The 43,225-nt window shown below is 59.8% G+C and carries 39 protein-coding genes; 32 read left to right on the forward strand and 7 right to left on the reverse strand.

Features of this window, described 5'->3' with window-relative positions; genetic code table 11:
- On the reverse strand, positions 1-1,054 hold a 1,054-nt coding region (gene metK / locus ABI546_RS14400), incomplete at its 3' end, for a methionine adenosyltransferase (protein WP_348047425.1).
- A 180-nt stretch (positions 1,055-1,234) separates the two neighbouring features.
- On the opposite strand from metK, the gene ABI546_RS14405 reads away from it, so the two are divergent.
- Both ABI546_RS14405 and ABI546_RS14410 read left to right on the forward strand, forming a co-directional pair.
- Positions 1,235-2,095, forward strand: coding sequence for a lysophospholipid acyltransferase family protein (locus tag ABI546_RS14405; protein ID WP_348047427.1), 861 nt, complete (start codon positions 1,235-1,237; stop codon positions 2,093-2,095).
- Positions 2,092-2,988 carry a lipid A biosynthesis acyltransferase gene (locus ABI546_RS14410; RefSeq protein ID WP_348047429.1) on the forward strand — a complete coding sequence of 299 codons (897 nt, stop codon included), beginning with the start codon at positions 2,092-2,094 and terminating at the stop codon, positions 2,986-2,988. The genes ABI546_RS14405 and ABI546_RS14410 overlap by 4 nt, the downstream gene beginning before the upstream one ends.
- A gap of 83 nt (positions 2,989-3,071) precedes the next feature.
- Here ABI546_RS14410 and ABI546_RS14415 read toward each other — a convergent pair whose 3' ends face one another.
- Positions 3,072-3,983 (reverse strand): alpha/beta fold hydrolase, encoded by a 912-nt coding sequence (locus ABI546_RS14415; protein ID WP_348047431.1) that lies wholly within the window; start codon positions 3,981-3,983, stop codon positions 3,072-3,074.
- A gap of 87 nt (positions 3,984-4,070) precedes the next feature.
- Positions 4,071-4,808 carry a ribosome biogenesis GTP-binding protein YihA/YsxC gene (gene yihA, locus ABI546_RS14420; RefSeq protein WP_348047433.1) on the reverse strand — a complete coding sequence of 246 codons (738 nt, stop codon included), beginning with the start codon at positions 4,806-4,808 and terminating at the stop codon, positions 4,071-4,073.
- Positions 4,809-5,016: 208 nt separating this feature from the next.
- On the opposite strand from yihA, the gene ABI546_RS14425 reads away from it, so the two are divergent.
- On the forward strand, positions 5,017-5,691 hold the full coding sequence (locus ABI546_RS14425; RefSeq protein WP_348047435.1) for a c-type cytochrome: 675 nt from the start codon (positions 5,017-5,019) through the stop codon (positions 5,689-5,691).
- Here ABI546_RS14425 and ABI546_RS14430 read toward each other — a convergent pair.
- Positions 5,670-5,894 (reverse strand): hypothetical protein, encoded by a 225-nt coding sequence (locus ABI546_RS14430; RefSeq protein WP_348047437.1) that lies wholly within the window; start codon positions 5,892-5,894, stop codon positions 5,670-5,672. The two genes, ABI546_RS14425 and ABI546_RS14430, sit on opposite strands and share 22 nt — an antisense overlap.
- Between ABI546_RS14430 and ABI546_RS14435 the strand changes: the two genes are divergently transcribed.
- The 4 genes from ABI546_RS14435 to ABI546_RS14450 all read left to right on the forward strand — a co-directional run bounded on the left by ABI546_RS14435 (position 5,893) and on the right by ABI546_RS14450 (position 11,418).
- Positions 5,893-8,112 (forward strand): cytochrome c biogenesis protein ResB, encoded by a 2,220-nt coding sequence (locus tag ABI546_RS14435; protein ID WP_348047439.1) that lies wholly within the window; start codon positions 5,893-5,895, stop codon positions 8,110-8,112. The two genes, ABI546_RS14430 and ABI546_RS14435, sit on opposite strands and share 2 nt — an antisense overlap.
- Positions 8,109-9,485 carry a c-type cytochrome biogenesis protein CcsB gene (gene ccsB, locus ABI546_RS14440; protein ID WP_348047440.1) on the forward strand — a complete coding sequence of 459 codons (1,377 nt, stop codon included), beginning with the start codon at positions 8,109-8,111 and terminating at the stop codon, positions 9,483-9,485. Before ABI546_RS14435 ends, ccsB begins: the two co-directional genes overlap by 4 nt.
- Positions 9,486-9,596: 111 nt before the next feature.
- Positions 9,597-10,595 (forward strand): protein-methionine-sulfoxide reductase catalytic subunit MsrP, encoded by a 999-nt coding sequence (gene msrP, locus ABI546_RS14445; protein WP_348047442.1) that lies wholly within the window; start codon positions 9,597-9,599, stop codon positions 10,593-10,595.
- A gap of 175 nt (positions 10,596-10,770) precedes the next feature.
- Positions 10,771-11,418, forward strand: coding sequence for a protein-methionine-sulfoxide reductase heme-binding subunit MsrQ (locus ABI546_RS14450; protein ID WP_348047444.1), 648 nt, complete (start codon positions 10,771-10,773; stop codon positions 11,416-11,418).
- 51 nt (positions 11,419-11,469) lie between these two features.
- On the opposite strand, the gene lysA is transcribed toward ABI546_RS14450, so the two are convergent.
- Positions 11,470-12,756, reverse strand: a complete 1,287-nt coding sequence (lysA, locus tag ABI546_RS14455; RefSeq protein ID WP_348047446.1) for a diaminopimelate decarboxylase — start codon at positions 12,754-12,756, stop codon at positions 11,470-11,472.
- 163 nt (positions 12,757-12,919) lie between these two features.
- Positions 12,920-13,237, reverse strand: a complete 318-nt coding sequence (locus ABI546_RS14460) for a lipoprotein (RefSeq protein ID WP_348047448.1) — start codon at positions 13,235-13,237, stop codon at positions 12,920-12,922.
- Between ABI546_RS14460 and cyaY the strand changes: the two genes are divergently transcribed.
- On the forward strand, positions 13,133-13,483 hold the full coding sequence (cyaY, locus tag ABI546_RS14465) for an iron donor protein CyaY (protein WP_348047450.1): 351 nt from the start codon (positions 13,133-13,135) through the stop codon (positions 13,481-13,483). The genes ABI546_RS14460 and cyaY overlap by 105 nt on opposite strands.
- 80 nt (positions 13,484-13,563) lie before the next feature.
- On the opposite strand, the gene ABI546_RS14470 is transcribed toward cyaY, so the two are convergent.
- Positions 13,564-15,975 carry a penicillin-binding protein 1A gene (locus ABI546_RS14470; protein ID WP_348047452.1) on the reverse strand — a complete coding sequence of 804 codons (2,412 nt, stop codon included), beginning with the start codon at positions 15,973-15,975 and terminating at the stop codon, positions 13,564-13,566.
- A gap of 268 nt (positions 15,976-16,243) precedes the next feature.
- On the opposite strand from ABI546_RS14470, the gene ABI546_RS14475 reads away from it, so the two are divergent.
- From ABI546_RS14475 to hisD, 24 genes are all read left to right on the forward strand, one after another.
- Positions 16,244-17,323: a pilus assembly protein PilM gene (locus tag ABI546_RS14475; RefSeq protein WP_348047499.1), complete on the forward strand. Its 1,080-nt coding sequence runs from the start codon at positions 16,244-16,246 to the stop codon at positions 17,321-17,323.
- On the forward strand, positions 17,320-17,988 hold the full coding sequence (locus ABI546_RS14480; protein ID WP_348047454.1) for a PilN domain-containing protein: 669 nt from the start codon (positions 17,320-17,322) through the stop codon (positions 17,986-17,988). Before ABI546_RS14475 ends, ABI546_RS14480 begins: the two co-directional genes overlap by 4 nt.
- A gap of 22 nt (positions 17,989-18,010) precedes the next feature.
- On the forward strand, positions 18,011-18,679 hold the full coding sequence (locus tag ABI546_RS14485; protein WP_348047456.1) for a type 4a pilus biogenesis protein PilO: 669 nt from the start codon (positions 18,011-18,013) through the stop codon (positions 18,677-18,679).
- Positions 18,676-19,230, forward strand: a complete 555-nt coding sequence (locus tag ABI546_RS14490; protein ID WP_348047458.1) for a pilus assembly protein PilP — start codon at positions 18,676-18,678, stop codon at positions 19,228-19,230. Before ABI546_RS14485 ends, ABI546_RS14490 begins: the two co-directional genes overlap by 4 nt.
- Positions 19,227-21,368: a type IV pilus secretin PilQ gene (locus ABI546_RS14495; RefSeq protein ID WP_348047460.1), complete on the forward strand. Its 2,142-nt coding sequence runs from the start codon at positions 19,227-19,229 to the stop codon at positions 21,366-21,368. Before ABI546_RS14490 ends, ABI546_RS14495 begins: the two co-directional genes overlap by 4 nt.
- Before the next feature lie 107 nt (positions 21,369-21,475).
- A complete protein-coding gene (locus tag ABI546_RS14500; protein WP_348047462.1) occupies positions 21,476-22,036 on the forward strand; it encodes a shikimate kinase in 561 nt (186 codons plus the stop codon).
- Between the two features lie 44 nt (positions 22,037-22,080).
- Positions 22,081-23,196 (forward strand): 3-dehydroquinate synthase, encoded by a 1,116-nt coding sequence (gene aroB / locus ABI546_RS14505; RefSeq protein ID WP_348047464.1) that lies wholly within the window; start codon positions 22,081-22,083, stop codon positions 23,194-23,196.
- Between the two features lie 101 nt (positions 23,197-23,297).
- Complete coding sequence (locus ABI546_RS14510; RefSeq protein WP_348047466.1) at positions 23,298-24,494, forward strand: deoxyguanosinetriphosphate triphosphohydrolase; 1,197 nt, start codon at positions 23,298-23,300, stop codon at positions 24,492-24,494.
- 305 nt (positions 24,495-24,799) lie between these two features.
- Positions 24,800-25,948 (forward strand): ABC transporter substrate-binding protein, encoded by a 1,149-nt coding sequence (locus tag ABI546_RS14515; protein WP_348047468.1) that lies wholly within the window; start codon positions 24,800-24,802, stop codon positions 25,946-25,948.
- 104 nt (positions 25,949-26,052) lie between these two features.
- A complete protein-coding gene (locus tag ABI546_RS14520) occupies positions 26,053-26,763 on the forward strand; it encodes a transposase (RefSeq protein WP_348047470.1) in 711 nt (236 codons plus the stop codon).
- Between the two features lie 236 nt (positions 26,764-26,999).
- Entirely contained in the window at positions 27,000-31,799 is a 4,800-nt protein-coding gene (locus ABI546_RS14525; RefSeq protein ID WP_348047472.1) for a glutamate synthase-related protein, read from the forward strand.
- A gap of 115 nt (positions 31,800-31,914) precedes the next feature.
- A complete protein-coding gene (locus ABI546_RS14530; protein ID WP_348047474.1) occupies positions 31,915-33,393 on the forward strand; it encodes a glutamate synthase subunit beta in 1,479 nt (492 codons plus the stop codon).
- Positions 33,394-33,781: 388 nt separating this feature from the next.
- Positions 33,782-34,627 carry an ABC transporter ATP-binding protein gene (locus ABI546_RS14535; protein WP_348047476.1) on the forward strand — a complete coding sequence of 282 codons (846 nt, stop codon included), beginning with the start codon at positions 33,782-33,784 and terminating at the stop codon, positions 34,625-34,627.
- Complete coding sequence (gene mlaE / locus ABI546_RS14540; RefSeq protein ID WP_348047478.1) at positions 34,624-35,418, forward strand: lipid asymmetry maintenance ABC transporter permease subunit MlaE; 795 nt, start codon at positions 34,624-34,626, stop codon at positions 35,416-35,418. Before ABI546_RS14535 ends, mlaE begins: the two co-directional genes overlap by 4 nt.
- Positions 35,419-35,547: 129 nt before the next feature.
- The gene (gene mlaD, locus ABI546_RS14545) at positions 35,548-36,054 is read left to right on the forward strand and encodes an outer membrane lipid asymmetry maintenance protein MlaD (protein ID WP_348047480.1); all 507 of its coding nucleotides are present in this window, start codon (positions 35,548-35,550) and stop codon (positions 36,052-36,054) included.
- Entirely contained in the window at positions 36,051-36,827 is a 777-nt protein-coding gene (locus ABI546_RS14550; RefSeq protein ID WP_348047482.1) for a VacJ family lipoprotein, read from the forward strand. Before mlaD ends, ABI546_RS14550 begins: the two co-directional genes overlap by 4 nt.
- A gap of 196 nt (positions 36,828-37,023) precedes the next feature.
- Complete coding sequence (locus ABI546_RS14555) at positions 37,024-37,668, forward strand: ABC transporter substrate-binding protein (protein ID WP_348047484.1); 645 nt, start codon at positions 37,024-37,026, stop codon at positions 37,666-37,668.
- Between the two features lie 13 nt (positions 37,669-37,681).
- Positions 37,682-37,951: an STAS domain-containing protein gene (locus tag ABI546_RS14560; protein ID WP_348047486.1), complete on the forward strand. Its 270-nt coding sequence runs from the start codon at positions 37,682-37,684 to the stop codon at positions 37,949-37,951.
- A gap of 94 nt (positions 37,952-38,045) precedes the next feature.
- The gene (locus ABI546_RS14565; protein WP_348047488.1) at positions 38,046-39,005 is read left to right on the forward strand and encodes an ABC transporter ATP-binding protein; all 960 of its coding nucleotides are present in this window, start codon (positions 38,046-38,048) and stop codon (positions 39,003-39,005) included.
- Positions 39,006-39,114: 109 nt separating this feature from the next.
- Positions 39,115-39,870 (forward strand): ABC transporter permease, encoded by a 756-nt coding sequence (locus ABI546_RS14570; RefSeq protein WP_348047490.1) that lies wholly within the window; start codon positions 39,115-39,117, stop codon positions 39,868-39,870.
- 2 nt (positions 39,871-39,872) lie between these two features.
- The gene (locus tag ABI546_RS14575; RefSeq protein WP_348047492.1) at positions 39,873-40,136 is read left to right on the forward strand and encodes a BolA family protein; all 264 of its coding nucleotides are present in this window, start codon (positions 39,873-39,875) and stop codon (positions 40,134-40,136) included.
- Positions 40,137-40,145: 9 nt separating this feature from the next.
- The gene (murA, locus tag ABI546_RS14580) at positions 40,146-41,420 is read left to right on the forward strand and encodes a UDP-N-acetylglucosamine 1-carboxyvinyltransferase (RefSeq protein WP_348047494.1); all 1,275 of its coding nucleotides are present in this window, start codon (positions 40,146-40,148) and stop codon (positions 41,418-41,420) included.
- A gap of 150 nt (positions 41,421-41,570) precedes the next feature.
- A complete protein-coding gene (hisG, locus tag ABI546_RS14585) occupies positions 41,571-42,224 on the forward strand; it encodes an ATP phosphoribosyltransferase (protein WP_348047496.1) in 654 nt (217 codons plus the stop codon).
- Between the two features lie 4 nt (positions 42,225-42,228).
- The coding region (hisD, locus tag ABI546_RS14590) for a histidinol dehydrogenase (RefSeq protein ID WP_348047497.1) at positions 42,229-43,225 on the forward strand (997 nt) is incomplete at its 3' end.

Raw genomic sequence — 43,225 nt, forward strand, 5'->3', positions numbered from 1 at the left:
TCTGGATGATGCCCTTGGGGCGCAGGTCGAAGTGTTCGTTGACCAGGGCCGAGAGCTTCTCGTCAGACATCACGCCTGTGCCTTCGGTGTACACCGTGACGTTCATGGGGCGGGCCACACCGATCGCGTATGCGACCTGGATCTGGCACTGGCGGGCCAGGCCGGCGGCCACGATGTTCTTGGCGACATAACGGGCTGCGTAAGCGGCCGAGCGGTCCACCTTGCTGGGGTCTTTGCCGCTAAAAGCGCCGCCGCCGTGCGGGCAGGCGCCGCCGTAGGTGTCGACGATGATCTTGCGGCCGGTGAGGCCGCAATCACCTTGCGGGCCGCCAATAACGAAGCGGCCGGTCGGGTTGATCAGGTACTTGGTGTCCTTGAGCCACTCTTTGGGCAGCACCGGCTTGATGATTTCTTCAATGATGGCTTCGGTGAAGGAAGCCTTCATCTTGTGGGCGGTTTCGCTCTGGTCGGGGCTGTGCTGGGTCGACAGCACCACGGTGTCGATGCTGTGGGGCTTGCCGTCCACATAGCGCATGGTCACCTGGCTCTTGGCGTCAGGGCGCAGGAAAGGCAGGCGGCCGTCCTTGCGCAACTGGGCCTGACGCTCGACCAGGCGGTGCGCGTAATAAATCGGCGCGGGCATCAGGTCGGGGGTTTCGTCGCAGGCATAGCCGAACATCAGGCCCTGGTCGCCAGCGCCGATGTTCAGGTGGTCGTCGGACGCATGGTCAACGCCCTGGGCGATGTCGTTGGACTGCTTGTCATAGCAGACCATGACGGCGCAGCCCTTGTAGTCAATGCCGTACTCGGTGTTGTCGTAGCCGATGCGCTTGATGGTGTCGCGCGCGACCTGGATGTAGTCGACGTGCGCGTTGGTGGTGATTTCACCGGCCAGCACGACCAGGCCGGTGTTGGTCAGGGTTTCAGCGGCAACGCGGCTGCGTGGGTCCTGCTTGAAGATCGCGTCGAGAATCGCGTCGGAAATCTGGTCGGCGACCTTGTCGGGATGGCCTTCGGAGACGGATTCGGATGTAAAGAGAAAATCGTTCGCCATTGCGTACACTCCATTGGGTTTGTCGGCGCGTTGCCGGCTGGGGTGCTTCGGCGAACGCTTTAGCAGTTTGGTTTAATGTCGCCCTGCAAGTTGTTCAGTAACTCGGCGACAGCGCCCATTATATAAGACGGCTCCTTTTTGAGCCTCATCGGCTTTTTCAATACCCCTTTCACCTGATTCATGCGCTGGTTGTTCCGCTTCTTTTCCCTTTGGCCGCTGGCTGCGCTGCATGCCTTGGGCGGTGCGCTGGGTTGGCTGGTGTGGGGCTTGAGTCCGCGCTATCGCGCGCAGTTCCGGGCCCACGTGGCGCAGGCCGGCCTTCCATTTGCGCTGGCCCGGCCCGCAATTGCGGAAGCGGGGCGGTTTATTGCCGAGTTGCCCAAGCTGTGGATGCGACCGGCTTCCGAGTCCTGCCTGGGCAATGTCCGTGTTGACGGGCAGATGCACGCCGAACAGGCTTTTGCCCAAGGGCGCGGTGTGATTTTCTTTGGGCCCCATTGCGGCAGCTTCGAGCTGGGTCCGCAGGCGCTGGCCGAGCTGTACGGCCCCATCACCGCGATCTACCGGCCTGCGCGCAAGGCCTGGCTGGCGCGGCTGGAGCGCCTGGCGCGCGACCGGGCCAACCTCACGGTCGTGCCCGCCTCGCTCAGCGGTATCCGCCTCATGCATAAAACCCTCAGGGCCAACCAGGCGGTTGCCTTGCTGACGGACCAGGTGCCGCCTGAAGGCCTGGGTGTGTGGGCGCCTTTTTTTGGCCGTCCGGCTTACACCATGACCCTCGCCGCGCGGCTGGCGCTGCAAAGCGGCGCAGTGCTCTTGCCGGTCAGCTGTGAACGCCTGGCCCATGGCAAGGGCTATTTCCTCAAGATTTGGCCGCCGGTGCAGGACATGGAGGCCTCCGACGGGGGCGCGCGCGCCGACCTGCTGCATGGCGTGACACAGATCAACCAGGCGATTGAAGCCATCGTGCTGAGCCAGCCGGGCCAGTATTTGTGGGGCTATGCCCGCTATAAAACACCACGTAAGGAAACCTCGCTTTGAAGACTCCCCGCCAGATGGCCAGCCGGGTCATGACCCGCGGCGGCATCGCTTTCATGCGGGCGCTGGCCCTGCTGCCGCTTTCGTGGACGCGAGGCCTGGGCGTTTTGTTCGGCTGGGCTTTGTATGCCCTGGTGGGCTCGCGCCGGCGCGTGGTGGCCACCAATTTAGCCCTGTGTTATCCCGACTATCCGGCCGAAGAACGGCGCTGGCTGACGGTTCTGACATTTGTCTTTTTCGCCCAGGCCTGGTTGGACCGTGCGTGGTTGTGGCACGCGCCCGCGTCCTGGGTGCAAAGGCGCGTGCGTGTGACTGGTGCGCTGCACGAACTGGCCGGCAACGAGCCTGCCGTGATATTTTTGCCGCATTTCGTGGGCCTGGACGCAGCCTGGGCCGGTGTGGCGCTGCAGATGCCGCGGCCCTCGACCACCATTTACACCGACCAGTCGAACAAGCTGGTGGACCGCTGGATACTGCGTGGCCGGAGGCGGTTTGGCAATCTGCGGCTTTTTGGCCGGGCCGATGGTGTCAAGCCGATTGTGGCGGCGCTGCGGGAAGGGCAGCCGTTGTATTTGTTGCCCGACATGGACTTTGGCCCCTCCGAATCCGTGTTTGTGCCTTTTTACGGCATACCGACGGCAACGGTCCCGTCGCTGTCGCGGTTTGCGCGCCTGGGGCGTGCCAAGGTGTTGACCTTGCTGCCGCGGATCACGCCGACAGGCTATGAGGTGGAGATATTGCCGGCCTGGGCCGATTTCCCCAGTGACGATCCGGTGGCCGACACCGCTCGCATGAATGCCCAGCTTCAGGGCTACATCGACACCATGCCCGCCCAGTACTACTGGGTGCACAAGCGCTTTAAAACCCGGCCAGAGGGCAAACCGTCCCTCTATTGAGGGCTGTCAAGGCTTGTTTTTAAGCTGAATCGGCCATTAGCCCAATCATGGCGTGCGCCGCCAGCTATTAAATCAATAGCAAATTAACGCAGGAACTGTTGCAGATGTGCAGCCACCAGGGCCGGCTGCTCATGCACGATCCAATGGGTGGCGCCTTCGATACGGCGTAAATCCATCTGCGGCACATAGTCGCCCAGGCCTTCCAGCAGCGCCGGCGGCAATGCCGTGTCGTCCAGCGCCCACAGCACAAGCGTGGGCAGATGGACTTCCAGCATTTCGCGCGGAATGGTCACCGCAGCCGCCGCCGGATCATGGTGCGGCGCCCCGGGCCGGGGCGGGCGCAGGGGTGAGGCGCGGTAGTAATTGCAGGGGCCTGTCAGGCCTTGGCGCCAGAGGTCGCGGTATTGCGCCTTGACGGCTTCGGTCAACCAGGCATGCGGCCCCTCGGCCGCGCCCATCTGCGTAAAAAACGCCCAAAGACGGCGAAAATCGTCCTCGGCCAGCAGGGCTTCGGCATCCGGGCGAATCAGGAAGTTCATGTAGGCGCTGGCGGCCTGTTGTGCCGGTGAATTTTGCAGTTCACGCAAAAAAGTGCCGGGATGTGGCGAGTTGATGATGGCCAGCTTGTTCATCAGCGCGGGTTGGCTTGCCGCCAGGTTCCACGCGACCGCTCCACCCCAGTCGTGGGCCACCAGGCATTCAAGGTGACCACCCTCCAGCGCGATCAGCGCTGCGATGTCCTGTACCAGATGTTTGGGCCGGTAGGCCGCTGCGTCCTGCGGCGCGCTGGAATGTTCGAAGCCGCGCAGGTTGGGGGCCACGCAGCGAAAGCCGCCGTTTTCGGGCCGGGCAAAGTGCTCGAGCAGGCCGTCCCAGACAAAGGCAGCTTCCGGAAAGCCGTGCAGGAACATCAGGACCGGGCGGCCTTTTTCACCTGTTATCCGGCAAGACAAGGTGATGCCGTGGGGCAATGCGTGCGAACAGGTGGTGATCATGTTGCTACACTTTTTATAGCTGCTTGCGCTCGTCCCTGTTGGGCTAGAGCCATTATTGATCTGAAACTTCAGTGCCGGAGACCGACCTTAGTCATTGACCTCGGGCAGTTCTTCATCTTCAGGCGCTGGCTTGGCGGGCTTCACCGGTTTTTCGGCCGGGTGGGCCCAATTCCACAAATGTTGGGCGACTTCCTCGACGCCCCGGCGCTTCAGCGACGAAAAAAGTTTGACGTCCCCACCGCCTGCCTGCAGTTTCACAATGGACAGCGCTTTGGCCGCTTCGGTCTTGTTGAGCTTGTCGGACTTGGTCAGCAGCACCAGAAACTTCAGGCCGTCTTCCACCCGTGGCCGAATGACGTCCAGCAGGATCTCGTCAAGCTCGGTAAGGCCCAGCCGCGGATCACACAGCAGCACCACGGCCTTGAGGTTGTCGCGCGTCTGCAAATAGTTGCCCATCACTTGCTGCCAGCGGTATTTGGCTTCTTTAGGAACGGCCGCATAGCCGTAGCCCGGCAAGTCGGCCAGCACCGCGTCGGTCACGCCCTGCTTTCCCAGGCTGAAGAGGTTGATGCTTTGCGTGCGCCCCGGCGTCTTGGAGGCAAATGCCAGCCGGTGCTGCTGCGTCAGGGTGTTGATACAGGTGGACTTGCCCGCATTGGAGCGGCCCACAAAGGCGATTTCGGGCACATCGACGCGGGGCAAATGCTTGAGTTCGGGGGCCGTGGTCAGGAACTTGGCCGTGTGCAGCCAGCCCATGGCGATCTTGGGATCGGGCGTGGAGGTCGCGGCGGTGGCGGGCTGTTTGGACGGGGCGGGTGAGGTCATGATCGGGCGGTCCCTGGAATTCGGTTGCAAGCTCGTAGCATGCGTTAGAGGGAGCAGAGGCTTCGAGGAGGGGACCTGGGAAGCAACAAGGCGGGGCGGCGGCTGCTCCGCTGCCACGGCAAGACCCGGACAAATGGGGGTGGGCCTGAAGCCATTGTAAAATCAGAAAGTTATAAGTTTTGTGCGCCAACCAATTAAAACCCCCGATATGAAGCTGTTCGTTACTTCTCTCCTGGCCGCCTTGCTGGCCGTGCCTGCCGTGTCGTCATTTGCCGCCGGCGAAGCTGCACCTGCACATGGCGCCGCTTCGGCCCCCGCAGCAGCGGCCCCGGCCAAGGTCGCCAAACCTGATCTGGTCAAAGGCGAGGCCAGCTTCACCGCCGTTTGCGCCAGCTGCCATGGCGCCGACGGAAATTCCGGAACCCCTGCCTACCCCAAGCTTGCGCAGCAGCACCCCGAATACCTGGTCAAGCAATTGCAGGAGTTCAAGGCCGGCAAGCGCAAGAATCCCATCATGCAAGGCTTCGCTGCGGCGCTGTCTGACGACGACATGAAAAATATCGCGTATTGGGCGACGTCGAAAAAAGCCAAAACCGGCTTTGCCAAGGACAAGGAACTGGTGGCACTCGGTGAGCGTATCTACCGCGGTGGCGTGCAAGACCGCCAGATCGCCGCCTGCGCAGGCTGCCACAGCCCCACCGGCGCCGGCATTCCTTCGCAATACCCCCGTTTGAGCGGCCAGCAGGCCGAATACACGGCGATGCAGCTGACCGCCTTCCGTGACGGTGGCCGTACCAACAGCCTGCCCATGAGCCAGGTTGCCGCCAAGCTGAATGACCGTGAAATTCGTGCGTTGGCCGACTACATTGCCGGTTTGCGTTGAACAAGGGGCTGGCAGGCAAGGGATTTATTTGTTGAAATTAGCCGCAGCCAGCCTGCAGTATTGAACCCAAGCCTCCAAAACCAATCACACCAAGGCGGGTCTTTCTGATGAAAGCCCGCCTTTTTTGTTTTCCCGTCTTCTCTTTCCTTGTTCGCCGTATCCGCCGGCTTTTCTGAGCCAACCGCAGGTTCCATTTCAAGCATGACAGTTTCCACCGAGGGTATGAAGGTCAATTGGGGCTCCCGCAGCTGGCGGGCGTCGGTAGAGCTGCTGTCGTCCATGCGGTTTTCCATTTCGCTGCTGACGGTGATCTGCATCGCCTCCATCATCGGCACGGTGCTCAAGCAGGCGGAGCCGCTGGGCAACTACGTGAACCAGTTCGGCCCGTTCTGGGCGCAGGTGTTCAGCCTGCTCAGCCTCAACACGGTGTACAGCGCCTGGTGGTTCCTGCTGATCCTGGCTTTCCTGGTGATTTCCACCTCGCTGTGCATTGCGCGCAATGCCCCCAAAATTTTCGCGGACCTGAACCAGCTCAAGGAAAACGTCCGCGAGCAAAGCCTCAAGGCCTTCGGCCACCGTGCCGACGCCGCGCTGGCCGAAGCGCCGGAGGCCGCCGCGCGCCGCATCGGCCAGACGCTGGTGCAAAGCGGCTGGAAGGTCAAACTGCAGCAACGCGCCGGCAACGGCTGGATGGTGGCGGCCAAAAAAGGCTCCGCCAACAAACTGGGTTACATCGCGGCGCACAGCGCCATCGTGCTGGTGTGCGTGGGCGGCCTGCTCGATGGCGACATGATCGTGCGCGCGCAGATGTGGCTCAACGGCAAATCCATTTATGCCGGCGGCGGCCTGATAGCCGATGTGCCGGTGCAGCACCGGCTCAGCGACAAGAATCCGACCTTTCGCGCCAACCTGCTGGTGGCCGAGGGCACGCAGTCCGGCATCGCCATCCTGAACCAGCCCGGCGGCGTATTGCTGCAGGAACTGCCGTTTTCCATCGAGCTCAAAAAATTCATCGTGGAGTACTACTCCACCGGCATGCCCAAGCTCTTTGCCAGTGACATCATCATCCATGACAAGGAAACGGGCGAGAAGATACCGGCGCGGGTCGAAGTCAACCACCCGGCCAGCCACCGCGGCATCGAGATATACCAGTCGAGCTTTGACGATGGCGGCTCCAGCGTGACGCTCAAGGCCATTCCGATGGCGGCAGCCAGCAAGCCGTTTGAAATTCAGGGCACGATTGGCGGCTCAAGCCAGCTCACCAACGGGCAGGGCGAGGGAGCTGAAAAAATGACGCTTGAATACACCGCGCTGCGGGTCATCAATGTGGAAAACTTCGCTTCGGGCGGGAGCATGGGTTCCGGTGCTGACGTGCGCAAGGTTGACCTGCACCAGGCCATCGACACACGCCTGGGCGCCGCCAACAAGACCGTGACGCAAAAGGAGCTGCGCAACGTAGGTCCCAGCGTGAGCTACAAACTGCGCGATGCCTCCGGGCAGGCCCGTGAATTTCACAACTACATGCTGCCCGTCAAAACGGACCCGGCCGAGGACAGCCCGGCGGTTTACCTGATGGGCGTGCGCGAAACACCGGCCGCGCCTTTTCAATACCTGCGGATCCCGGTGGATGCCGAAGGCGGCATGGAGACCTTTTTACGGCTGCGCGCTGCCCTGGCCAACCCGGCGCAGCGTGAGCTGGCGGTCAAGCGCTATGCCAGCCAGGCCATTGGCCGCGAGCGGCCGGAGCTGATGCAGCAGCTCGCCGCATCGACTTCGCGGGCTCTCGCGCTTTTCGCCGGTGAAGACGCTGGCGGGGCGGCAGGATCGTCAGGCATCGCAGGTAAACCCAAAACCGCCGCAGGCCTGCAGGCAATTTCTGATTTCATGGAGGCCAATGTGCCCGAGGCCGAGCGCAACCGCGCCGGCGAGGTGCTGATCCGTATCCTTAACGGCGCGTTGTTTGAGTTGACCCAGATGACCCGCGAGCAGGCCGGGCTCAAGCCGCTCGGGCAGGATGAAAAAACACGCGCCTTCATGTCGCAAATGGTGCTGAGCTTGTCGGATGCCAACTTTTATCCCGCGCCCATGGCGTTTGAGCTGAAAGATTTCACCCAGGTGCAGGCCAGCGTGTTCCAGGTGGCACGTGCGCCGGGCAAGACCATCGTGTACCTGGGCTGCGCCTTCCTGATCCTGGGGGTGTTCGCCATGTTGTACGTGCGCGAACGTCGCGTCTGGGTCTGGCTGGCGCCGCGTGGCAAAGAGGGCGTTCAGGCAGACGATGGCAATGTTGCGGGTTCGATGCCAGAATCGGTCGAAGGCCATAGCCATGCCACCATGGCCTTGTCTACCAACCGCAAGACCATGGACGGCGACAAGGAGTTTGAAATGTTGAAAATGAAACTGTTGCAGGCGCCTTTATGAATACCTCCACGATCAACAACACCGCGGTGAACACCACCACGCTGAAGGCCGGCGGCGACACCACGCTGAGCCTGAACGAAGGCTACTTTGCCAGGCGCAATGTGCTGGACTGGGTCTTTGCCGCGCTGGTCGCCGGCGGCTTTCTGTATGCCTTTGCCCGCTACAGCGGTTTCATGGATGTCTATGAAAAAGGCATTTTGTTTGCGGCCATTCCGGCGGCGATTGCCATGGGCTGGTTCTGGCGGCCGCTGCGCGTGCTGATGGTGGTGGTCAGTGCTTTTGCGCTGTTGGGCATCGCCTCTTACCAGGGTGACCTGGCGCGCGCCGAGCAGGTGTTTTGGCTCAAGTACTTCCTCTCCAGCCAGTCGGCGATTTTGTGGATGAGCGTGCTCTTTTTCATGAGCACCATTTTTTACTGGCTGGGCATGTTCGCCAAAGGCCAGAGCAGTACGCTTGAGTCGCTAGGCTCCAAAATTGCCTGGGTGGCGATCGGCATGGCATTGATCGGCACGCTGGTGCGCTGGTACGAAAGCTACCTGATTGGCGCTGACGTCGGGCACATCCCCGTCAGCAACCTGTACGAGGTGTTTGTGCTGTTCTGCTGGATGACGGCGGCCTTCTATCTCTACTTTGAATCACAGTACAACACGCGCGCCCTCGGCGCTTTCGTGATGCTGGTGGTCAGTGCCGCGGTCGGCTTTCTGCTCTGGTACACCGTGATACGCGAAGCCCATGAAATCCAGCCGCTGGTGCCCGCCCTCAAAAGCTGGTGGATGAAGCTGCACGTGCCGGCCAACTTCATCGGTTACGGCATGTTCTCGCTGGCCGCCATGGTGTCGCTGTCCTACCTGATCAAGCAGCAGGCCAATGAAACGCGCTGGCACCGGTTGACCCCGCTGTGGCTGCTGGGCGTTGTGCTGTGCTTTGTGCCCATCGTGTTTCGCAGCAAGTCGCCAGCGGATGTGGGCGGCAGCTACTACTGGGTCGGTTACCTGGCCGTGTCGGGGCTGATCGCCGCCGGCATCTTGCTGGGCCGCAAGCGCATTGCTGCGCGCCTGCCCAGCTTTGAGGTGCTGGACGACGTGATGTACAAGGCCATTGCTGTCGGCTTTGCCTTTTTCACTATCGCCACGGTGCTGGGCGCCTTGTGGGCGGCCGAAGCCTGGGGCGGCTACTGGAGCTGGGATCCCAAGGAAACCTGGGCGCTGATTGTCTGGCTCAACTACGCCGCCTGGCTGCATATGCGGCTCATGAAAGGCCTGCGCGGCACGGTAGCCGCCTGGTGGGCATTGGTCGGGTTGGCAGTCACTTCATTTGCCTTCCTGGGCGTCAACATGTTCCTCTCAGGACTGCACAGCTACGGAACCTTGTAGCCGGCAGCGAGTCCTTGTAAGGTCGGTTCATATTCACCGGCCTGGTTGAATCCCTGTAAGAAGTTGCGGCGTATTCAGACTAACCCCTAAACGGATTTCCAAGGACCTCACATGCTCATCAAGACCCACGCCAGCGGCTTCGATCACCCCGTTCCCAGTGAAATCACGCCACAGGGCATCTACCACGGCCGCCGTGACCTGATCAAACTCATGGCCACAGGCGCAGCGGGCACTGCGATGGCGGGCTGGGCGGGACGCCAGGCGATGGCGCAAACAATGCAAAAACCCGGCAAGCTGGCGGCGCTGGCCGGCGGAAAATCGGCGGTGGCCGGCGCGGTGACCATGGAAAAGATCACCGACTACAAAGACGCCTCGACCTACAACAATTACTACGAGTTCGGCACCGACAAGGCCGATCCGGCAAAGAATGCCCACACGCTGGTGACCAAACCGTGGTCGGTGGCGGTAGAAGGGCTCGTCAAACAACCCAAGACTTTCACACTCGAAGACCTGATCAAGCTGGCTCCGCAGGAAGAACGCATTTACCGCCTGCGCTGTGTTGAGGGCTGGTCCATGGTGATTCCGTGGGTGGGTTATTCGTTGTCGGAGCTCATCAAAAAGGTCGAGCCGCTGGGCAATGCCAAATACGTCGAGTTCATCACGCTGGCTGACCCCAAGACCATGCCTTTTGTGGGCTCGCGCGTGCTCGACTGGCCTTATGTGGAGGCCCTGCGCATGGACGAAGCCATGCACCCGCTGGCGCTGCTGGCCTTCGGCATGTATGGCGAAGTGCTGCCCAACCAAAATGGCGCACCGGTGCGCATGGTGCTGCCCTGGAAGTACGGCTTTAAAAGCGGCAAGAGCATTGTCAAGATCCGTTTCACCGACAAGGAGCCGCGCACCGCCTGGAACAAGGCCGCCGCGCAGGAATACGGTTTTTATTCCAACGTGAACCCGGGCGTTGATCACCCGCGCTGGAGCCAGGCCACTGAACGCCGCATTGGTGAGGACGGCCTCTTTGCCAAGAAACGCAAAACGCTGATGTTCAACGGCTATGAAGCGCAGGTTGGCCAGCTTTACGCGGGCATGGACCTCAAGAAGAATTTCTAAAGAATATGGCCCCCACGCTTGTCGCTTCGCGTACTGCGCTGCCCCCCGAGGGGGCCGCTGCGCCTGCGGCCCGGCTAAGCCGGTTCCGCGGCCCCTGCTTGGATGAGGGGGGGGCTGTGTTGTCTCTCGCGGAGAAGTTATTCACCTTGGGTAGGCCCGGCGGCGGATGGTTGTGATGGCAAGCCGGCAAAAATGGTTGCTGCATTCCGCAGCCAAGCCCGTGCTGTTCATCGTCTGCCTGCTGCCGTTCGCCTGGCTGTTCTATGGCGCTTTCACCAACCAGCTCGGGGCCAATCCGGCTGAAGCGCTGATACGTGCTACCGGCGACTGGACGCTGCGGTTTATCTGCATCGTCCTGGCCGTGACGCCGCTGCGAGTCATCACCGGCACGCCGGCGTTGGCGCGGTTTCGGCGCATGCTGGGGCTGTTTGCGTATTTTTATGTCGTCATTCACCTGCTGAGCTACAGCTGGTTTGACATGGGCTTTGACTTTGCCGACATCGCCAAGGACATCGCCAAACGGCCGTTCATCCTGGTGGGGTTCTCGGCGTTTGTCTTGTTGACGCCCCTGGCTGCCACGTCGTTCAACGCTGCCATCAAGGCCATGGGCGCCAAACGCTGGCAGTGGCTGCACAAGCTGGTCTACCTGATCGCGGGCCTGGGCTTGCTGCACTTCTTCTGGATGCGCGCCGGCAAGAACAATTTTGCGGAAGTGTTTGTCTACGCCGGAATCATTGCGGTGCTGCTCGGCTGGCGTGTGCAGCAATTTTTAAGGAAAAAGAGGCCGAAGCCCTTATATGACGTGCGCAAGCAGCTATCATAATAATAGCGACTGACGTTTGAGAAAGCCCTCGTCAGTCGCTCGGCGGTAGCCTTAATCCGCGACCAGTTGTTCCTGCCGCATCTGGTCTTCGGCGGTTTCGCGGCGACGGATTAAATGCACGGCGTCGCCATCAATCAGCAGTTCGGCCGCGCGTCCGCGCGTGTTGTAGTTGCTGGCCATGCTCATGCAATAGGCGCCTGCCGACATCACGGCCACCTGGTCACCCGCCGCGACCGACAGGACTCGGTCACGGCCTATCCAGTCGCCGCTCTCGCAGATCGGGCCCACGACGTCATAGGTCGCTTCGGCGGATGGCTTGCCGGCAGTCGCTAGCGGCACGATGGCATGGAAGGCCTGGTACATCGCAGGGCGAGGCAGGTCATTCATGGCCGCATCGACGATGCAAAAGTTTTTGTGTTCGCCGGGTTTGACGTAAAGCACTTCAGTCACGCAGACACCGGAGTTGCCGACCAGTGAACGGCCCGGCTCGATCATCAACTTTTTGTTGCCGTAGCCGCGTGCGTCGATTTTCGCCAGCAGCTGCTGCCAGAGTGCGTCGGCCTCAGGCGGTGTGTCGTCGTTGTAGTTGATGCCCAGCCCGCCGCCAAAATCGATGTGCGCCAGCGGGATGCCTGCGGCTTCAATGGCCGCCACCAGGTCAAGCACCCGGTCCATGGCGTCAAGGTATGGCGTGCTGTCGGTAATTTGTGAGCCGATATGGCAGTCAATGCCGACAACCTGCAAACCCTTTAGCGAAGCCGCGTGGCGGTAAATGCGCAGTGCGTCTTCATGAGCGACGCCGAACTTGTTGTCCTTCAGGCCGGTTGAAATATAGGGATGCGTCTTGGGGTCGACGTCCGGGTTGACGCGGATGCTGACCGGCGCCCGCAGGCCCATGCCCAGAGCCACCTCGGACAACACGTCCAGCTCCGCTTCACTTTCCACATTGAAACAGCCGATGCCGGCATTGAGGGCCTGGCGCATCTCGCTGCGGCGTTTGCCCACACCCGAAAAAATGACTTTTCGGGGCTCGCCGCCCGCGGCCAGCACGCGGTCGAGTTCACCGCCTGAAACAATGTCGAAGCCGCACCCTGCGCGCGCAAATACTTGCAGGATGCCCAGGGAAGAGTTGGCCTTCATGGCATAACAAATTTGCGCATCACGCCCTGCAAAGCCACGCTGATAAGCGGCCAGTGCCGACAGCATGGAGGCCTTGGAATAAACAAACAGGGGCGTGCCATGCGTTGCGGCCAGATCGCGCAGGGGGATGTTTTCTGCAAACAATGCGCCATCAAGGTAGGCAAAATGGGGATGGCCGGGGAGGGATGGGCGGGTCATGAAGAATGGGCTTTGAAGCGGTTGGAGTTATTGGCGACTATCTTAAGGAGCGCACGGCGTGCGCACCATGACCGATTCACGGCACTGGCCTGTGCGTGCCTTGAAATTGAAGGTTCAGGGGCCGATGGGCCTGAATCTTCCAGCATTGACAGGGGGCGTGAATTCAGCGGGCGGCTGAAGCTGGGGCCACAGGTGCTGCCGCCGGTGTTGTGGCTGTTGCCGGCACCTTGGGGGGAACCGGCAGGTAAAGCGCACCTTTTTGGCCGCAGCCGGCCAGCAATGCCATGCCGACCACAATCGCAGCAAGGCTATAGCGGGAGCCCGAAGGGGGGATGCGACCTAAAATTTGAGGTGAAGAAACCATGATGGGATTGTAATGACGGACCTTGAGTACCAGGATCTGGCCGAGAGTGCGCTCACGGCCGTTGAAATTGGCTGTGACCGGATCAATGATGAGACCGACGCGGATATTGATAATCAACGCACCGGCGGCATGATCACGCTGACTTTCTCCAACCGCAGCCAGATCATCATCAACCTTCAGAAGCCCTTGCAGGAAATATGGATGGCGGCCAAGGCCGGCGGGTTCCACTACAAATTCAGTGGCGGGCAATGGGCTGACACCAAAGACTCCAGTGAGTTTTTTGCCAATTTATCGCGTTATGCGAGTGAGCAGGCCGGCCAGGCCCTGGTGTTCAGGGCGTCGGCTGATGTAGACAAGGCATAGCAGCAAACTTGCCGCTGCGCCGTGATGGGCGGTGGAACAAAAATGGGCTCCGCGGAGCCCTTTTTTTGATGTGATGTGCGTCAGTTTTTGAACAGATCCAGAATGCGCTTCTTTTCGTCCGAAGGCGGCAGTACCTGGATTGCGCCTGGTACACCGGGTGTGGCGGCTGAGGCCGCTGGATCCTGTTGGACACCCACCGTGCTGACCCCGGACCCTTTGGCGTATTCGCTGTAGTACCACTCCCCACCGACATTGACCACACCTTCGGGCGGCGGATATTCGGAGACCGGCACGCCCTTGAGGGCGTACTCCATGAAGTTGATCCAGATGGGCAGGCTCAGTCCGCCACCGGTTTCACGGTCGCCAAGCTTTTTCGGTGTGTCGTAACCCATCCACACAGCCGCCGTCAGAGTCGGCTGGAAACCGACAAACCAGGTGTCGATCGAGTCGTTGGTTGTGCCGGTTTTACCGAAAAGGTCGTGGCGCTTCAGGGTGGCTTGTGCTTTGGCCGCCGTCCCCGAGCGCGCGACCTCCTGCAACAGGCTGTCCATGATGAAGGCATTGCGCGCGTCGATGCCGCGCGCCGACTCGTCCAATACAGGGGGCTTGCTGTCCAGTAAAACCTTGCCGCGCTGGTCGGTGATTTTGGTGACCAGATAAGGGTTGATGCGGTAACCACCGTTGGCGAACACCGAATAGGCGGTGGCCATTTGCATCGGTGTGACTGATCCGGCACCCAAAGCCATGGTGAGGTAGGCGGGGTGTTTTTCGGCTTCAAAGCCGAAGTGGGTGATCCAGTCCTGCGCATAGGAGGCGCCGATGGCCTGCAGTATGCGGATGGAAATCATGTTTTTGGACTTCTTCAGGCCGGTTCGCAAGCTCATCGGGCCGTCGAAGGTACCGTCGTAATTTTTGGGCTCCCACGGCTGGCCGCCGGTGACACCCGCGTCAAAGAACAAGGGGGCGTCGTTGACCACGGTGGCCGGGGTGAAGCCCTTCTCAAGCGCTGCCGAGTAGATAAAGGGTTTGAAGCTGGAACCCGGTTGGCGCCAGGCTTGGGTCACATGGTTGAACTTGTTTTTTTCAAAATCAAAGCCACCCACCAGCGCCCGGATGGAGCCGTCGCGCGGATCCAGGGCTACAAACGCACCTTCTACTTCAGGTAGCTGGGTGATTTCCCAGGTGTTTTTGGGTGTTTTCGCCACACGGATCAAGGCACCGCGGCGGATCTTGATGTTGGGTCCAGCTTTGTCCGCCAACCCGGATTGGGCCGGTTTAAGTCCCTCGCCAGTGATTTCAACCGTTTCGCTGTTCTGGCGCATGGCCAGAATCCGTTTGGGATTGGCCTCCAGCACCACCGCCGACATCACATCGCCGTTGTCGGGGTTGTCTGTCAACGCGTCATCAATGGCGTCTTCGGTTTCCTGCGGGTTGGCTGGCAGGTCAATGAACTTCTCGGGTCCGCGGTAAATTTGCCGTCGTTCATAGTCCATGATGCCCCTGCGCAAGGCCTTGTAGGCAACGGTCTGGTCGGTGGCGCGCAAGGTGGTGTAGACGTTCAAGCCGCGGGTATAGGTTTCGTCCCCATATTGGTTGTAAACCAGCTGGCGCACAGTTTCAGCGACGTATTCGGCATGTACCCTTCCTGCGTCGGGCCCGTTCCTGACCTTGAGTTCTTCTTCTTTGGCGGCCTTGGCCTGCTCGGCGGTAATGAAACCGTTTTCCTCCATCCGCTCGATGATGTAGAGCTGGCGGGCCCGGGCGCGCTTGGGGTTGATGATGGGGTTATAGGCTGAAGGCGCTTTGGGCAAACCCGCCAGCATGGCTGCCTCGGCAATCGAGATATTTTTCAGGGGCTTGCCAAAATAGGCTTCCGAGGCCGCCGCAAAGCCATAGGCCCGGTTGCCCAGAAAAATCTGGTTCATATAGATCTCAAGGATCTGGTCTTTGGTGAGCAGGTGCTCCAGTTTGAAAGTCAGCAGGATTTCATAGATCTTGCGGGTGTAGCTCTTTTCGGCTGACAAATAGACATTGCGGGCCACCTGCATCGTGATGGTGGAGGCCCCTTGGCTCTTGGCCCTGCCCACATTCGCAAAACCGGCACGAATCACACCCAGGTAATCCACTCCCCCATGCGAAAAAAAGCGGGCGTCTTCGATAGCCAGCACGGCGTCCTTCATGACCTGGGGTATGTCCTTGATAGGGGTCAGGCTGCGGCGCTCTTCTCCGAATTCGCCAATGACCACCCCATCGGCGGAGTAAACCCGCAGGGGCAGCTTGGGGCGGTAGTCCAACAGGTCAGAGATATCCGGCAGATTGGGGTACGCGACCGACAGGGCGACGGCCACAAACAGCAAAACTGCGGCGACGCCGGCCAGCAACAGGCCGCCACTCCACAAGAAAAGCTTGATCAGCCAGCTTGGCAGGAAAGTGGTCGAACCTTGCTTGGTCGGGCTTGGGTCGGAGTCAGGAGATGTGGGCTTGGAGGGCATGTAGACAATCGTAAAGTCGCGTCACTATTATAAAAATTCAGGAATGCAGGTCATGCAGGGTGTGAGGGCCGGTGCCATACTTTTACGTTTACAGACATCGTTTTTGGGAACTCCGCCGGCTCATGGCTTGGTAAGACCGTCTGCTTTTGACAACGCTCTGGATGTGTAAAACGGGAAAAATCCTTACTGCACAAAGAGCTTACTGCTACTATTCAAGTGATTTCTTAAGTATGCAGGGCTACATATTAGCCGTCATTTGGGGACCGCCTTGATCTCTCTGGGATCGTTATTCAACCGCCAACAACCCGCTTTGCTGGGTTTAGATATCAGTTCTTCCAGCGTCAAGCTGGTGGAGTTGAGCCGTGACAAGGCCGGTAATCTGGTGTTGGATCGCTGTGCGATCGAACCGCTGGAACGGGGCTGGATTACCGATGGCAACGTCGAAAAGTTCGACGAAGTAGCCGATGCGGTACGCCGGCTCGTCAAAAAAAGCGGAACACGCACCAAAAATGTGGCAATGGCCCTGCCGGCTTCGGCGGTCATTACCAAGAAAATCATACTTCCGGGTGGCCTCAGCGACGCGGAACTGGAAATCCAGGTCGAGTCTGAAGCCAATCAATACATCCCGTTTTCGCTGGATGAGGTCAGTCTCGATTTCTGCGTGGTGGGCCCCAGCGCCACCTCCGTCGGTGACGTTGAAGTGCTGATTGCCGCTTCCCGCAAGGAAAAGGTACAGGACCGGCAGGGCCTTGCCGAGGCCGCCGGGCTCAAACCCATCGTTGTGGATGTCGAGTCATATGCCTCTCGTCTCGCCACGGCGCGTCTCATCGAGAACCTTCCTAACAAAGGCGTGGACACCATGGTGGCCCTGTTTGAGGTGGGCGCACTGACGACCAGCATGCAGGTCATCAAGAACGACGAAGTCCTTTACGAACGCGATCAGGCGTTCGGCGGCGCCCAGCTGACCCAGCTCATCATCCGGCAGTACGGGTTTTCGCCTGAAGAAGCCGAAGCCAAAAAACGCAGCGGTGACTTGCCAGAAGATTACGACTCAGGCGTACTGAAACCCTTTGTCGAAAGCATGGCCCAGGAAATCGGGCGTGCGCTGCAGTTCTTCTTTACCAGCACCCCGCATAACAAGGTTGACTATGTCATGTTGGCCGGGGGCTCCTCGGCTTTGCCTGGATTGACTGATTCCGTAACCCAGCAGACGTCGTTTGCCTGTGTACTTGCCAACCCATTCGAAGGAATGGAGCTGGGTGATGGCATACGTGAAAAGAAGATGCGACGCGAAGCGGCGTCATACCTGACTTCTTGCGGTCTGGCTTTGCGGAGGTTTTTGCAGTGATTCTCGTTAATCTGCTTCCCCATCGCGAAGCTGCGCGCAAGCGCAGGCGCGAGGTATTTTTCGCCACCTTGGGTATGGCGGCCTTGGTTGGCGGTCTGATTTGTGGTGCGGTTTATTCCTGGTACCTGGCCCAAATTGAGAGCCAGCGCGGCAAGAATAATTTTCTGAAGACGGAAATTACCCGCCTGGAAGGGCAAATCAAGGATATCGCAACCCTTCAGGCAGAAATCTCTGCACTGAGAGCTCGTCAGAACGCCGTGGAAGACCTTCAGGGCAATCGGAATCTGCCCGTTTACCTGCTGAGCGAACTGGTCAAACAGTTGCCTGATGGGGTGTATATCACCAGCATGAAGCAAGAAAACCAGTCGGTGTTGATTACGGGTGTTGCCCAATCCAACGAGCGTGTTTCGGAATTGTTGCGCAATCTCGCCAATAACAGCTCTTGGTTGACGAGGCCGGAGCTTGTAGAAATCACTGCCAATACGGTGTCACTGACCGCTCGTGACCAACGCAGGGTAGCCAATTTTTCAATGAAAATTGGGCTGAAGCGGGCCAGCGATCCGAAGACTGCCAGCTCTGCCGCGGCAGGCACGGGAACAGTGCCCGTGCTGTCAGGAGCGGCTGCCAGGCCTGCCTCGGCCGCGTCAGCACCGGCCAAGGTTTGAGACCGAATGAACGAGTTTGACCATGGCAAAAATTTCTAAAAATTCCATCGATTTTGCTGCGATTCAAAGCAGCCTGAAGTCCCAGTTCATAGGCCTGGATCCCAATGATCCCCCCTCATGGCCGGCGTTTCCGCGTTACCTCTTATGTCTAGCCGTAACGATACTGGTGGTTGTGGCGCTGTGGTTTTTCTGGCTCAGTTCGTCCGATGATGAACTGACAGCGGAGAAGGCCAAGGAAGTTCAGCTCAAAGAGGACTATACAAAAAAACTCGTTCAGGCAGTGAATCTCGATGCTCTGAAGAAGCAGCGCGAGCAGGTTCAGCAATATGTCACCCAGCTTGAAAAGCAGTTGCCAAGCAAAGCGGAAATGGATGCATTGCTTTCCGATATCAATCAGGCAGGACTCGGACGGAGTTTGCAGTTTGAGTTGTTTCGTCCAGGTCAGGTTAGCGTTAAAGAGTATTACGCCGAATTGCCGATTGCCGTTCGGGTCACTGGCCGTTACCACGACTTAGGCGCTTTCGCTGCTGATATCGCAAATCTTTCCCGCATTGTTACTTTGAATAATCTGACCATAACCCCTGTCAAGGATGGCACCTTGGTCATGGACACCACGGCCAAGACGTTCCGCTATTTGGACAATGACGAAGTGGCCTTGCAGCGCAAGAGTGCTCCGGGAGCAAAAAAATGAATTCAGGCAAGTACGCGCTAGTCGCCCTGGGCTTGGCGGGAATTTTGTTTGGCCTGTCGGGTTGTGGCTCTTCTGAACAGGAGGAATTGCAAGAGTGGATGACGCAGCAACGCAATGCCACCAAGCCCAGGATAGATCCTCTGCCCGAGCCGACCAAGTTTTCACCACAACCGTATGGGCAGGAAGGTTCCATCGAACCTTTTAGCAACCAGAAGCTGACACAGGCGCTGAAACGCGACTCCAACCAGGCGACAGCTAACGCGGCGTTGATCGCGCCCGAACTGACTCGGCGCAAAGAACCACTTGAGGCCTATCCCCTGGACGCGATTGTGATGGTGGGCAGCCTGATCAAGGTGGGACAGCCGGTCGCGCTCGTACGGGTGGACAACCTGGTGTATCAGGCTCGGGTAGGAAACTACCTCGGTCAAAACTACGGACGAATCATCAAGGTGACCGAAACAGATCTCGCGTTACGCGAAATCGTCCAGGACGCAGCGGGTGAGTGGATAGAGCGCACCGCGACATTACAGCTATTAGAGGGATCAAAATGAACAAGCAAACACAGGCATTTGAAACGCAGGGAAACAAAAGTCGCCTGCAACTGTTGTTTGGGCGCGTGTTGCGTTGCGCTTCACTCACTCTGGCATTTTCGATAGCCACGCCTTTGCTGGCCCAAGCGCAAAATGCCATCCAAGCCGTTTCCGGATCGCTTCAGGGCGGCTCCGAAGTCATCCGGATTGATTTGGCGGAACCTTTAGCGGCCATTCCGACAGGTTTCAGCATACAGACGCCAGCGCGCATCGCGCTTGATTTCCCTGGTGTCGGTAATTCCATGGGCCGGTCCGCGGTGGACCTCAATTTGGGGAATTTGCGTTCGGCCAACGTCGTGCAGGCTGGCGAGCGTACCCGTGTCGTGCTCAACCTCAAAGTACCGACCGCATATAAGGCGGAAATTCAGGGTAAATCACTGCTGATTACTCTCGATTCCGTGGCGGTCGCTGCGCCCTCTGCTGGTGCTCCGCCGGTATTTGCTGAAAATCGCAACACCGACATGCTTCCCCTGAAAGATATCGATTTCCGGCGTGGAGTCGAGGGGTCGGGCCGTATCGTAGTGGACCTGCCCAATAACCAGGTCGGAGTCGATATTCGCCCGCAAGGCCAAACCTTGGTGGTTGAATTTTTGAAAACTGCATTGCCGGAGGGTCTGCGCCGCCGCTTGGATGTAGGAGATTTCGGAACTCCTGTACAAACGGTCACGACGTTTCAAACAGGAGATAAAGTCCGCATGGTGGTTGAACCCAAGGGTGCTTGGGAGCACAGCGCCTACCAAAGCGACAACCAGTTTGTGCTCGAGGTGCGCCAGCAAAAAGTGGATCAGAGCAAGTTAACCCAGGGCCCTGGGTACAACGGGGAGAAGCTCTCCCTGAACTTCCAGAATATTGAAATTCGCTCGCTTTTGCAAGTTATCGCGGACTTTACGAATTTCAATATCGTGACTTCGGATTCGGTGACGGGTGCGGTTACCTTGCGTCTGAAAGATGTCCCTTGGGATCAGGCTCTTGACATCATCCTGCAGGCCAAAGGTCTGGGCATGCGAAAAACCGGTAACGTTTTGCTGATAGCACCCAAAGACGAGCTGGCAGCTAAAGACAAACTAGAGCTGGAATCGAAGAATGCGATTCAAAGCTTGGAGACGCTCCGTACCCAGGATTTCAAGCTCAATTACGCAAAAGCTGCAGATATTGCAGCAGGGTTGTTGGGTACCAACGCCGGCGCAACAAAAATCCTTTCCCCCCGGGGAAGTGTGATTTCGGAGACACGAACGAATCAATTGTTTGTTACTGATATACCGTCTCGCCTTGAGCAGGTCCAAGCTCTGATTGCAAAGCTTGATATAGCAGTTCGTCAGGTGTTGATCGAAGCACGTATTGTTGAAGCGGCCGACACGTGGGGAAAATCTCTGGGCGTGAGATTGGGCGGGCGCCCTTTCAATACCACCAATAACATCATGTTCGGAAACAGCTATATTGCACCCAATGTTCCCGTTGGTGCGGTACCTCAGCTCGGGTCAAACATAGGAACCAATGCGGGCGATTTTTTGAGCCTGCCGGCCGTAGGGCAAAACGGTTTTGGAGCTTCCACGTTTGCCTTGTCACTCTTCAACTCGTCGATGACTCGGCTCTTGAATCTTGAAATTTCCGCCTCGGAAGCAGATGGCAAGACCAAAATCGTTTCCAGCCCTCGCATCATTACAGCGGATCAGGTCAAGGCGTTGATTGAGCAAGGGACGGAGTTGCCATATCAACAAGCGACTTCCAGCGGTGCGACCTCCATCGCTTTTCGTAAGGCCAATCTGAAGCTGGAGGTCACCCCTCAAATTACACCCGAAGGCAACATCATTCTCAATGTGGACATAAGCAAGGACAGTGTAGGCCGTGAAACGGCCAACGGTTTTGCCATCGATACCAAGCACATCCAGACCCAGGTACTTGTGGAAAACGGTGGGACGGTGGTGATCGGTGGGATTTATGAGCAAAACGACCGCGATAACGAAACAAAGGTACCTTTGCTAGGGGATATTCCTGGCGTCGGTAATCTGTTCAAGCAACGGTCCCGTTCTGCCACCAAGTCCGAGATGCTGGTTTTCCTGACCCCCAAAATGCTGACAAATGGCAGCGCATTGCGCTAGTCAGATTCAAAGGTCGCCGGAACTCTGCCCATTCAGGGTGGGGTAGCTCGTGTGCCCTTGCGTACAAGCAGGGCGCTCACTGCGATGCTTCGCAGGCCAGCCATTTCATGGACCAATTGAATGCCCATCCGCTAAGAATCGCCTGCGTAGGCCTTCCCGGGTCGGGGAAATCCACCGTCGGCAGGCATCTGGCTCGCAAAATGGGGCTGCGGTTTGTGGATTCGGATCAGGTGATAGAGCAGCGCATTGGTTGCTCCATACGGGAATTTTTTGAGCGCGAAGGCGAAGAGGCATTTCGCGATATCGAGCAGCTTGTCGTCGACGAGTTGACCCAAGGTGAGCCCTGCGTGCTCTCCACCGGCGGAGGAACTGTGCTGCGCCCCACCAATCGGCGCCATCTTCAGGAGCGGGCACAGGTGGTCTATCTGCACTCCATACCAGAAGAGGTTTTCCGGCGTTTGCGGCATGACCAGAATCGTCCTTTGCTCCAGGTAGCCGATCCCTTGGCGCGCCTTCGGGACCTCTACGGGGCCCGCGACCCCCTCTACCGGGAAACCGCGCACTTTGTCATTGAAACGGGCCGCCCTTCGGTCTCTACCTTGGTCAACATGATATTGATGCAACTGGAGCTGGCAGGGACTGTGACTTCGCCGCAGGACCGGGCGTAATACGCTGGCAAGCTTGCAGACGAGTAGAGCCTCTACACTTGGTCATGCAAGAAATTCTCTCCTCCGTCGCTGCCGAAATCCGGATTGACCTGGCCGAGCGCAGCTATCCGATCGTCATTGGCAGCGGGCTTTTGGGTGATAGCGGTATCTACCAGGATATTCCCACGGCCGCAACGGCTTTGGTGGTGTCCAACACCACGGTCGCACCACTCTATGCCGCGCAGCTCACGCAGGCATTGCAGCAACGTTATGACAAGGTGCTGCTGGTCACTTTGCCGGATGGCGAAGCGCACAAGGACTGGCCAACGCTGCAATTGATTTTCGATGTCCTGCTTGAAAACGGCTGCGATCGCAAGACCGTCCTGTTTGCGCTCGGTGGCGGTGTGGTCGGAGACATGACTGGTTTTGCCGCCGCGAGCTATATGCGCGGTGTGCCCTTTGTCCAGGTACCCACGACACTGCTGGCCCAGGTCGATTCGTCGGTCGGGGGCAAGACGGCGATCAACCATCCGTTGGGGAAAAACATGATTGGCGCTTTTTACCAGCCGCTGAAAGTGATTTGTGATCTGGATGTACTGGCCACATTGCCGTCTCGGGAGTTGAGCGCGGGATTGGCTGAAATCGTTAAATATGGTCCGATTGCCGACATGGAGTTTCTGAGCTGGATCGAATCCAACCTTGAAAGCCTGCTGGCAAGGGAGCCGCGGGCCATGGCCCACGCCATTCAGCGAAGCTGTGAAATCAAGGCCTGGGTTGTGAGCCAGGATGAACGCGAATCCGGCTTGCGCGCCATTCTGAATTTCGGTCACACCTTCGGCCACGCGATTGAATCCGGCCTCGGTTATGGAGAGTGGCTGCATGGCGAGGGCGTGGGTTGCGGCATGGTTATGGCGGCGCATTTGTCCGAGCGTCTAGGCCTGGTGGACAAGCTTTTTACCGAGCGGCTGACCCACCTTGTCCAACGGTGCGGCCTGCCGGTGCGCGGGCCTGTGCTTTCCAGCAGTGACAATGCCGGTCGCTACCTTGAGTTGATGCGTGTTGACAAGAAATCCGAAGCGGGTGAGATACGGTTTGTCGTGATCGACGGACCCGGGAAGGCGGCGGTTCGCAGCGCGCCGGATGCCATGGTGCGTAGCGTGATAGACCTTTGCTGCGCGTGAGCCACTCCATCCGGTGGGAATGGATTTGAATGATTGCTATCAATTCAGGAGCTTCTTGCGCTCGTTCCATATGGGCTGCTGGCCATTTACATGCTTAATCCATGAGCTTTCCACCCTACGCCTGTAATCCTTCACGGTCGCTCGGCCGTCGCTTTACCGAGCCCGTGGCACCCACGCGGTCTGAATTCCAGCGTGATCGCGACCGCATCGTGCACTCCACCGCTTTTCGGCGCCTGGTGTACAAAACCCAGGTATTCCTGAACCACGAAGGGGACTTGTTCCGCACGCGGCTGACTCATTCATTGGAAGTCGCCCAGCTGGGGCGTTCCATAGCCCGCACGCTTCAGCTCAACGAAGATCTGGTGGAGGCCATTGCGCTGGCGCATGACTTGGGCCACACCCCCTTTGGACATGCCGGACAGGATGCCCTGAATGCCTGCCTGAAAGCCTGCAGCCCCGACAGTGCCGGCTTTGAGCACAACCTGCAAAGCCTGCGCGTGGTGGACTCACTGGAAGAACGTTATCCGGCCTACAACGGGCTGAATCTCACCTTTGAGACGCGCGAGGGAATCCTGAAGCACTGTTCCAGGCGCAACGCACGCCATATCGAGGCCAGGGAACCAGGCGGTGTTGCTCGGCGCTTTCTGGAGCCGGCCGAAGGCCCTCGCTGGCTGCAACCCGGCCTGGAAGCGCAACTGGCCAATCTGGCGGACGAAATAGCTTACAACGCACACGACATTGACGACGGCGTGCGCTCGGGGCTGCTGACCATCGAGCAGCTGGAAGATGTCGAGCTGTTCGCACTGCACTGCCGGGAGACGCAACTGGCCCACCGGGGCCTGAAAGGCCGGCGGCTGTTGTTCGAAACCATACGGCGCATGCTCAGTGCGCAGGTCTACAACGTGATGGACGCGACCTCATTGGCCATACACAAGGCCGCACCTGCCAGCGTCGACGAGGTTCGCCAGCATCCACCCCTGGTCTGCTTTACCGAAGAAATGGCAGTGCAGTCTGCCGCCCTCAAACGGTTTTTGCTGCAAAACCTCTACCGCCACCCCAAGGTGGTCGAAACCACGCAGGCAGCAAAGCAGGTTGTACGCGAGCTGTTTGAAGCCTATATGGCCGACCCTGCCCAGATGCCGCAGGCTCACATCGACCGGTTTGACGGTATTGATGCTCCTCACGCGGCCGGTGCAAAACCCGAGAGGGTGGTGGCGGACTATATCGCCGGAATGACTGACCGCTTCGCGGCCAAAGAGCATGAGCGGCTTAAGGGGCGCGCTGTTTTTCAGGGTTAGAACTTCGCTGCAGGTCCCGTGACCGATCCAGACGAGAAGCCCGTGTGTCCGAAGCGGCCCGACATGTGAGGGCGGCCGGAGCTGGGCGGCGGTCTGAACCCGATTTCTGCGCAGCTTGCATGGTCTTCAGCCACACGTAGGCATAGGCTTATGACGTGTCTGCATTTCCTCTCTGGTTTTTGACCTCTCTAAAGATTACGCTGGAGGCTGCGCACAACTTGTGACATTCTTCTGGAATATTGAGCGCAAGCTGGCAGGTGGGCATCAAACCTGCTTTAGCTAATCTGTCTCTCAAAGGTGTTCTCATGGGCTTCAATCGACGTCAATTCATTCTGGGCGCTGCTTCTACAAGCGCTTCGGTAGCCAGTCCCGCACTGTGGGCTCAAAGCAAAACCGCCCGCAAAATCATTGTTGGCCAATCCGTGCCGTTGACAGGGGCGGCCGACCAGATTGGTCTCGCTTACCTGAACGGCGCAAAAATTTACTTCGATGCCATCAACGCCAAAAATGGCGCAGCTGGCCACAAGATTGAAGTGAAGGCGCTTGACGATGGCTACAACCCGGCCAAGGCGGCCGCCAATGCCAAGCAACTGATCGACGAGGGTGTTGATGCGCTGTTTGGGTTCACCGGAACAGCCAGTTGTGACGCCGCCTTCGCCGCGGCGAAAGCATCCGGCACTCTGTTTTTTGCGCCTTTCGCCGCATCTGATGCGCTGCATGATCCTGCGCTCGCCAACGTGTTCCATGTGCGCCCCGCCCTGGCCGATGAGGCCTACAAGATTGCGCGTCATTGCGCCACGCTGAACCAGGATCGCATCGCCGTGTTTGCCGAAGACGATGCGATGGGCAAGGGCGGGCTGGCCGCCGTCAACCAGGCGCTCATCGATCTGAAACGCCCGGCGATCGTCGGCAGCGCCTTGTCGCCTGTCAACAGCGACAAGGTGGACGCCGCTGTGGCGCAGCTCATGAAGGCGCAGCCTCAAGCCATCATCCAGGTCAGCCTGTTCAATTCGTCGGCCGCCTTTATCCGCAAGATGCGTCAGGCCGGCTTTGGCGGCCAGTTCCTCAATTTCTCCGTGGTAGGCATTGATCCGCTGTTCAGCGCTCTGGGCAAAGAAATCGGGGGCGTTGTTATATCGCAGGTGGTGCCTTCACCGCGCAGCACCGGCACGCCCATCATCAAGGAATACCTGGACGTGCTGAACCAGACCGACCAGACCCCCAGCTATGAAAGCGTCGAGGGCTACATTGCCGCGCGCACATTTGCCGAAGGCGTGCGCCGTAGCGCGGCCGGCGGCGGCAAGCCCGACAGGGCCGGTCTGCAAAAGGCGTTTGAGACCATGACGGACTACGACGTGGGCGGGTTTCGCGTCAACTTGCGCCCGAAGAAATATGAATCCGTGCGGGCAATTGACCTGGTCACCATCACGCCTGACGGCAAAGTCGTTCGTTAAGCGTCTGCGCTCCGGGCGTTCTAACGACGCATCGATGGAGGCGTTGCGGCGAAAAATCGGGGTCAGATTGCTTTTATCATGGTGCAAACTCCCGGCATTGCATCATGGCCCGTCTTCCACGTCTGACTCTCCCCGGCTACCCGCACCACCTTATCCAGCGCGGCAATAACCGGCAGGCCGTGTTTTCTTCCGCGGCCGACCATCAGATGTTTTTGGCGTTGCTGGAAGAAAGCGCCAGCAAGTTCGGTGTCGCCCTGCACGCCTATGTGCTGATGGGCAACCATTTCCATCTGCTCGCCACACCTTCCACGGCGGAAGGTTTGCCGCAGATGATGCAGGCCGCCGGGCGGCGGTACGTGCGCTACTTCAACGACAGCCAGGGCCGCTCCGGCACCTTGTGGGAAGGGCGTTACCGGGGCACCGTCATCGAGGCGGAGCGTTACCTCCTGGCCTGCATGGCTTATTTCGATCTGAACCCGGTACGCGCGGGCCTGGTGGTGGACGCCAAGGACTACCCGTGGTCCAGCCATGGGCACTATGCCGGTCTACGGGTCGACAGCCTGGTGACGCCGCATCCACTGGTCTGGGCGCTCGGAAATACGCCATTTGCCCGGGAGGCCGCCTACGCTGAACGAGTTCGGGCGGGTATTACTGCCGAGCAGCAAGACCAGCTGACCCGGTCCGCACTGAGCGGCTGGGCATTGGGTGGAGACGGGTTTCTGGCTGCGCTGCAAAAGCTCACTGATCGCCGCTTGACCAAGAACCTGGCAGGCCGGCCAGTTCGGCAGGTCGTGGATGGAGTCGACGTCGAATAGCAGGTCCTCGTCAAAGCGCGTTACGGCCTAATTTAATATGTCCCCAATTAAATGTCGATTAAATTAATCGATATTTAATTGGAATCTGACCCTATTTAAAGCGCTTGGCATTGTTGTTGCAATGCAATATGCTCCCATTCCCTGCGAAAAATTATGAACCTTGCGGATGGAAGCGTTGCCGGACCTTTTTTAGGTCGCATGGCGCCGCAATCATCCCCAACTGACGAGGAATTGCCATGACCACGGCTGCTGAAATCAAGCATTTTGAAGAAAACGGTTTGTACTCCGGTGCCAACGAACACGATGCCTGCGGCGTCGGTTTCGTCGCACACATCAAGGGGCACAAAAGCCACGCCATCGTCCAGCAAGGTCTGAAGATCCTCGAAAACCTCGACCACCGGGGCGCAGTGGGCGCGGACAAATTGATGGGCGACGGCGCCGGCATCCTGATTCAGCTGCCTGACGCGCTGTACCGCGAAGAAATGGCCGGCCAGGGCGTGCAACTGCCGCCGCCCGGCGAATACGGCGTCGGCATGGTCTTTCTTCCGAAAGAGCACGCCTCCCGCCTGGCGTGCGAGCAGGCGCTGGAGCGTGCCGTCAAGGCCGAAGGCCAGGTGCTGCTGGGCTGGCGCGATGTGCCGGTCAACCGCGACATGCCCATGTCGCCCACCGTGCGCGAAAAAGAACCCATCCTGCGCCAGATCTTCATCGGCCGCGGCAATGACGTCATCGTGCAGGACGCGCTGGAACGCAAGCTGTACGTCATCCGCAAGACCGCCAGCGCCGCCATCCAGAACCTGCGCCTGACGCACAGCAAAGAGTATTACGTGCCCAGCATGTCCAGCCGCACGGTGGTTTACAAGGGCCTGCTGCTGGCCGATCAAGTGGGCACATACTACCGCGACCTGACCGACCCACGCTGCGTTTCAGCGCTGGGGCTGGTGCATCAGCGCTTTTCCACCAACACCTTTCCCGAGTGGCCGCTGGCCCACCCTTACCGCTATGTGGCGCACAACGGCGAGATCAACACCGTCAAGGGCAACTACAACTGGATGAAGGCACGCGAAGGCGTGATGTCTTCGCCAGTGCTGGGCGCCGACCTGCAAAAGCTCTACCCGATCAGCTTCCCCGGACAGTCCGATACCGCCACCTTCGACAACTGCCTGGAGTTGCTCACCATGGCCGGTTACCCGATCAGCCAGGCCGTGATGATGATGATTCCCGAGCCATGGGAGCAGCACACCACCATGGACGAGCGCCGCAAGGCCTTCTATGAATACCACGCCGCGATGCTCGAACCGTGGGACGGCCCGGCGTCCATCGTCTTCACCGACGGCCGCCAGATCGGCGCCACGCTGGACCGCAACGGCCTGCGCCCCTCGCGCTACTGCGTGACCGACGACGACCTGGTCATCATGGCCTCCGAATCGGGCGTGTTGCCGATTCCTGAGCACAAAATCGTGCGCAAATGGCGTCTGCAGCCCGGCAAAATGTTCCTGATCGACCTGGAACAAGGCCGCATGGTCGACGACGAGGAAATCAAGGCCACGCTCGCACACAGCAAACCCTACAAGCAGTGGATTGAAAACCTGCGCATCAAGCTGGATGACGTATCCGCCTTGCCAGCAGGGGCCGCGAACCGGCTTGGCCGGGCGCAAGGCGCCGCCCCCAGCGAGGGGGGAGGCGAACCACACGCAGTGGGGAGTCCCGGGGGAGTGCCAAGTCTGCTTGATCGCCAGCAGGCCTTCGGCTACACACAGGAAGACATCAAGTTCCTGATGTCGCCCATGGCCGCGAACGGCGAGGAAGCCACCGGTTCGATGGGCAACGACAGCCCCCTGGCGGTCCTCTCCAACAAAAACAAGCCGCTCTACAACTACTTCAAGCAGTTGTTCGCGCAGGTGACCAACCCGCCCATCGACCCGATTCGCGAAGCCATCGTGATGTCGCTGGTGTCCTTCATCGGCCCCAAGCCCAACCTGCTGGACATCAACCAGGTCAACCCGCCGATGCGGCTGGAAGTCAGCCAGCCCGTGCTCAATGTGGCTGACATGCAAAAGCTGCGCGACATCGAAGCGCACACCCAGGGCAAGTTCAAAAGCTACACCCTGGACATCACCTATCCGCTGGCCTGGGGCCATGAGGGTGTCGAGGCCAAGCTGGCTTCGCTGTGCGCCGAGGCGGTCGATGCAATCAAGGACGGCAAGAACATCCTGATCATCAGCGACCGCGGCATAAGCGCCACACAGGTTGCCATTCCGGCGCTGCTGGCCCTGTCGGCCATTCACCAGCATCTGGTGAAAGAAGGCCTGCGCACGACCGCCGGCCTGGTGGTCGAAACCGGCTCTGCGCGTGAGGTGCATCACTTCGCCGTGCTCGCCGGCTACGGCGCCGAGGCCGTGCACCCTTACCTCGCCATGGAAACCCTGGCTGAACTGTCCAAAGGCCTGCCGGGCGACCTCAGCACCGACAAAGCGGTCTATAACTACACCAAGGCCATCGGCAAAGGCCTGTCCAAGATCATGTCCAAGATGGGCGTGTCGACTTATATGAGCTACTGCGGCGCGCAGTTGTTCGAGGCCATCGGCCTGAACAAGAGCACCATCGCCAAGTTCTTTACCGGCACCGCCAGTCAGGTCGAAGGCATGGGCGTGTTCGAGATCGCCGAAGAAGCGTTGCGCATGCACCGCTCGGCTTTCAGCGACGACCCGGTGCTGGCCAACATGCTCGACGCCGGTGGTGAATATGCCTGGCGTGTGCGCGGCGAAGACCACATGTGGACGCCCGACGCGATTGCCAAGCTGCAGCATTCGACGCGCTCCAACAACTGGAACACCTACAAGGAATACGCCCAGCTGATCAACGACCAGAACCGCCGCCACATGACGCTGCGCGGCCTGTTCGAGTTCAAGATCGAACCGTCCAAGGCCATCCCGATTGATGAAGTCGAGTCGGCCAAAGAGATCGTCAAGCGTTTTGCCACCGGCGCGATGTCGCTGGGCTCCATCAGTACCGAAGCCCACGCCACGCTGGCTGTGGCCATGAACCGCATCGGCGGCAAGAGCAACACGGGCGAGGGCGGTGAAGACCCGAACCGTTACCGGCAAGAGCTCAAGGGCATTCCGATCAAGAAGGGCGAGACGCTGAAAAGCGTGATCGGCCCGAAACAGGTCGAGGTTGATCTGCCTCTGCAAGACGGCGACTCGTTGCGCTCGCGCATCAAGCAGGTTGCGTCGGGCCGCTTCGGCGTCACGGCTGAATACCTGGTGTCTGCCGACCAGATCCAGATCAAGATGGCGCAGGGCGCCAAGCCCGGTGAGGGCGGTCAGCTGCCCGGCGGCAAGGTCAGCGAATACATCGGCTCACTGCGTTATTCGGTGCCCGGCGTTGGTTTGATTTCTCCGCCTCCGCACCACGACATCTATTCGATCGAAGATCTGGCCCAGCTGATCCACGACCTGAAGAACGTGAATCCGCGCGCCAGCATCAGCGTCAAGCTGGTGAGTGAAGTCGGCGTCGGCACGATTGCAGCGGGCGTGGCCAAGGCCAAGTCTGATCACGTGGTGATCGCCGGCCATGACGGCGGCACGGGCGCTTCGCCCTGGTCGTCCATCAAGCATGCAGGCTCGCCTTGGGAAATCGGCCTGGCCGAAACCCAGCAGACGCTGGTGCTTAACCGCCTGCGCGGCCGCATTCGCGTGCAGGCCGACGGTCAGATGAAAACCGGCCGCGACGTCATCATCGGCGCGCTGCTGGGCGCTGACGAATTTGGCTTCGCCACGGCGCCGCTGGTGGTGGAAGGTTGTATCATGATGCGCAAGTGCCACCTCAACACCTGCCCCGTTGGTGTGGCCACGCAAGACCCTGTGCTGCGCCAGAAATTCAGCGGCAAGCCTGAGCATGTGGTCAATTACTTCTTCTTCGTCGCTGAAGAGGCGCGCCAGCTCATGGCGCAGCTCGGCGTGCGCAAATTTGACGACCTGATCGGCCGCGCCGACCTGCTCGACACGCAAAAAGGCATTGAACACTGGAAGGCCAGCGGACTCGACTTCGGCCGCCTGTTCTACCAGCCCAACGTGCCGGCCGACGTGCCCCGCATGCACGTGATGGAACAAGACCACGCGCTCGAAAAAGCGCTGGACGTACGCCTGATCGAAAAATCCAAAGCTGCGATTGAAAAGGGCGAGAAAGTCCAGTTCATCGAAGTGGCGCGCAACGTCAACCGCACCGTCGGCGCCATGCTGTCGGGCGAGCTGACACGGCACCATCCGCAAGGCCTGCCGGACGACACGCTGCGCATCCAGCTCGAAGGTACGGGCGGCCAGTCCTTCGGCGCCTTCCTGGCCAAGGGCATCACGATGTACCTGATCGGCGACGCCAACGACTACACCGGCAAGGGCCTTTCGGGCGGCCGTATCGTTGTGCGCCCCAGCATCGACTTCCGCGGCGACGCGGTGAAGAACACCATCGTCGGCAACACCGTGCTCTATGGCGCGACCACCGGCGAGGCTTTCTTCAGTGGCGTGGCTGGCGAGCGTTTTGCCGTGCGCCTCTCGGGCGCCACGGCGGTCGTTGAAGGCACAGGCGACCACGGTTGCGAATACATGACGGGCGGCACTGTCGCGGTTCTGGGCAAGACCGGCCGCAACTTCGCTGCCGGCATGAGCGGCGGCGTGGCCTATGTGTATGACGAAGACGGCTTGTTTGCGACGCGTTGCAACACCTCCATGGTGTCCATGGACCGCGTAGTGACCACGGCCGAACAACACACCCATGACAAGGCCGACTGGCATGCGGAGCAGAGCGATGAAGAGTTGCTCAAGCGCCTGCTGCAAGACCACAACCGCTGGACCGGCAGCAAGCGTGCGCGCGAGCTGCTCGACAACTGGAGCGAGTCGCGCCTGAAGTTTGTGAAGGTCTTCCCGAACGAATACAAGAAGGCCCTGATCGAGCGCAAGGAACGCCGCCTGGAAGCCTCGACCGAGACCACACGGGCTCAGGTCGCGACCAACCAGGAAGCGGTGGCGGCCAAGTAAGGCTGCCAACCCCTCACGTCACTTCACGTTTGCTATTAAATTTATAGCTGCTTGCGCTCATTGTTAAAGGGCTGGCGGCATAAAACGCTTAAAAAAGAATTGCACAGGACGCATCATGGGAAAAATCACCGGCTTCATGGAATACGAGCGCATCGAGGAGGGCTACAAGCCCGTGCCGGAGCGCCTGAAGAACTACCGCGAATTTGTCATCGGGCTGGACGACGCACAGGCCAACAAGCAGGCCGCGCGCTGCATGGACTGCGGCACGCCGTTTTGCAACAGCGGCTGCCCGGTCAACAACATCATTCCCGACTTCAACGACATGGTGTTTCGCGCTGACTGGAAAAACGCGATCGACACGCTGCACAGCACCAACAACTTCCCCGAGTTCACCGGCCGCATCTGCCCGGCGCCTTGTGAAGCTGCCTGCACGCTGAACGTGAATGACGACGCTGTCGGCATCAAATCCATTGAGCACGCCATCATTGATCGCGCCTGGTCCGAGGGCTGGGTCAAGCCCGTGATGCCCAAGCACAAGACCGGCAAGAAGGTCGCCGTGGTCGGCTCCGGCCCTGCCGGCATGGCGGCAGCACAGCAGCTGGCACGCGCCGGCCACGACGTGACGCTGTTTGAAAAGAACGATCGCATCGGCGGCCTGCTGCGCTATGGCATCCCCGACTTCAAGATGGAGAAAGTCCATATCGACCGCCGCGTCGAGCAGATGACGGCCGAAGGCGTGAACTTCCGCACCGGCGTGATGGTGGGCAGCACCAAAGACCCATTGGGCAAAGACTCGAAAGTGACCAACTGGGCGAAAGAAAGCATAACCCCCGAGCAGCTGCAAAAAGACTTCGATGCCGTGGTTCTCACCGGTGGCGCCGAGCAGTCGCGTGACTTGCCGGTGCCCGGCCGCGACCTGGACGGCGTGCATTTCGCGATGGAATTCCTGCCCCAGCAGAACAAAATCAACGCAGGCGACAAAATCAAAGGCCAGTTGCGTGCCGATGGCAAGCACGTCATCGTGATCGGTGGCGGCGACACGGGTTCCGACTGCGTAGGCACCAGCAACCGCCACGGCGCGGTCAGCGTCACCCAGTTCGAACTGATGCCCCAGCCGCCTGAAGAAGAAAACCGTCCCATGACCTGGCCTTACTGGCCGATCAAGCTGCGCACTTCTTCCAGCCACGAAGAAGGTTGCGAGCGCGAGTTCGCCATCTCCACCAAAGAGCTGATCGGCGAAAAAGGCAAAGTCACCGGCCTGAAGACGGTTCGCGTCGAATGGAAAGACGGCAAGATGGTCGAGGTCCCCGGCTCTGAGCAAACCCTCAAGGCCGACCTGGTGCTGCTGGCCATGGGCTTTATTTCGCCGGTGGCGTCCGTGCTGGATGCTTTTGGCGTCGAAAAAGACAACCGCGGCAATGCCAAGGCCGGCACCGACTTCACCGGTGGCTACGTCACCAACGTGCCCAAGGTGTTTGCCGCCGGCGACATCCGCCGCGGCCAGAGCCTGGTGGTATGGGCGATTCGCGAAGGCCGCCAGGCTGCGCGCGCAGTGGACGAATTTCTGATGGGTTTCAGCGATTTGCCGCGTTAAGCGCCGCATTCAGCCTCTGCAAATCGCCAAAATGGGCCGTAAGTAGTCCCAGGCTGGTGCGCGTTTGCGAAAAAAAGGGCCTCTAACCGCCAGGAATCACCCGGTTGGTGTGACGGTCCGTTGCGCTTTGCGGACATCTGCCGCTTTGGCAAATAACACCGGAAAACCAGGGTGCTATTAAAAGAGTAGCTGCTTGCGCTGGATGGTTGTGGCTTGTGGCCATTATTTGCCAGATAAGCCGGCTGTTTTTGCGGGCTACCCAGGCTGTTCCGGGTCGTACCGCTCAAGGTTTTTGGCGTCTGGCCGGGGGGGGTATAAGGGCAAACCCCGTATCATTCGGTATTACTTACTCAAGCCAACACACCCGTTGGCCTGTCTTTTTTTCCTAATGCCCGACATTTCCACTTCATCACTGGTTGAGTTCAAGGATGTGACGTTTTCCTATCCCGGCTCTGCCGGCGATCGCGTCATCCTGAACAAGGTCACGCTGTCCGTGCCTCGCGGCAAGGTTACGGCGCTGATGGGCGCTTCGGGCGGCGGCAAAACCACCGTGCTGCGCCTCATCGGCGGGCAGCAAAAGGCCGTCGACGGCACCGTGCTGCTCGACGGCAAAGATGTCGGCGCACTGACCCAAGTGGATCTGTATGCGGCGCGCCGGCGCATGGGCATGTTGTTCCAGTTCGGTGCGCTGTTCACTGACTTGAGTGTTTTCGACAATGTGGCGTTTCCCCTGCGCGAGCACACAGCGCTGAGCGAGGCCCTGATCCGCGATATCGTGCTGATGAAACTCAACGCCGTGGGTCTTCGCGGCGCACGCGACCTGATGCCCAGTGAGATTTCCGGCGGCATGGCCCGCCGGGTCGCGTTGGCGCGGGCCATTGTGCTGGACCCGGAGCTCATCATGTATGACGAGCCTTTTTCCGGCCTGGACCCGATTTCGCTCGGTACCGCCGCCCAGCTGATTCGCCAGCTCAACGACACCTTGGGCATCACCAGCATCGTCGTCTCGCACGACCTGGAAGAAACGTTTCGCATCGCCGACAAGGTCATCATCCTGGCCAACGGCGGAATTGCTGCCCAAGGCACCCCCGATGAAGTCAGGAATTCGACCGACCCACTGGTGCACCAGTTCGTCAATGCCGAGAGCGAAGGCCCCGTGAAATTCCATTACCCGGGGCCTAGCGTCGAAGCCGATTTCGGCAATGTGGATGCGGCAAAAAAGGAGCGCGCATGAGCCGCTTTAGCCCCGCGGCCCTGATTGCCGACCTTGGTTTTGCCGTGCGCAGCCAGATGGCCGAAGTGGGCTACGCCGCCCGCTTGATGTCGCGGCTGGTGGCCCTTACCGGCCCCGCGCTGGCCCGCTTTGGCCTGGTGCGCGACCAGATTTTCTTTTTGGGCAATTATTCGCTGGCCATCATTGCCGTGTCGGGCCTTTTTGTCGGCTTTGTGCTGGGCCTGCAGGGCTATTACACGCTGCAGCGCTATGGCTCGGCAGAGGCGCTGGGCCTGCTGGTGGCCCTTAGCCTGGTGCGCGAGCTGGGTCCGGTGGTTACGGCGTTGCTGTTTGCCGGCCGTGCCGGCACGGCCCTCACGGCCGAAATCGGGCTGATGAAGGCTGGGGAACAGCTGTCGGCCATGGAAATGATGGCGGTGGACCCGGTGCGGCGTATCCTGGCGCCCCGTTTTTGGGGCGGCATCATTGCCATGCCCTTGCTGGCCGCAGTATTCAGTGCTGTGGGCATCATGGGCGGCTGGCTGGTGGGCGTGGTCATGATCGGCATCGACGCGGGCTCATTCTGGAGCCAGATGCAGTCCGGTGTGGATGTCTGGCGCGATGTGGGCAACGGCATCATCAAAAGCTTTGTGTTTGGCGTCACGGTCACTTTTGTGGCTCTGCACCAGGGGTTTGAGGCCCAGCCGACGCCTGAGGGCGTGTCGCGAGCCACCACGCGTACCGTGGTCGTCGCCTCGCTGGCCGTGCTGGGGCTGGATTTCCTGCTGACCGCCTCGATGTTCAGCCTTTAACCCCCTTCATACATTTTTAATTCGCCCATGAGAAAATCCTGCTTCCCAGTGTTTGCCTTGGGTGAGCCGCACAAGGACAAAACAGCCCGGAATGGCGACAACGCCGGCCCAGGCCACTGAAAGAAAACGATGCAACGTTCTAAAAATGATCTGTGGGTGGGCTTGTTCGTGTTGATTGGCGGCGCCGCCATCCTGTTCCTGGCGCTGAAATCCGCGAATTTGCTCAGCCTGAACTTCGACACTTCGTACAAAGTAACGGCGAAGTTCGACAATATTGGCGGCCTGAAGCCGCGTGCTGCGGTCAAAAGTGCCGGTGTTGTGGTCGGGCGGGTGGAAAATATCACTTTCGACGACAAGTCCTACCAGGCCAGCGTCAATCTGGCGATGGAAAGCCGTTATGTGTTTCCCAAAGACAGCTCGCTGAAGATTTTGACCAGCGGGCTGCTGGGTGAGCAGTACATCGGCGTGGAGGCCGGCGGCGACGAGAAAAATCTTGCTGCGGGGGATGTGGTCAAAAACACGCAGTCCGCCGTCGTGCTTGAAAATTTGATCAGCCAATTTTTATACAGCAAGGCGGCAGACAGCAGTTCCGGATCCGGGGCTGCGCCGCCACCAGGGACGCCAGAAAAAAAATGACAACAAAAATCATAATCAAAAAACGGGCCGGCTGGGCCGGGGCGGTGCTTGCATTGGTCCTGCTTCAGGGATGTGCGACGGGTCCCAGCGCCAATCCGGCCGATCCGCTGGAGCCGTTCAACCGGACCATGTTCAATTTCAACGACAGCGTGGACCGCGCAGTTGTCAAGCCTGTGGCGACCGCGTACCGGGACGTCACGCCTGCGCTTGTGCGCACCGGCGTCACCAATTTCTTCGGCAACATTTCCGACGTCTGGTCCACGGTCAATAACCTGCTGCAGGGCAAAGGCCAGGCGGCCACCGAGAGCTTGTTCCGTGTCACCACCAACACCATCTGGGGCGTGGGCGGCATTTTTGACGTGGCCAGCGACTTGAAGATTCCCAAACACAGCGAAGATTTCGGCCAGACGCTGGGCGTTTGGGGCGTGGGCTCTGGCCCTTACCTGGTGCTGCCTTTGCTGGGCCCTTCTTCTGCACGCGACTCGGTGGGCTCGCTGGTGGACTACCAGGGCGACCTGGTGAGCCGGATCGACCATGTTTCCACCCGTAATTCCCTGACAGCCTTGCGTCTGGTGAACGCCCGGGCCAATGTGCTGGGGGCAGGCGACGTCCTGGATCAGGCCGCACTCGATAAATACAGCTTCACCCGCGAAATCTACCTGCAGCGCCGCCGCAGCCTGATTGGCGGGCCTTCCGCGGAAAAAGAAGAGCGTTATGACCTGCCGGAAGGTGCTTCAGCCGCACCAGCGAACCCAGCGTCCGCTGCCAAATAGCGTTCTGTCGGGCCAAAACACAAAGCAGAAGCTAAAAGGCCGTTGATTGCAAACAATATTTACAAGACTGCCGTAAAACTTCATCCACAGTCTGGAACCCATCGCGCAGAATAACCATCGAATTATCGGTTTAGCACTGAGGCATCGCTAGAGATGCGCAATTTGCCACCGCATGCTTCGTTATAGAAAGAACATCATGAAACGTAGAACACTTGGACATGTATTGACCGCAGCCCTCAGCCTAGCACTGTTGGGATCTGCACCCTTTGTGCGTGCCGCTGACGAAGCGCCCGACGCCCTGATCAAACGCGTGTCGGCCGAGGTGCTGGACAACATCAAGACGGACAAAGCTGTGAAGTCCGGCGACCTGACCAAGGTGCTCTCGCTCGTCGACAGCAAGATCATGCCCAACGTGAACTTCACGCGCATGACCGCTGCGGCGGTTGGCCGCAACTGGCGCCAGGCGACCCCCGAGCAGCAAAAGAAATTGCAGGACGAATTCAAGATCCTGCTGATCCGTACTTACTCAGGCGCACTGGCACAGGTCAGCGACCAAAGTGTCAATGTCAAGCCACTGCGCGCAGCACCGGAAGACACCGAAGTGATCGTCCGCACCGAGGTTCTGGGCCGGGGCGACCCCGCCCAGCTCGACTACCGCATGGAAAAAACGGCGACGGGCTGGAAGATTTATGACCTCAATGTGCTGGGTGTGTGGCTGGTGGAAACCTACCGTACCCAGTTTGCCCAGGAAATCAGCGCCAAGGGTGTTGACGGCCTGATCGCTTCCCTGGTGCAGCGCAACCAGTCCAATACCGGTGCCAGCGGCGCCAAGAAGTCCTGAGCGATCACCGCACATGCTGGTGCTTCCTTCTGTCCTGACCCATGCTGTGGCAGCCGGCTTTTCTCGCGGCCTGAAGCAGGGTGTGTTGTCAGAGCAGGGCAGTGTGGTGGTAGACGCCAGTGCGCTGACAGAGTTTGACTCTTCCGCGCTCGCCATCCTGCTCGAATGCCGACGTGAGGCCCTTGCTGCTGGCAAGAGCTTCACGGTGACGGGCTTGCCCGCCCGGTTGCGGCAGTTGGCGGGACTCTATGGCGTGGCTGAACTGGTGCCCGCCACAGCCTGAATCCCGTCTGCCCGGCGGCCGGCAACAGCGGTAGACGGGGCATTCCAGCACCTGCCGGGATCCAAACGGCATCCGCCCTTAAAATGACGGGCTCATGCCAGCGATCTCATTCCAGTCCGTCTCCAAAACCTATTCATCCGCGCGAAATCAGACGGGGCCTGTCGTCAAGGCACTGGACAATGTCAGTTTCGACATCCAGCAGGGGGAATTTTTTGGCTTGCTGGGCCCCAACGGCGCTGGAAAAACCTCTCTGATCAGCATCCTGGCCGGCCTTTCGCGTGCCAGCAGCGGCACCGTCAAGGTTCACGGCAGCGATGTGTTGGCTGACTACGCTACCGCTCGGCGCAAGCTTGGCGTGGTGCCGCAAGAGCTGGTGTTCGACCCCTTTTTCTCCGTGCGCGAAGCGCTGCGCATCCAGTCCGGCTATTTCGGCATCAAGCACAACGATGACTGGATTGACGAACTGCTGGTCAGCCTGGGCCTGGCCGACAAGGCCAACGCCAACATGCGCCAGCTATCAGGCGGCATGAAGCGCCGCGTGCTGGTGGCGCAGGCGCTGGTGCACAAACCGCAGGTCATCGTGCTCGACGAACCCACGGCCGGTGTTGACGTTGAATTGCGCCAAACGCTCTGGCAGTTCATCGCCAAACTCAACAAGCAGGGCAGCACTGTGCTGCTCACCACGCATTACCTTGAAGAAGCCGAGGCCCTGTGCAGCCGCATCGCCATGCTCAAGCAGGGGCGGGTGGTGGCGCTGGCACAAACCTCCGAACTGCTCAAGGCAGCGTCTTCCAATGTGCTGCGCTTCAAGATCGACAGCGAACTGCCCGCTCACCTGGCCGCGCAGGCTCGTATCACTGGCCGCATCGTGCAGTTTCCGGCGCACAACGCGAATGAGATCGAACAATACCTCGCGGCCATCCGTGAGGCGGGGCTGGTCGCGGAAGACGTTGAAATTCGCAAGGCCGATCTGGAGGATGTCTTCCTGGATGTCATGAACAAGAAATCAGCCATGGAACCTGCAGGATTGAATTTGATTGGAGTGGCAACATGAGCGTGGTCATTCGGCGGAGTACCGTGCGCCGCGCCGGGCCGCCCCAAGCAAGCACAGCCCCTCGGGGGGGCAGCGCATTACGCGAAGCGAAAAGCGTGGGGGCCTTTGAATGAACGGCTGGCAAACACTTCTGTACAAAGAGACGCTCCGCTTCTGGAAGGTGGGTTTCCAGACGGTAGGCGCTCCGGTGCTGACAGCCGTGCTCTACATGCTGATCTTCGGCCACGTGCTGCAAGACCAGGTCAAGGTGTACGACCAGGTCAGCTACACCGCCTTCCTCGTGCCAGGCCTTGTGATGATGAGCGTGCTGCAAAACGCGTTCGCCAACAGCTCTTCCTCGCTCATCCAGAGCAAGATCATGGGCAGCCTGGTGTTTGTGCTGCTCACGCCGTTGTCGCACTGGCACTGGTTCTTTGCGTATGTGGGTTCGTCCGTCGCGCGTGGCTTGTTAGTGGGCACTGGCGTGTTTGCCGTCACGGTGTTCTTTGGCCAGCCCGCGTTTGTGGCGCCGCTGTGGATCGTGCTGTTTGCCGTGCTGGGCGCTGCCATGCTGGGCGCACTGGGCGTGATCGCCGGCCTCTGGTCTGAAAAGTTCGACCAGATGGCGGCCTTCCAGAACTTCGTCATCATGCCGATGACGTTTTTGAGCGGCGTGTTCTATTCGATTCACTCGCTGCCGCCTTTCTGGCAAAAAGTCAGCCACCTCAATCCATTTTTCTACATGATCGACGGTTTCCGTTATGGATTTTTCGGCGTCAGCGACGTTTCCCCGTGGTTGAGCCTGGGCATCGTGGCAACCGCCTTGCTGGTTGTCAGCGCCGTGGCTGTCAACATGCTGCGCACCGGCTACAAAATAAGACACTAGATATGACCAGCGAAGAACTCCAATCCATCATCGCCGCAGGCCTGCCCTGCGAGCACATCGAGCTGTCAGGCGACGGCCGTCACTGGTACGCCACGGTAGTGTCTAGCGCGTTTGAAGGCCAGCGCCTGATCCAGCGCCACCAGAAGGTGTATGCCACGCTGGGAGGCCGCATGCAGACCGACGAGGTGCATGCGCTCTCGATGAAAACCTACACGCCGGCCGAATGGGCCAGCAACAACGACAACAACAGCAACAACGCGAACTAAAAGAACGACATGGACAAATTACTCATCAAGGGCGGCAAATCGCTGGCAGGCACGGTCGAGATTTCGGGCGCCAAGAACGCCGCACTTCCGGAGTTGTGCGCCGCGCTGCTCACAGCTGACACGGTCACGCTGCAGAACGTACCGCGCCTGCAGGATGTGTCCACCATGCTCAAACTGATCCGCAACATGGGCGTCGAGGCCGACCGCAGCGAAGCAGCGCCCAGTACCGTGGTGATCAACGCCGGCGCCCTCAGCTCACCCGAAGCGCCCTACGAGCTTGTCAAGACCATGCGCGCCTCCGTGCTGGCCCTGGGCCCGCTGCTGGCGCGCTTTGGCGAGGCCACGGTGTCGCTGCCGGGCGGCTGCGCCATCGGCTCCCGCCCGGTAGACCAGCACATCAAGGGCCTGCAGTCCATGGGGGCCGAGATCGTGGTCGAGCACGGCTACATGATCGCTAAGCTGCCAGCCGGCCAGAAGCGGTTGAAGGGCGCCAGCATCACCACCGACATGGTGACGGTGACGGGTACCGAAAACTTCCTGATGGCCGCCAGCCTGGCCGAGGGCGAAACAATCCTGGAAAACGCCGCGCAGGAGCCGGAGATCGGCGACCTGGCCGAAATGCTCATCAAGATGGGTGCGAAGATTGAAGGCCACGGCACGCGCCGCATCCGCATCCAGGGCGTGGACCGCCTGCACGGCTGCACCCACCAGGTGGTGGCCGACCGCATTGAAACCGGCACCTTCTTGTGCGCGGTGGCCGCCGCCGGTGGCGACGTGGTGTTGAAGCACGGCCGCGCCGACCACCTCGACGCCGTGATCGACAAGCTGCGCGAAGCCGGCGCGACTGTGACGGCGGGCGATGGCTTTATTCGTATCCAGGCCAGTGGCCGCATGAAGGCGCAGTCCTTCCGCACGACCGAATACCCCGGTTTCCCGACCGACATGCAGGCCCAGTTCATGGCGCTGAACGCCATCGCGCAGGGCAGCAGCACCGTGACCGAGACGATTTTTGAAAACCGCTTCATGCACGTCAACGAGATGGTGCGCCTGGGCGCGAAGATCCAGATCGACGGCAAGATCGCCGTCATGGAAGGCGTTGAAAAGCTGTCCGGCGCGACCGTGATGGCGACTGATTTGCGCGCCTCCGCCAGCCTGGTGATCGTCGGCTTGGTGGCAGAGGGCGAAACGCTGGTTGACCGCATCTACCATCTGGACCGCGGCTACGACCAGATGGAAGCCAAGTTGCGCGGAATCGGCGCCGACATCGAAAGGGTGAAGGCGTGAGCCCCCACGCTTGTCGCTTCGAGCCTTCGGCGCGCTGCCCCATTCCTCACGTAGGGGGCCGCCCGCCTGCAGTCCGGCAAAGCTGGTCCTGCGGTTTGAACTTGCTACTGCAGGGCATGCTAGCGCCCTCACTTCTTTGAAAGCATCACTGTGATTACGCTTGCTCTGTCCAAAGGCCGCATCTTCGACGACATCCTGCCGTTGCTGCGAAGCGCCGGCATCGAAGTGCTGGATGATCCCGAAAAATCCCGCAAACTGATCCTCGACACCAACCAGCCCGGCCTGCGCGTCGTGCTGGTGCGTGCTACCGACGTGCCGACGTATGTGCAATACGGCGGCGCCGATCTGGGCGTTGTCGGCAAAGACACCCTGCTTGAATCCGGCAGCCAGGGCCTGTACCAGCCGCTCGATCTGCAGATCGCCAAGTGCCGCATCAGCGTGGCCGTGCGCGAAGGCTTTGACTACGCCGCAGCCGTGCGCCAGGGATCACGCCTGAAAGTGGCCACCAAGTATGTGGCGATTGCCCGCGACTTTTTCGCCACCAAGGGCGTGCACGTCGACCTGATCAAGCTTTATGGCAGCATGGAACTGGCCCCGCTCACGGGCCTGGCCGACGCGATCGTCGACCTGGTATCCACCGGCAGCACGCTCAAAGCCAACCATTTGGTCGAGGTCGAACGCATCATGGACATCAGCTCGCACCTGGTGGTCAACCAGACCGCGCTCAAGCTCAAGCAGGCGCCGATCCGCAAGCTGATCGACGACCTGGCCGCCGCCACATCGCTATCCACGTCAAAAGCCTGACGCTATGAAATTTATAGCTGCTCCCGCACGTCTATCAACGGCTACAGCCACTTTTGATGCTGAATTCAAGGCGCGCCTGCATTGGTCCGCCGACACCGACGCGGCCATCGAGCAGCGTGTGGCCGACATCCTGGCCGACGTTCAGAAGCGTGGTGATGCGGCAGTGCTCGAATACACGGCGCGGTTTGACGGGCTGGACGTTGCTTCCATGGGCCAGCTTGAACTCACCCAGGCCGAACTGAAAGCCGCATTCGACGCTATCCCGGCCGCCCAGCGCGATGCGCTTGAAGCCGCCGCACGCCGCGTGCGCAGCTATCACGAGGCCCAGAAGAAGGCCAGCGGTGAAAGCTGGAGCTACCGCGACGAAGACGGCACCTTGCTGGGCCAGAAGGTCACGCCGCTCGACCGCGTCGGCATCTACGTGCCCGGCGGCAAGGCGGCGTACCCTTCGTCGGTTTTGATGAACGCGATTCCCGCCCATGTGGCCGGCGTCGGTGAAATCATCATGGTCGTGCCCACGCCCAAAGGCGAAAAGAACGCCTTGGTGCTTGCGGCTGCCTACGTGGCCGGCGTTACTCGCGCTTTCACCATCGGCGGCGCACAGGCCGTGGCCGCGCTGGCCTACGGCACGCAGACCGTGCCCAAGGTCGACAAGATCACCGGCCCCGGCAACGCTTACGTCGCCAGCGCCAAAAAGCGCGTCTTTGGCACGGTCGGCATCGACATGATCGCCGGTCCGTCTGAAATTTTGGTGCTCGCCGACGGCAGCACACCCGCCGACTGGGTGGCCATGGACTTGTTCAGCCAGGCCGAGCATGACGAGCTCGCGCAAAGCATCCTGCTGTGCCCCGACGCTGCGTATATCGATGAAGTGCAGGCCGCCATTGACCGCCTGCTGCCCGAAATGCCGCGGGCCGAGATCATCGCCAAGTCCCTCACCGGCCGTGGCGCGCTGATCCACACCCGCAGCATGGAAGAGGCCTGCGAGATCAGCAACCGCA

This window comes from Polaromonas sp., from assembly GCF_039932935.1.
In the GTDB taxonomy this organism is placed as follows: domain Bacteria; phylum Pseudomonadota; class Gammaproteobacteria; order Burkholderiales; family Burkholderiaceae_C; genus Polaromonas.

What these genes read in the sequence shown, in the direction of transcription:
- ABI546_RS14405 (WP_348047427.1), top strand. Translation starts at nt 1,235, where the DNA reads ATGCGCTGGTTGTTCCGCTTCTTTTCCCTTTGGCCGCTGGCTGCGCTG.
- ABI546_RS14415 (WP_348047431.1), bottom strand. Translation starts at nt 3,983, where the DNA reads ATGATCACCACCTGTTCGCACGCATTGCCCCACGGCATCACCTTGTCT.
- yihA (WP_348047433.1), bottom strand. Translation starts at nt 4,808, where the DNA reads ATGACCTCACCCGCCCCGTCCAAACAGCCCGCCACCGCCGCGACCTCC.
- ABI546_RS14425 (WP_348047435.1), top strand. Translation starts at nt 5,017, where the DNA reads ATGAAGCTGTTCGTTACTTCTCTCCTGGCCGCCTTGCTGGCCGTGCCT.
- ABI546_RS14435 (WP_348047439.1), top strand. Translation starts at nt 5,893, where the DNA reads ATGACAGTTTCCACCGAGGGTATGAAGGTCAATTGGGGCTCCCGCAGC.
- ABI546_RS14430 (WP_348047437.1), bottom strand. Translation starts at nt 5,894, where the DNA reads ATGCTTGAAATGGAACCTGCGGTTGGCTCAGAAAAGCCGGCGGATACG.
- ccsB (WP_348047440.1), top strand. Translation starts at nt 8,109, where the DNA reads ATGAATACCTCCACGATCAACAACACCGCGGTGAACACCACCACGCTG.
- msrP (WP_348047442.1), top strand. Translation starts at nt 9,597, where the DNA reads ATGCTCATCAAGACCCACGCCAGCGGCTTCGATCACCCCGTTCCCAGT.
- ABI546_RS14450 (WP_348047444.1), top strand. Translation starts at nt 10,771, where the DNA reads ATGGCAAGCCGGCAAAAATGGTTGCTGCATTCCGCAGCCAAGCCCGTG.
- lysA (WP_348047446.1), bottom strand. Translation starts at nt 12,756, where the DNA reads ATGACCCGCCCATCCCTCCCCGGCCATCCCCATTTTGCCTACCTTGAT.
- cyaY (WP_348047450.1), top strand. Translation starts at nt 13,133, where the DNA reads ATGACGGACCTTGAGTACCAGGATCTGGCCGAGAGTGCGCTCACGGCC.
- ABI546_RS14470 (WP_348047452.1), bottom strand. Translation starts at nt 15,975, where the DNA reads ATGCCCTCCAAGCCCACATCTCCTGACTCCGACCCAAGCCCGACCAAG.
- ABI546_RS14485 (WP_348047456.1), top strand. Translation starts at nt 18,011, where the DNA reads ATGGCAAAAATTTCTAAAAATTCCATCGATTTTGCTGCGATTCAAAGC.
- ABI546_RS14490 (WP_348047458.1), top strand. Translation starts at nt 18,676, where the DNA reads ATGAATTCAGGCAAGTACGCGCTAGTCGCCCTGGGCTTGGCGGGAATT.
- ABI546_RS14495 (WP_348047460.1), top strand. Translation starts at nt 19,227, where the DNA reads ATGAACAAGCAAACACAGGCATTTGAAACGCAGGGAAACAAAAGTCGC.
- ABI546_RS14500 (WP_348047462.1), top strand. Translation starts at nt 21,476, where the DNA reads ATGGACCAATTGAATGCCCATCCGCTAAGAATCGCCTGCGTAGGCCTT.
- aroB (WP_348047464.1), top strand. Translation starts at nt 22,081, where the DNA reads ATGCAAGAAATTCTCTCCTCCGTCGCTGCCGAAATCCGGATTGACCTG.
- ABI546_RS14510 (WP_348047466.1), top strand. Translation starts at nt 23,298, where the DNA reads ATGAGCTTTCCACCCTACGCCTGTAATCCTTCACGGTCGCTCGGCCGT.
- ABI546_RS14515 (WP_348047468.1), top strand. Translation starts at nt 24,800, where the DNA reads ATGGGCTTCAATCGACGTCAATTCATTCTGGGCGCTGCTTCTACAAGC.
- ABI546_RS14520 (WP_348047470.1), top strand. Translation starts at nt 26,053, where the DNA reads ATGGCCCGTCTTCCACGTCTGACTCTCCCCGGCTACCCGCACCACCTT.
- ABI546_RS14525 (WP_348047472.1), top strand. Translation starts at nt 27,000, where the DNA reads ATGACCACGGCTGCTGAAATCAAGCATTTTGAAGAAAACGGTTTGTAC.
- ABI546_RS14530 (WP_348047474.1), top strand. Translation starts at nt 31,915, where the DNA reads ATGGGAAAAATCACCGGCTTCATGGAATACGAGCGCATCGAGGAGGGC.
- ABI546_RS14535 (WP_348047476.1), top strand. Translation starts at nt 33,782, where the DNA reads ATGCCCGACATTTCCACTTCATCACTGGTTGAGTTCAAGGATGTGACG.
- mlaE (WP_348047478.1), top strand. Translation starts at nt 34,624, where the DNA reads ATGAGCCGCTTTAGCCCCGCGGCCCTGATTGCCGACCTTGGTTTTGCC.
- mlaD (WP_348047480.1), top strand. Translation starts at nt 35,548, where the DNA reads ATGCAACGTTCTAAAAATGATCTGTGGGTGGGCTTGTTCGTGTTGATT.
- ABI546_RS14550 (WP_348047482.1), top strand. Translation starts at nt 36,051, where the DNA reads ATGACAACAAAAATCATAATCAAAAAACGGGCCGGCTGGGCCGGGGCG.
- ABI546_RS14555 (WP_348047484.1), top strand. Translation starts at nt 37,024, where the DNA reads ATGAAACGTAGAACACTTGGACATGTATTGACCGCAGCCCTCAGCCTA.
- ABI546_RS14560 (WP_348047486.1), top strand. Translation starts at nt 37,682, where the DNA reads ATGCTGGTGCTTCCTTCTGTCCTGACCCATGCTGTGGCAGCCGGCTTT.
- ABI546_RS14565 (WP_348047488.1), top strand. Translation starts at nt 38,046, where the DNA reads ATGCCAGCGATCTCATTCCAGTCCGTCTCCAAAACCTATTCATCCGCG.
- ABI546_RS14570 (WP_348047490.1), top strand. Translation starts at nt 39,115, where the DNA reads ATGAACGGCTGGCAAACACTTCTGTACAAAGAGACGCTCCGCTTCTGG.
- ABI546_RS14575 (WP_348047492.1), top strand. Translation starts at nt 39,873, where the DNA reads ATGACCAGCGAAGAACTCCAATCCATCATCGCCGCAGGCCTGCCCTGC.
- murA (WP_348047494.1), top strand. Translation starts at nt 40,146, where the DNA reads ATGGACAAATTACTCATCAAGGGCGGCAAATCGCTGGCAGGCACGGTC.